The 53152-nt window shown below is 53.2% G+C and carries 47 protein-coding genes and 1 pseudogene; 24 read left to right on the forward strand and 24 right to left on the reverse strand.

The genetic code is table 11. From position 1 onward, the window contains the following. Positions 1 to 217 precede the first annotated feature (217 nt). The 5 genes from AC2FEE_RS10900 to AC2FEE_RS10920 are packed head-to-tail and all read right to left on the reverse strand — an operon-like array spanning position 218 to position 3824. On the reverse strand, positions 218 to 592 hold the full coding sequence (locus AC2FEE_RS10900) for a nuclear transport factor 2 family protein (RefSeq protein WP_496865129.1): 375 nt from the start codon (positions 590 to 592) through the stop codon (positions 218 to 220). Continuing rightward, positions 589 to 1485 carry an alpha/beta hydrolase gene (locus AC2FEE_RS10905; RefSeq protein WP_496865131.1) on the reverse strand — a complete coding sequence of 299 codons (897 nt, stop codon included), beginning with the start codon at positions 1483 to 1485 and terminating at the stop codon, positions 589 to 591. The genes AC2FEE_RS10900 and AC2FEE_RS10905 overlap by 4 nt, the downstream gene beginning before the upstream one ends. Then, positions 1482 to 1967, reverse strand: coding sequence for a flavin reductase family protein (locus AC2FEE_RS10910; protein WP_496865132.1), 486 nt, complete (start codon positions 1965 to 1967; stop codon positions 1482 to 1484). The genes AC2FEE_RS10905 and AC2FEE_RS10910 overlap by 4 nt, the downstream gene beginning before the upstream one ends. After that, complete coding sequence (locus AC2FEE_RS10915; protein ID WP_496865133.1) at positions 1964 to 2641, reverse strand: glutathione S-transferase family protein; 678 nt, start codon at positions 2639 to 2641, stop codon at positions 1964 to 1966. The genes AC2FEE_RS10910 and AC2FEE_RS10915 overlap by 4 nt, the downstream gene beginning before the upstream one ends. Next, the gene (locus AC2FEE_RS10920) at positions 2634 to 3824 is read right to left on the reverse strand and encodes an LLM class flavin-dependent oxidoreductase (protein ID WP_496865135.1); all 1191 of its coding nucleotides are present in this window, start codon (positions 3822 to 3824) and stop codon (positions 2634 to 2636) included. The genes AC2FEE_RS10915 and AC2FEE_RS10920 overlap by 8 nt, the downstream gene beginning before the upstream one ends. 102 nt (positions 3825 to 3926) lie before the next feature. On the opposite strand from AC2FEE_RS10920, the gene AC2FEE_RS10925 reads away from it, so the two are divergent. Further along, positions 3927 to 4544, forward strand: coding sequence for a helix-turn-helix domain-containing protein (locus AC2FEE_RS10925; RefSeq protein ID WP_496865136.1), 618 nt, complete (start codon positions 3927 to 3929; stop codon positions 4542 to 4544). A gap of 840 nt (positions 4545 to 5384) precedes the next feature. On the opposite strand, the gene AC2FEE_RS10930 is transcribed toward AC2FEE_RS10925, so the two are convergent. Then, entirely contained in the window at positions 5385 to 6713 is a 1329-nt protein-coding gene (locus AC2FEE_RS10930) for a tetratricopeptide repeat protein (RefSeq protein WP_496865137.1), read from the reverse strand. A gap of 146 nt (positions 6714 to 6859) precedes the next feature. Here AC2FEE_RS10930 and AC2FEE_RS10935 point away from each other — a divergent pair, with 146 nt between their 5' ends. Further along, positions 6860 to 7102, forward strand: a complete 243-nt coding sequence (locus AC2FEE_RS10935; protein WP_496865138.1) for a hypothetical protein — start codon at positions 6860 to 6862, stop codon at positions 7100 to 7102. A 23-nt stretch (positions 7103 to 7125) separates the two neighbouring features. Continuing rightward, the gene (locus tag AC2FEE_RS10940; RefSeq protein WP_496865139.1) at positions 7126 to 8766 is read left to right on the forward strand and encodes a sulfatase-like hydrolase/transferase; all 1641 of its coding nucleotides are present in this window, start codon (positions 7126 to 7128) and stop codon (positions 8764 to 8766) included. 121 nt (positions 8767 to 8887) lie between these two features. On the opposite strand, the gene AC2FEE_RS10945 is transcribed toward AC2FEE_RS10940, so the two are convergent. The 4 genes from AC2FEE_RS10945 to AC2FEE_RS10960 all read right to left on the reverse strand — a co-directional run bounded on the left by AC2FEE_RS10945 (position 8888) and on the right by AC2FEE_RS10960 (position 13065). Further along, positions 8888 to 10561 (reverse strand): alkaline phosphatase family protein, encoded by a 1674-nt coding sequence (locus AC2FEE_RS10945; RefSeq protein WP_496865141.1) that lies wholly within the window; start codon positions 10559 to 10561, stop codon positions 8888 to 8890. A 311-nt stretch (positions 10562 to 10872) separates the two neighbouring features. Continuing rightward, complete coding sequence (locus AC2FEE_RS10950; RefSeq protein ID WP_496865142.1) at positions 10873 to 11094, reverse strand: DUF8737 domain-containing protein; 222 nt, start codon at positions 11092 to 11094, stop codon at positions 10873 to 10875. Continuing rightward, positions 11043 to 11726, reverse strand: coding sequence for an IS6 family transposase (locus tag AC2FEE_RS10955; RefSeq protein ID WP_496865209.1), 684 nt, complete (start codon positions 11724 to 11726; stop codon positions 11043 to 11045). The genes AC2FEE_RS10950 and AC2FEE_RS10955 overlap by 52 nt, the downstream gene beginning before the upstream one ends. Before the next feature lie 460 nt (positions 11727 to 12186). Beyond that, the gene (locus tag AC2FEE_RS10960) at positions 12187 to 13065 is read right to left on the reverse strand and encodes a LysR substrate-binding domain-containing protein (protein ID WP_496865144.1); all 879 of its coding nucleotides are present in this window, start codon (positions 13063 to 13065) and stop codon (positions 12187 to 12189) included. Between the two features lie 103 nt (positions 13066 to 13168). Here AC2FEE_RS10960 and AC2FEE_RS10965 point away from each other — a divergent pair, with 103 nt between their 5' ends. Together AC2FEE_RS10965 and AC2FEE_RS10970 are read left to right on the forward strand one after the other, a co-directional pair. Continuing rightward, the gene (locus AC2FEE_RS10965) at positions 13169 to 13393 is read left to right on the forward strand and encodes a hypothetical protein (protein ID WP_496865146.1); all 225 of its coding nucleotides are present in this window, start codon (positions 13169 to 13171) and stop codon (positions 13391 to 13393) included. A 389-nt stretch (positions 13394 to 13782) separates the two neighbouring features. Next, positions 13783 to 14553 carry a lysophospholipid acyltransferase family protein gene (locus tag AC2FEE_RS10970; protein WP_496865147.1) on the forward strand — a complete coding sequence of 257 codons (771 nt, stop codon included), beginning with the start codon at positions 13783 to 13785 and terminating at the stop codon, positions 14551 to 14553. A gap of 329 nt (positions 14554 to 14882) precedes the next feature. Here AC2FEE_RS10970 and AC2FEE_RS10975 read toward each other — a convergent pair whose 3' ends face one another. After that, the gene (locus AC2FEE_RS10975) at positions 14883 to 15251 is read right to left on the reverse strand and encodes a hypothetical protein (RefSeq protein WP_496865148.1); all 369 of its coding nucleotides are present in this window, start codon (positions 15249 to 15251) and stop codon (positions 14883 to 14885) included. A 622-nt stretch (positions 15252 to 15873) separates the two neighbouring features. Between AC2FEE_RS10975 and AC2FEE_RS10980 the strand changes: the two genes are divergently transcribed. From AC2FEE_RS10980 to AC2FEE_RS11000, 5 genes are all read left to right on the forward strand, one after another. Beyond that, positions 15874 to 16470 carry a TetR/AcrR family transcriptional regulator gene (locus tag AC2FEE_RS10980; RefSeq protein ID WP_496865150.1) on the forward strand — a complete coding sequence of 199 codons (597 nt, stop codon included), beginning with the start codon at positions 15874 to 15876 and terminating at the stop codon, positions 16468 to 16470. Positions 16471 to 16591: 121 nt separating this feature from the next. Then, on the forward strand, positions 16592 to 17698 hold the full coding sequence (locus AC2FEE_RS10985) for an alkene reductase (protein ID WP_496865152.1): 1107 nt from the start codon (positions 16592 to 16594) through the stop codon (positions 17696 to 17698). Positions 17699 to 18695: 997 nt separating this feature from the next. After that, complete coding sequence (locus AC2FEE_RS10990; RefSeq protein WP_496865153.1) at positions 18696 to 20834, forward strand: adenylate/guanylate cyclase domain-containing protein; 2139 nt, start codon at positions 18696 to 18698, stop codon at positions 20832 to 20834. Between the two features lie 180 nt (positions 20835 to 21014). Then, the gene (locus AC2FEE_RS10995) at positions 21015 to 22643 is read left to right on the forward strand and encodes a mechanosensitive ion channel family protein (protein WP_496865154.1); all 1629 of its coding nucleotides are present in this window, start codon (positions 21015 to 21017) and stop codon (positions 22641 to 22643) included. A gap of 48 nt (positions 22644 to 22691) precedes the next feature. Next, a complete protein-coding gene (locus AC2FEE_RS11000) occupies positions 22692 to 24002 on the forward strand; it encodes an alpha/beta hydrolase (RefSeq protein WP_496865155.1) in 1311 nt (436 codons plus the stop codon). 497 nt (positions 24003 to 24499) lie between these two features. On the opposite strand, the gene AC2FEE_RS11005 is transcribed toward AC2FEE_RS11000, so the two are convergent. The 3 genes from AC2FEE_RS11005 to AC2FEE_RS11015 form a co-directional block, all read right to left on the reverse strand. Further along, a complete protein-coding gene (locus AC2FEE_RS11005) occupies positions 24500 to 25456 on the reverse strand; it encodes a HupE/UreJ family protein (protein WP_496865156.1) in 957 nt (318 codons plus the stop codon). Positions 25457 to 25485: 29 nt separating this feature from the next. Further along, positions 25486 to 26316: a peptidyl-prolyl cis-trans isomerase gene (locus tag AC2FEE_RS11010; protein WP_496865157.1), complete on the reverse strand. Its 831-nt coding sequence runs from the start codon at positions 26314 to 26316 to the stop codon at positions 25486 to 25488. Positions 26317 to 26476: 160 nt separating this feature from the next. Beyond that, positions 26477 to 28399: a DUF3604 domain-containing protein gene (locus AC2FEE_RS11015; RefSeq protein ID WP_496865159.1), complete on the reverse strand. Its 1923-nt coding sequence runs from the start codon at positions 28397 to 28399 to the stop codon at positions 26477 to 26479. 742 nt (positions 28400 to 29141) lie between these two features. On the opposite strand from AC2FEE_RS11015, the gene AC2FEE_RS11020 reads away from it, so the two are divergent. The 4 genes from AC2FEE_RS11020 to AC2FEE_RS11035 all read left to right on the forward strand — a co-directional run bounded on the left by AC2FEE_RS11020 (position 29142) and on the right by AC2FEE_RS11035 (position 32239). Beyond that, positions 29142 to 29669, forward strand: a complete 528-nt coding sequence (locus AC2FEE_RS11020; RefSeq protein ID WP_496865161.1) for a roadblock/LC7 domain-containing protein — start codon at positions 29142 to 29144, stop codon at positions 29667 to 29669. A 113-nt stretch (positions 29670 to 29782) separates the two neighbouring features. Then, a complete protein-coding gene (locus tag AC2FEE_RS11025) occupies positions 29783 to 30460 on the forward strand; it encodes a response regulator (RefSeq protein WP_496865163.1) in 678 nt (225 codons plus the stop codon). Further along, positions 30429 to 31817: a sensor histidine kinase gene (locus AC2FEE_RS11030; RefSeq protein WP_496865165.1), complete on the forward strand. Its 1389-nt coding sequence runs from the start codon at positions 30429 to 30431 to the stop codon at positions 31815 to 31817. Before AC2FEE_RS11025 ends, AC2FEE_RS11030 begins: the two co-directional genes overlap by 32 nt. 101 nt (positions 31818 to 31918) lie before the next feature. Beyond that, positions 31919 to 32239: a hypothetical protein gene (locus tag AC2FEE_RS11035; protein ID WP_496865167.1), complete on the forward strand. Its 321-nt coding sequence runs from the start codon at positions 31919 to 31921 to the stop codon at positions 32237 to 32239. 399 nt (positions 32240 to 32638) lie between these two features. On the opposite strand, the gene AC2FEE_RS11040 is transcribed toward AC2FEE_RS11035, so the two are convergent. The 7 genes from AC2FEE_RS11040 to AC2FEE_RS11070 form a co-directional block, all read right to left on the reverse strand. Further along, positions 32639 to 32983, reverse strand: coding sequence for a RidA family protein (locus AC2FEE_RS11040; RefSeq protein ID WP_496865169.1), 345 nt, complete (start codon positions 32981 to 32983; stop codon positions 32639 to 32641). Between the two features lie 13 nt (positions 32984 to 32996). Next, positions 32997 to 34391 carry an FAD/NAD(P)-dependent oxidoreductase gene (locus tag AC2FEE_RS11045; RefSeq protein ID WP_496865171.1) on the reverse strand — a complete coding sequence of 465 codons (1395 nt, stop codon included), beginning with the start codon at positions 34389 to 34391 and terminating at the stop codon, positions 32997 to 32999. Beyond that, positions 34378 to 34692 (reverse strand): (2Fe-2S)-binding protein, encoded by a 315-nt coding sequence (locus tag AC2FEE_RS11050; RefSeq protein WP_496865173.1) that lies wholly within the window; start codon positions 34690 to 34692, stop codon positions 34378 to 34380. The genes AC2FEE_RS11045 and AC2FEE_RS11050 overlap by 14 nt, the downstream gene beginning before the upstream one ends. Then, positions 34667 to 35767, reverse strand: coding sequence for an NAD(P)/FAD-dependent oxidoreductase (locus AC2FEE_RS11055; protein WP_496865175.1), 1101 nt, complete (start codon positions 35765 to 35767; stop codon positions 34667 to 34669). The genes AC2FEE_RS11050 and AC2FEE_RS11055 overlap by 26 nt, the downstream gene beginning before the upstream one ends. 85 nt (positions 35768 to 35852) lie before the next feature. After that, a complete protein-coding gene (gene dctP / locus AC2FEE_RS11060) occupies positions 35853 to 36842 on the reverse strand; it encodes a TRAP transporter substrate-binding protein DctP (RefSeq protein ID WP_496865177.1) in 990 nt (329 codons plus the stop codon). Positions 36843 to 36877: 35 nt separating this feature from the next. Further along, a complete protein-coding gene (locus AC2FEE_RS11065) occupies positions 36878 to 38176 on the reverse strand; it encodes a TRAP transporter large permease (protein ID WP_496865179.1) in 1299 nt (432 codons plus the stop codon). Further along, the gene (locus AC2FEE_RS11070) at positions 38169 to 38648 is read right to left on the reverse strand and encodes a TRAP transporter small permease (RefSeq protein WP_170402240.1); all 480 of its coding nucleotides are present in this window, start codon (positions 38646 to 38648) and stop codon (positions 38169 to 38171) included. Before AC2FEE_RS11070 ends, AC2FEE_RS11065 begins: the two co-directional genes overlap by 8 nt. A 124-nt stretch (positions 38649 to 38772) precedes the next feature. Between AC2FEE_RS11070 and AC2FEE_RS11075 the strand changes: the two genes are divergently transcribed. After that, on the forward strand, positions 38773 to 39693 hold the full coding sequence (locus AC2FEE_RS11075) for a LysR family transcriptional regulator (protein WP_496865181.1): 921 nt from the start codon (positions 38773 to 38775) through the stop codon (positions 39691 to 39693). Positions 39694 to 40081: 388 nt separating this feature from the next. Here the strand turns inward: AC2FEE_RS11075 and AC2FEE_RS11080 are convergent, their stop codons facing one another. After that, entirely contained in the window at positions 40082 to 40738 is a 657-nt protein-coding gene (locus tag AC2FEE_RS11080; RefSeq protein ID WP_496865183.1) for an alkaline phosphatase family protein, read from the reverse strand. A 238-nt stretch (positions 40739 to 40976) separates the two neighbouring features. On the opposite strand from AC2FEE_RS11080, the gene AC2FEE_RS11085 reads away from it, so the two are divergent. The 5 genes from AC2FEE_RS11085 (at position 40977) to AC2FEE_RS11105 (ending at position 47442) form a co-directional block, all read left to right on the forward strand. Further along, positions 40977 to 41972 carry an HlyD family secretion protein gene (locus AC2FEE_RS11085; RefSeq protein ID WP_496865185.1) on the forward strand — a complete coding sequence of 332 codons (996 nt, stop codon included), beginning with the start codon at positions 40977 to 40979 and terminating at the stop codon, positions 41970 to 41972. Further along, positions 41969 to 44665 carry a ribosome-associated ATPase/putative transporter RbbA gene (gene rbbA / locus AC2FEE_RS11090; protein WP_496865187.1) on the forward strand — a complete coding sequence of 899 codons (2697 nt, stop codon included), beginning with the start codon at positions 41969 to 41971 and terminating at the stop codon, positions 44663 to 44665. Before AC2FEE_RS11085 ends, rbbA begins: the two co-directional genes overlap by 4 nt. Then, the gene (locus tag AC2FEE_RS11095; RefSeq protein ID WP_496865189.1) at positions 44666 to 45790 is read left to right on the forward strand and encodes an ABC transporter permease; all 1125 of its coding nucleotides are present in this window, start codon (positions 44666 to 44668) and stop codon (positions 45788 to 45790) included. A 340-nt stretch (positions 45791 to 46130) separates the two neighbouring features. Continuing rightward, entirely contained in the window at positions 46131 to 46508 is a 378-nt protein-coding gene (locus AC2FEE_RS11100; RefSeq protein WP_496865191.1) for a SnoaL-like domain-containing protein, read from the forward strand. A gap of 88 nt (positions 46509 to 46596) precedes the next feature. After that, positions 46597 to 47442, forward strand: a complete 846-nt coding sequence (locus AC2FEE_RS11105) for a universal stress protein (RefSeq protein WP_496865193.1) — start codon at positions 46597 to 46599, stop codon at positions 47440 to 47442. Positions 47443 to 47854: 412 nt separating this feature from the next. Here AC2FEE_RS11105 and AC2FEE_RS11110 read toward each other — a convergent pair whose 3' ends face one another. Further along, positions 47855 to 49174, reverse strand: a complete 1320-nt coding sequence (locus tag AC2FEE_RS11110) for a ferredoxin reductase family protein (RefSeq protein ID WP_496865194.1) — start codon at positions 49172 to 49174, stop codon at positions 47855 to 47857. Positions 49175 to 49439: 265 nt separating this feature from the next. On the opposite strand from AC2FEE_RS11110, the gene AC2FEE_RS11115 reads away from it, so the two are divergent. Both AC2FEE_RS11115 and AC2FEE_RS11120 read left to right on the forward strand, forming a co-directional pair. After that, the gene (locus AC2FEE_RS11115) at positions 49440 to 49943 is read left to right on the forward strand and encodes an Hsp20/alpha crystallin family protein (protein WP_496865195.1); all 504 of its coding nucleotides are present in this window, start codon (positions 49440 to 49442) and stop codon (positions 49941 to 49943) included. A gap of 1093 nt (positions 49944 to 51036) precedes the next feature. Continuing rightward, positions 51037 to 51444: a c-type cytochrome gene (locus tag AC2FEE_RS11120; RefSeq protein ID WP_496865196.1), complete on the forward strand. Its 408-nt coding sequence runs from the start codon at positions 51037 to 51039 to the stop codon at positions 51442 to 51444. A 420-nt stretch (positions 51445 to 51864) separates the two neighbouring features. Here AC2FEE_RS11120 and AC2FEE_RS11125 read toward each other — a convergent pair whose 3' ends face one another. After that, positions 51865 to 52188 carry a hypothetical protein gene (locus AC2FEE_RS11125; protein WP_496865198.1) on the reverse strand — a complete coding sequence of 108 codons (324 nt, stop codon included), beginning with the start codon at positions 52186 to 52188 and terminating at the stop codon, positions 51865 to 51867. A 251-nt stretch (positions 52189 to 52439) separates the two neighbouring features. Between AC2FEE_RS11125 and AC2FEE_RS11130 the strand changes: the two genes are divergently transcribed. After that, positions 52440 to 52889 (forward strand): phasin family protein, encoded by a 450-nt coding sequence (locus tag AC2FEE_RS11130; protein ID WP_496865199.1) that lies wholly within the window; start codon positions 52440 to 52442, stop codon positions 52887 to 52889. Between the two features lie 58 nt (positions 52890 to 52947). After that, positions 52948 to 53152 (forward strand): annotated as a pseudogene (locus tag AC2FEE_RS11135) (universal stress protein); the annotation flags it as partial.

The following is a 53152-nucleotide window of genomic DNA, read 5'->3' on the forward strand; positions in this document are numbered from 1 at the left end:
CCTCTGGAGTCGGCTCTTAGCCCAATACAACAAATGCTGTGCGACGCGTGAACGGGCGCGAACCGCGTTTTGCTATCGTTGACGACGGCGGCATGACCTTTGTTGGTCGCTTGCATCCTGAAAATTGCTCGAAGCCCGCCCGTGATTGGGCTAGTGCAAGCGGCGTCAGGGGCCCTACCAAACTGTCGCATGTCTGGTCGCATCAGGGGTTAATCGATCAGCTTGTGCGTTGCTTGTAGTACGTGTCCTTGTGGACAATCAGCCCATCGCGGTAGGTCAGGATATCGACGCTCAGGAATTCTTCCTTCGTGCCATCCTTATGCGTCGCAGTTCGACGATATTCGCAATAGGCCTTGTCGCCTGAAATTGCGCAATCCAGCGTTTCCCAATGCACGTTTTCAACTTTTTCGAACAGCGCGGAGAAGGCGCCGCGGATCGTATCGGCACCTTCAAGCCGGACGCCATGCTCGTCGGGGCCAGTGGCGTGATCAAAGGTAGCATCGTCAGCGAAATGCTTCATCACAGCGTCGATGTCATTGGCGTTGAAAGCATCACCAACAGAGTCAACAAGATCTCGGGTCAAAGCAGTCATGAGTGCGGTCCTTTTCCTTGAAGCATATTGCATGTGTGTTTGAAGAAGGGACTCGTCGGGTCAACAAGCGTGTTCAACTCGTCAAAATGATCGACGTCGGGCACGAAATAGAGGCCAATCTGGCGGTCTGGGGTCTTGTATTTATCGACATACATGCGTGCTTGGCGGTGGAATTCGTCCGTTTCTGCGCCTCCGACAACAACCAACTGCGGTGCATTTGTAACCGGGGGTTGATTGGTCATCGGGCTTTCTGCCTCGGCCTCTTCCGGGGTCATACGAATACCGACATTGAGGGCCTCGGTCAGACGCACCGGTTCGAGGTAGCTGAGCGGTGAAACCGGGATGCCGGATTTGATCAGGTCCGCGGGCAGATCCTTGCCGAAACCTGGCCAATTGGTCGCCATCATCATCTGGGTGATATGGCCGCCAGCCGAGTGACCCATCATGGTGATACGATCTGGATTGATGCCCAGATCGCGTGCGTTGCGCCAGATAAAGGCAATCGCTTCGCGGGCTTCTTCAGAAATTCGCGTGATGCTGACGGATGGGCAAAGATCATAGCCGATGACAACAACATTGAACCCCGCCGCGACAAAAGGCGGTGCAATGAAGCTGTAGATTGATTTGTCGCCGCGCTGCCAATAGCCACCGTGCACGTAAACCAGTGTCGGCGCTGCGGCGTCCTGGCAACGGAAGACATCCAGCTTTTGTTTCTCGCCTTCCCCATAGCGGATATCAAGGCTGCAATCGGATGTGGCCCGCGCAGCCTCGCTGTCGCTGCTCCATGCAGGAATGACGGTGGCTTCATAGTCCGGTCGTCCAGCCCTGAGATTGTATTGTGCGTCGAACTCATCGGGGCTGAAGCGTGTGTGATAGTTCAGATGATCGCTCATGACGAAGCCTCTGGTTGGGGGGCGGAGAAGAACGCACCGCGGCAAAAGACAAGTGGGGGGACCGGCATGTGGGTGTAGTTGATGACACGGCCCAAGAAGATCTCATGATCGTTTGCGTCGACCCTACTGTGAACCGTACACTCTAATTGCGCGGAGGCACCGGGGATCAAAGGCGTCACGGTTCCAGGGGTCCATTCGGTGTCGGTAAACCGGTTTTCGACATCACTGGCGAAGTGCATCGCAAGGTCTTTCTGGTCGGCCGACAGGATATTGACCGCGAAATGGTCCGATTGCGACAGCGTTGGGAACACGCGGCCCGTTTTTGCAACACAGACAGAGATTACCGGCGGCAGCAGTGAGACTGAAGTAAAAGAATTGGCGGTCAGGCCCCATGGCTCTCCATTCGCGTCAAAGGTGGCAACGATGGTCACCCCCGTCGGAAAGGCACCAAGTGCGCGGCGATAGTCCCGGACGTCCATCATTGCACCCCTTCGCGGGCACAGGCTTTTTCCAGAGCAGCCCATTCATCAGGGTTTGTCCCGAAAGGGCGCATGACGTGATCCTGATAGGCAGAGCGTTCCGCCAGCCGCTGATGCCAGGCCTCGACGTTCGGCAACGGCGGGCGGTCGACCTCGACATTGAAATAGCGATAGGTCACGCATCCCAAAGGAATATCCGCCATGGTAAAGCTATCGCCGCAGACATAGGCTTTATCCGCAAGGTGCTGGTCAAGAATGGTCAGGGCCTCATGCGCTTCATCGCGCAGCTTGGCGATCTTTTCCGGGTCACGTTGGTTGGGTTGCGTGCGCACGGTTGCAAAGAACAGATAGATCACTGGCCCGAAGGCGCGGCTGGCCGACCACTCCATCCACTGATCTGCAATCGCACGGGTTTGAATGTCGGTCGGACTAAGCGTTCCTGCACCGTACTGGTCACAGAGATAGCGCACGATGGCGAGGCTTTCCCAAAGCGCAAAATCACCGTCGCGGATCGCCGGTATCATCTTGTTGGGATTGATCTGCGCGTACATCTCAGTGTCGAGCTTGCCAAAGCTGCCCCCTGCCAGTTGCAGCGTGTAGTCCAACCGCAGCTCATTCGCCGTCCAAATCACGGGAATGACGTTCGATGAATAGGGGCGCCCCCAAATCTCAAGCATGTTCCAGCATCCTTTTCTGGGCGATGGATTGCGTGCCGAACCTAGGAACAACATGTTCGAACAGACGATGCCAGCTGGCGAGGATTTTTTCGTAAGGCACACCGGTATATTGCTGCATCAGCATGAGGTGATCGAGGCCGATGGTTTCCTGCCGTTCCGCAAAGCGATCCGCGACAAATTCGGCGTCGCCCACCACAATGATCCCGCGCTTGTTGAGGAAGTCGAACCAATCCATGTCCTCATCTTCGGGCGTCATCTCTTCGCCCACGTCCAGATAGCCGTGCTTGGTCCATTCTCCCTTGGGGCGCGACCCGCCGAGGAACTCGTAGTAAGCATTGATAGGGCCGCGGATAGTGTTCACCGCTTCTTCAATGCTTTCGCCGACATAAAACGCCGTGCAGACTCCGACGCCTTCGCCCAGCTTCACGTCGCGCCCTTCGCGTTGCGACAGTGCCTGGCGGTAAAGCTCCCAACAGGCCAGCGTCGCCTTGGGGCCAGCCGCCATCGAGATCACACCCCAACCGCGCTCGCCGGCCAATTTGAATGTGGGCGGTGCGTTCGACATCAGCCAGACCGGCGGATGAGGGTCGGAGTAGGGGCGGGGGTGCACATACATCGCTTTGTATTCGCCATCCTCGCCGTGATAACGCGCGTCCAGAGGATCAAAGAAACGGTTGGTTTCTTTCCAGCCGGGAACCGGGAATTGATAAAACTCACCGTGATGGGTGAACGCTTCGTTGGTCCAGGCTTTCAGTATGATCTCAAGGCTCTCCTGATAAAGCCGCATGACCTTGGCATTGTCGCGCCGGTCCGCATCCTTGTTGAACTGGATGGTCGAGCGTTCATTGATGCCTTTGGCCACACCGAAATCAAACCGACCCAGCGTCATGTTATCAAGCATCGCGGCATCTTCGGCCACGCGCAAAGGATGCCAGTCCGGCAGGATGATAGGTGCTGTTCCAACCCGTAGTTTCTTGCAATGCGCGGCCACGTGGGTCCCCATTTGGAGCGGGTTAGGCGGCGCATTCATATACCCGTTATGGGCAAAGTGATGCTCGGTGAACCACGCCGTTGTGAAACCCGCCTGCTCGGCCAGAGAACACTGTTCGAGGATCATTTCCAGCGTACGCTCCCAGGGAATCGTCTCACCGGGGCTAAAATTGGCAATCAAATCAAAGCGCATAGCATCCTCCCAGCGGGTAGAAAATCAGTTGATTTTTTACACTCTTTTCAACTAAGTTGATTTTTGCTCGAAAAGTCAACCTAAATCATTTATCTTAAAGACATGAAAAACGACGTGTCCCAGACCGACGCCCAAAGGCTCGGAAGTGAAATTCGCGAAGTGCGCAAAGCGCGTGGATTGACCCTGCAAATCCTGTCCGAGATGGTATCGTGTTCCAAAGCCTATCTCAGCCGGATTGAGCTTGGGGCGGCCAAGGTGTCAGAAGACCTGCTTGGCGAAATCAGCGAAGCGCTCGCGGTCGATCCCAACTGGTTCTTCCCTACGCAGGCGGGCGATGGCCCCCTTGAGCGCAAACACGTTGTGCGACGCGAAAACCGTAGAGCGCTGTCCGCAATGTACACGCGTTCACCAGATGAATTGGGTTTTGAGGATGAATTGCTTTCCAGCACGTTGTCCGGTCATTGTTACTTGATTCTATCACGGTTCCGCCCCGGTGTGGGAGAACCGCCCGAGCCGCTGGAAGGTTATTCATTTGAAGGCGAGCAACACGCCATCGTCCTAAGCGGCGAAGTTGAGCTAAGGCTTGGGGAAGAAGTCATTTATTTGCGCGAAGGGGATAGCTTTTCCTACCCATCGATGATCGCTCACCGCTTTCGCAACAAGACAGAGAAAGAGGCAACAATGGTCTGGGCGATGTCGCCGATACGCATTACTTGGTGACTGTTGGCCCGCAATCACTAATGCAAGAAAAGCATTTGTGTGTGGTGCACTGAAAACGACCCGTAAATTGCGTTTTCATTTTGACTGGATTGCTTTTGTAACAAACCAACGAATGGCTGCCATACCAGTTAACCTTCTATCTGGCATGGCAGTTATACGCCGAAGCCAATTAATTGTTTTTTTGAAAGTCGGTATTGTCCGCGCAAAACTAGTCGCCAACCCCTCGATTTCACGATCGCGGCGAAAGGCAGCTATGCGGGCTGCGCCGCAGCATCTCATCCTGTTAACTAACGGCAGCAAAGGGTCGACACCCGACTGTCTGACAACCGTTGCACCCGGTTCTTGTGCAGGTTTGACAGATGCTCTGTAGTCTGAGAGGTTCCGAATTCTCGTAAAAGAGATTCTAACTATGGACCAACGTACTCTCTGATCCCGCCGCGCGCTGACCTGGATTGGCAGATTGCGCAATGAAACGCTCCTGCGGAGGACTCTGACAATGGACAAACGACGCTAACCCCTTGTGGGTGTTCGCAGGCGTGTATCTGCGCGACTTCAGATTTCTTTTGTCATGAGGTGCACCATGCCCTTCAAACCACCAAAAAAACCCCTTCGGGCTGACCCTTCCTGCTGTGGAGGACACCTCAAAATCCACTAAATTAGTGAAGGTCAAAGCCAAGCCACCGCGCGTCCTGCGTATGAAGTCACCACCGCGTGCGGCCAGGCGTGAATGGCGACGATGCGCAGAAAGCGCACTTTGCAAAATCGTCCGGAACTGCTCATTGCCACCTTTGCTAGAAAGTACCGAAGTAACTCCAGTAGCCGGAATTCGATTTTACATTGCTAACTTGGTGGCTTCCAATTGGCTTGTCTCATGGCGTCACCGAGGTCTTTCCCGTATCTTGGATCGGCAAACAGCTTTTGAAACAGCGTATCCACGCGACTGTCTGGCCACTCACGTGAGAGTTTTTGCGATAGAGTCCGAGCTTTACTTTCGTTCCCCAGCATCTGATGTGCCGCCATAAGGTAAGCAACGGTCACAGGCCCGACGGGGCCGCCTTTTTCAGTTGCCCGTTCAAAGGCTGACACAGCGCCTTCATAATCCTTCAGATGAAACTTTGCGGATCCCATCGCGTTCTGAAAGACATAACCGCGTTCCAGGTTGATTTTCGAGAGTGCGCCCTCGCTAATTGCCACGACTTGTTCAAACGAACCAGAATAAAGCAGGACCAGCGACACGAACTCCAACACATGTACATCGTTTGGGGCCAAACGCTGTGCTCTTTGTGCAAATTCCATGGCCTCAGGCCAGTTACCCTTGGCAAACTCGACCCAGGCTTTTGCGGACTGGCTCCAACCAGTTTCGGCGGCCAACTCAATGGCTCTGTTGGCCTGCGCATCCGCGTAGCCCAACATGTCCCGGGCCAAGTCGGAATCCGGTGTCAGAACAGCAATCGTCGCGGCAACCTGCGCGGCTCCTGCATGGCCTCCGAAATAGCTGTCGTCGTTATCAATTGCTCCTTTGAACATGATCAGAGCAGCGTTAAGTCGCGCGGGCTCCAAGGCCGGAAAGATCAGGTCCCGACCGGCATTGGCTAGATTTACAGCCTGAAGCCGCATTGGGGATGCATCAAAAATGGCGCCGCGCTCATCTCGGCTCAAGCCATCGACTGGTAAGTTATTTGGAGCTTCTTGCTTTATCGACATCAACGCAAATGTTGCAGCAGAGCAGACTAGAGTGAAAATTCCGGTAAACCAAATGACCGGGCGAGACGAAGCGAGCAGTCTGGTTTTCGGCTCTGTTTTTTTTGTTTGAGCCGCGTTGGGCCCTTTTACTGATATCACCGGTGCATATCCGCCCTTTGGCAAGTGGAACACCATGCACTCGTCGCGGCCATCTTCGGTGTAATACTCAGCTAACTTGCGCCGCAGGCGACCGGCGTCCACGCGCACCACGTTTTCACGGCGCGCCATCTCGGACATAACCCCACCGTAGACATCCATCGCAATGGTCTTGGCGCGAATTTCTTCGGCCCTGCCATTGAGCAACTCTTCGACCACATACACAAGAAATTCCTGCAATCGCTGTGAGCCCTCGAAGGTCGAGGACCCGACAAGCCGCCGAAGAGCGGCCCGCACGTCCTTCGCGTCAGGCGTGCTACCATCAATCATAGCCGTTGATGTGTCGTCGGATAAATCCATTTTATCAGTGAGATAAACCTCTCATTACACCGTATTATGCCCCGATAAACCTATCGTGAGAAGTGAATTTGTTGTTCAATTGGGAAAACCGCTGATCCATCGAATGCGCCATCCAAATGCAGAGTAACGCCGTTGATACCCTGTTTCCCAACCACCAGGCCGCAATTGCGGACTTAAGGCGTGCGGACGCGGTGTTCGATGAAATCTGCCGGGACTATCAGCTTCTCAGCGACGAGTACGTCTCTATGAACACTGAGCCGGGAAGCCAATCGTACCAGTTTGCCTGCGACATCCGCGAATCCTTGGATGGTCTTCGGGATGAAATCGCACAGTCGCTGCGGCGTGCAGGAAAGATGTAATCCTAATTGGGGAGGGGATACCTATGAGATCAATGTTAAAACAAGCCTCGGCCATGTTGCTGGTGGCTGGCGCGAGCTTTGCTCAGGAAACGCCCATCATACACGACGGTGAGTACGAGTTTCTCCGCGCGCAGTTTGGGGAGCAGTGGGACGCTCAAGATACGGAAATCGAAGCAAAGCTTGCCGAGATCCGTGACACCAATGGAGGAAAACCACCCAATATCCTTTACATCCTGATAGACGATGTCAGCTTCGGTCAGATGGGCAATCGGACGATGAACTACGTTACCGGTTTCGATACGCCAAACATCAACGACTTTGCCACGGAGGGCATGTCTTTGATGAGAATGTATACTGAGCCATCCTGCACACCGACACGAACGGCGATGCTGACCGGTCGTCACCCGGTGCGTGCTGGCGTCGAAGAGGTCAAAGTGGCGCTGGTCGGTGAAGGTCTTGCGGCCGAAGAAATCACGATTGCCGAAATCCTGAAGGAAGAAGGATACAACACCGCGCATGTCGGGAAATGGCATCAGGGTGATATTGAACAGGCTTACCCGCATAATCAGGGTTTTGATTGGGCGGCCTTTCCCTTGCATCAGCAGGTTCAGCTCAGCCTGATGACACGGGACGCGATGGTTGCCAACAACATGCTTGGCTTCCATCCGTCCGGTCAGTCCAACCAATTCCAGCTCGACGAGCGGTTTAAGCCTTACGGTCTGGTAACCGGCGTTGAAGGTGAAGCAGGCGGCCTTGCTCGTGAGGTCGACATGGCGCCGGGCGAAGAGTGGACACAGGCGAAATACGAAGAAATGAACCTGCGCTATCAGCGTCAGGCACTGGAACAGCTGGAGCGGCTTGCCTCGCACGAGGACCCATTCTTTATGCAATACTGGCCGCTCTATCCGCTTAACTTCGCTTACCCAGATCAGGCAGTTTCCCGCAATGGCGGCTTCCATGCCGACAAGTTGCAGGTTCTGGACGGCTGGATCGGCGAGATTCTTGAGAAACTGGACGAAACCGGCAAGGCAGACAACACCCTCGTAATGATCATGGCTGACAATGGCTTGATGTATCACTACGAAGGAACATCCGGCCTTAACCAGCTGATTTATCGCGGCGGTAAGACACAGCACCTTGAAGGCGGCGTGCGGACTGATGCGTTCATCCGGTGGCCGGGCGCAATCGAGCCGGGCAGCGCGGCAGGTGACATCGTGCATGTCTCGGACCTGTTCACAACCTTTGCCCGGATCGCAGGCGCTACCAACCGCATTCCGCGTGACCGTGTGATTGACGGAATTGACCAGACGGCGCTGCTGCTTGAGGGCGAAGGCAATTCGCGTCGCGACTACGTTTATGTGTACGAAGGGCCCGCGTTGCGATCAGTGGTCAAGCAAGAGTTCAAGATGCACCTTCCGGCACCCGGCCAGCCCGGAGCTGCAGCCCCCGTGTTCAATGTCTATCGCGACCCACGTGAAGAACATCCGCTTGTCGGGTATTCACTATGGTCCGGTGCATCTTTCCAGGACATGGTCAAGCGCCATCAGAAAACCATCGCGATGCACCCCCATCTGCCACTGGGCAAGGGTGTGCCGTATGAAGGTATCGAGAATCTTCGTCCTGAAAGCGAGTTGACCCGAGAAGTCTTCTCTAGCTGGCAATGATGAGTCTAGACGGCGGCACCAATCCGTCGCCGTCTAAACGTCTTGACGAAGTGACACAATGCACAAGCTATCACGCGGAAAGCGGTCGCTGTTTCTGAGCTCACAGATACTTCTCACGAGCTTAAGGACTAGAAGAGCCAATTTCCATCAACGTTTCACCAGCAGCGCTGCTAGGTTGGCTGATGCCCAATAAATTGCTTAGTGTAACAGCGACATCCACTGTTGAAACTGGACGACTTACTCTGGCCGGTTTGATGTCGGGCCCAGAGAAGATGATCGGAACGTGAGTGTCATAGCGCCAAGGTGATCCGTGCATTACGGCAATCGGACCATCCTCAAACAGAAATGAATACGGAGTCTGCACAACGTAAATGTCTCCAGAGCGTGTTGGGTGGAAATTGCGCCGGATTTGGTTCTGCAGCGTGTGACCCTGTTGTTCAGCGAGCGGTACAGTCGGCATGGCAAGCTCAATACCCGGTTCAGCCATTAACCTTTCGGCGACGCGCCGTTCGATCAACCGGAGGTCTGTGCCTGCCGACGATATAGCGTTGTGGTCGAGATAAACATATGGACGAAAAAAGAACTGAATCGCGCCCTCAACACCGAATTCATCAGAAATAGTGGTATTTACCTCCGCCATCAGTACGTCGGTGGAGTTTCGGAAAGTCGTGAGTCCGGCTTGAGCCATCTCTTCCGGGGCTTCGGGCATGCCATGATCTGCGGAAAGCACGTAAAGTACATTCTCGGGTCCGACTTCTCGATCCAGAAAGGCGAAAAAATCTGCCAGCGTCTCGTCCAAGCAGCGCACCATTTCTTCATTTTCCAGGCTGGTTGGTCCAAAGAAATGGTTGGTTGCGTCCACGCCCGAGAAACTGATGGAGAGGTAGTCGGGCCACTCGTCATGGCCTAGTTCTTCTTCTTTGATAACAGTTTTTGCAAAATCCGCCGTGATCCGATCTCCATGCGGTGAAACCAGGACCTGTGTGTAATAGAGCCCATCTTCCGGCGTCCCATAGAAATGTGGGAAAGTACGACCGAACGTGCCGAGATTTGTTACGAATGGACGTTCCTCTTTGTCCATCAGGTAGGGCGCGTCCGAGCATTCCGGCCACCATTCACTCTCGATTTTCGTATCTGCCGGGCGCTTGGCGTTCCAATCGTTTGCCCAGTCAGGATATGCGTCATAATAGTACGTGCTTGTTTCAAACGCGCCAGTGGCCGTCGACATCCAAAAGGCCTTGCCGACAAGTCCGGCCATTGCAACCGCCGAACGGTCTTTGCCAGACACAGAAAACACTTTGGATCGGCCCGCATTGGACTTCGACAATTCATCTCCGAAGGTTGTGGCCAGCAGGTTGACAGGCGAACGGCCTGAGGTCGTAGCGGCAGCCTGTGTTGGGTCAACTTGATCGACCTCACCCCCAAAGCCGGGAACAGCTAGCATTGGAAAGTCCGGGTCCTCAATATTGTACCCCAGACGCTCCTCAACCCGGTTAAACCAGGCGTTTCCAATCATACCATGTTCAGATGGGTATGCCCCAGTCGCAAGAGTCGCGTGGCCGACAATAGTTTCGGTGTTGGCGTGCCTATGGTGAGCGTCGGTGTACCAGACACCGTTTTTCAGAAGCCTGTTAAACCCTCCATCGCCAAAAGAGGCGTTGTACCGGGAAATCAAATCTCCACGCAGCCCATCCACTGTTATCTGCACGACAAGTCGAATGTCTTCCGTGGCACTTACTGCCGTAGCGGAAACGGATAGAAGGATGGTTGCGGCTAATGACCAGTATCTCTTCATTTTCTTACCTTGCAGGGTGACCTCAGCCCCGAAAGTATCAGTGCCTGTGCAGTTCGGCTACTGTCAGTACGATCCCACCATTGAGGTGTCCGTTCTATTAAGACCAAAGCCAGCTTACGATATTGATCGCTCGTCTGCTTAGTCCGCGAACTGTGAATTCGCCCGTCATCCGTTTTCGGCGTTGCAGCGAATGACCGCAAAGCGGGCCGCGACCGCAGCATCTTAGCCGGTCGGTGAACGGCAGGAATGGGCCGGTGAGACTCAGAGGGGCGGGCAGCAGCGCTGCCTGCCCTGGAACAAAACCTGTCCTCTCATGCCGAGGCTGTCTTGGGGCCAACTGCCTTCAACAGCCGTGCAAAGATCATCACATGCGTGACCAAAAGTACCGGCACAAAGAATGTTGGAATGAACCAAGTGGGACCAAAGTAGGGTTCTGTCGCAAATTCCTTTGAAGGACGAGAAGACGACGCAGGCAGGTTGATTATCCTACCAGTTGAACAAACTGCTGAAACGGGGAGAGTCCGGGTGTGCATTGACCTTTGCGGATCATGTTGTCCGGCTCGATGCCAGCCAGGGCAGATGCAGCTGAATCGAAAGACTTGAAACCCAACATGGGCCTGATCCGACGTTTGATGAATCGATGGTCTTGTTCAACGATGTTGTTGAGATACTTCTGCCTCACCATCTCGATCGGTATCGGACAACCAAAGCCTTTCAACATCTTGTTTATGGATTTGATTCCAGCAGTGTTTGCGCTGCTTTTGTCGATGACAATCTTCCGTGGCAAACCGTTCACCTCAAGCGCACGAGCGAAGAACTTCGTTGCAGCAGCTTTGTTCCGGCGATTGGATAGCATGAAGTCCAGGGTTTTGCCGTGTTTGTCTATGGCGCGATAGAGATAAACCCACTCACCCTTCACTTTCACATAGGTCTCATCCATGCGCCACGAACGGTCGGTAGGAAGCTTCTTGTACCGCGAAGCATCAGCTACAAGGCCGGCGTATCGACTCACCCAACGGTTCAGCGTCGCGTGATCCAGGTCAACACCGCGTTCCGCCATGATTTCTTCCAGATCCCGATATGAAACGCCGTATCGGAGATAGAAGAAAACAGCGTACAAGATCACTTCTTTCGGAAAGTGTGCACCCTTGAATGAGATGGTCACGGTCTGCTCCTGTCTTTTCTGAGCATGCGCTACCAAAACGACACTCAGTCTGACAGGTGGAACAAAGTTTGCGACAGAACCCACCAGAAGCTTCATCGAGAGCAACAGACGACAAACCTTCCTTTGCAGATTTTGATCCAAATAGTTCGGCGATCTTTTCGAGCTTTTCAAGCGAGAACTTAGTTGAAACGGCGGGAGGATCTCGCCTGCTAAAAACATCACCAAGCAGTTTAGACATTGCATCATTGTCTGCTTCCGACATTCGTCGAACTACGATCTCTGAACTAGTCATTCGGCAAATCTCCTAAAACCAGTGGCGTAAATACCTGGCACAAGGTTAGCTTTTTGCGCTTGGTGATTGTATTTGAACATGGGTAAAGCCGTATCAGTCGACGGGACCGTCTAAGTCTTTTGCGAATTGCGATTTATCAGTAGCACTGGCTTTCAGCCCTTCGTTTCCTTAATCGCTTGCGCATTCGTCGAGCAGCCATTGGCGGACGGCGCGAACGGCTTTGCGGCGCCCGGCGCGATTGTTGACTGCCAGGTAGTACCCGCCGAATGGAATTTCGATGTCCGCCAGTTCAACCAAAGCCCCCGATTGGAGTTCAGGGCCACATAAATTCTTGTCCATCAACACGGCCCCAAGACCGGCGACTGCCGACTGGATTGCCAACAACGCGCCAAGTGGATGGGGCAATTCGAGGTCAGGGACCTCTTTAAGTCCGGCCTGCTTGAACCAATCAGTCCACAGGCGGAACGTAGCTTCTTCAATCAAAGGGCCGCGAGCAAGCGCCTCGATATCCAACTTGCCATCTGAAATCGGCGCAAAGCCAGGTGCCGCATAAGCCCGAACTTCAGATTGAAACAGCAGATCGTATCCTTCGACCGATCCGGTTCGCAAATACCTCACCCCAATGTCGAAATCGTGGGCCTCAATATCCATTACCTCGGTGGTTACAGACAGTTTCAGTTCAATTTCGGGGTGACGGTCCTTAAGGCTTGCAAGTCGTGGGATTAGCCATTTCTGAGCAACGGTGGTTTCTGTCGTCAGCGTCACGGTGCCTTTGGGAGGGACCGAAAGCACCTCCGTTGCCAGAGCGATCCGGTCGAAGGCCGGCGTAATCTCGGTCAAGTATGTTCGACCTTGATCGGTCAGTGCAACTCCGCTGTTCTGGGTGCGGAAGAGATGAACGTTCAGACGCGCCTCAAGCCCTCTTACATGCCGGGAAATCGCGGAATGGGAGACGCCCAACTCTGCGGCGGCTTTAGTGAAACTGCCTAATCGACCCGCAGCTTCAAAGGCGCGCAAAGCGTTTAGAGGGGGCAAAAGTCTCGACACAACTATTTGTGACTTTTTGGAACAATTGGTGTCAAGTAACAACGTTTGAGTGCGATAGTCGCAGCGATGCATGGTCGAGGAAAGACAATTTCTGGAGGCGACTATGAAACCCATTGATAAAAACGAATTTGAGAATTTTGCAGCTAACGTAGCTCCAAAGCATTTTGGCCGATTTGATCTGACGGGATGGCTTCTGGGCTTTCTCAAGCCGTCGATACAAACAGGTCGCGACCCGGTCCACCTGACGCATCGGCTGCTTAGAGATGCAGGAATCGACGAGTTGGACATCGAGAAAAAGAAGCTAATGAGTGCGCCGCTGATCCGCTGAACCCTAACGGACTATGAACGCCTGCTCCATGTTCTCCGCACAAAATCACCGCGGAGCTGAATTTCGACTAAGCGGAGTGCGACTGGACCGGCGGTATCTTAGCATGGCTTGCAAATGAAGCCCGCTGCGGGGCTCAATCCGGTCATCTGACGGTTTACCGATTTACTACGCCAAGGCCGGTCAGTTGGTACTCAAGTCACACTGAAGCACCAAGATACATTCCCCTACGTCGTCTTTTCTCATTGATCTGGCATTGACTTCGACAGATAGAGAGGTGTGCGGTGGCTGCCTTCCTTCTCAAGTGGCGCATGTCAAAGCGCTGCCGGAGGACCTCCGGTGGCCTTTATTCACGGCTTACGCACCTGCCACAGGCCCTATCAGAGGACGTCATGCCCCTTTCACCTGACGGTCAAGACCGCGCCACTCGCGCCATTGACCCTTTGCCAATACGCCTAATCAAGCGCGCTATACTGGTTCTTATCGGCCTGTTTTATTTCCTCTTCGTGGCCTTTGTCCCTCTTCTTTGCGTTCGGCGCAGAGGGTTTCGGGGTTGGTATTGGCGCCTGGTGAAACGATCATGTTCACGCCTGCTGTGGCTCCTCAGCATCCGCGTCGAGATGCGTCCTGAGGAAAAGAATGCCCTCGCCGCCGACACCAACAGCATCATCGTGGTCAACCACCGTAGCCATCTCGATGGATTCAGTCTCATGCACGTGGTGCCCGACACCAAATGGTTCACCTTCGCGGCGAAGGCAGAGTTCTGGAACAGCAAACTCCTGCGTACTGGTTTTGATGGAGCGGGTCTCGTCCCTATCAACCGGGACTCCGGTTCAACGGCCATGGATACGCTTATAAAGGCTGTCAGGGAAATGCCTGCCCGCTGTTCCATCGTGCTATTCCCAGAAGGCACCCGAGCCAAAACAGAATCGCTCGGGGATTTTAAAGCGGGTGCTGTCTTAGTCGCCCGAGAAACCGGTCGCACGATCACCCCTATTGTCATCCACGACAGCGATAGTCTACTTCCACGCGGCAATCATTTACCGCGCAGCGGGACGATCCGTGTGGAGGCATTGCCAACATTCGCGTGCGATCCTGCCGCTAGTGTGGATGAGGATCTGGCGCGATTGCGCAGGCAGATGATGGCTGTGTTTGAGCGGTGAAGTCTGTTTGACAGAAATATGCAGAAACCGAGTTTGTTGAGTTTCGGCTACGCGTAGCGGCAGATAACAGATTTGCGGAGCAGTTGTACTTGTCGGTGGGGTTATCTCCAACGGGTATCGATATGCGAAGACCTAGTTAGTACCCGTATTTCAGTATGCTCTTGGCTAATCTTATTTATTGATGGGCTGCTTGGTATTGTCTCTGAACTCTCAGAAGAGAATGGGCATTTAAGCGCCCTGATCTCGCTATTCTTGCCGGAGGCAGAAAAAGCAGAGGAGACACGAATTTGCCAGATGCTGTACGACGTATGAGTGACCAAAAGCTAGCACTAAGCTGCCATCAGATCTCCAGCTTTGCCTGCGATATCGACTATGCAATCATCGCCGGTCTGAATGCGATTTGCAGGGCTTTCCCCTCCGAGTTCTAATTTGGGTGAGGTTAACCAGAACGCGCATTGCCACGGGGTCATTTCACGTGGCAGGGCTTTCAACACTTTTTCCATCAAAGGAAGCGGGGTTCCATCCTCAGCAAACTGGAAAGATGGATAGGCGTTGGCTCCTTTGTAAGGCAAAGAAAGTACCTTCCCGGTTCGTGCCCAGATGTCGGCTATCCGCGTGATCTGCCAGTAGCCCTTCTGCCATTGTGCGTGCACGCCGGCATCGTCCAACAACGGATACTCACGTGCAAAATCATCCATCCGGATGTCATTGACCGCGCAATAATGTCCCTCGAATTTGTGCAAATACATCTACTTACTCACTGAACTCACTAACAACTCATGAAACGATACTGCCAAAAAATCGTTCTAACCAAAGTTAAGAAGTTCACATTGGGCAAACTTAACTTCAGCTAACTGCGTTTTTTTAACCTAGCGCACTGAAATTATTGTTGGTTTGCTTACGATGGCCCGCTGTTTTTATACTCGTAAAACCAGTTCAGAATTCGTGGCTTTGTTACACATTGGGGTAGTAATCCTCACAGGTTGAGGGCATTGACCATGGATCTACCGAACCGATCTTTGGTTTGTGAGTGATCAACATCAACGCATTGGGCAAAGCCACCAGTCAATCTGTCCAGTGTTGGAAACTAGTGCCGAGGGTGAACTCTCTTTTCCACGATCACGATCCTCTTCTTCTGACACTCCCGCAAAAAACAAAAGGTCCCGATCCTAATATTGGCGTGACACCAAGCGCGATGGGGAGGTTTTGCATTCCTACCGACCTAATAAATTCCTGTCGTGGCTGCAATTCGGACTGAATATTCCAAAAATTCTCTACCGCTATCTTGAACTTCTGGACTGATCATTCCACATCTAAGCCATGAGGAAAGAAACTCTTCCAGTTACGGACATCAAGTCGACCGCAGGCCCGGGTCGGCCTCGTGCCTTCGACGAAGCCGAGGCTTTGGAGAAAGCCTTGTGCGTATTTTGGCACAAGGGCTACGAGACCGCTTCTGTGGACGATCTGACCAAGGCCATGGGTTTGAGCCGATCCAGCTTCTATGGAACGTTCGGCAACAAGCAGGCTTTGTTTCACAAAGCCCTCAGGCACTATTCAAGGCGTGGTTTGAAATCTCTGCGTGACGTTGCAGATGCGGGCGGAGATGACCCCGTTGGTGCGATAATGAAAGCTCTGGCGAACCCGCAAGGCGGTCGTGACGGCTGCATGCTGATCAATTGCCTTACAGAGCTTGCTCCTCATGATGATGAAGTGGCGACTCTCGGGCGGCAGCATTTGGAGAGTATTGACGAGATTATTGCGAGAGCGCTTGAGCCTTCGGATCCGGGACAGGCACTCGACAAGGCACGCGCCTTTGCGTCCCTTGCAATCGGCACACTAGCCTTGCGCAAGGCGGGCGTTCCCGCTGAGCAGATATCGCAAACCCTGAAACAAGCCCGGTTGGTGATATCGCCATAAGGCCTCCTGCCACCATAGGGAAATGAAATCTAAAACAAACTCAATCAAGAGACAGTGACCCTAATATTGGACTGATCGGTACAATAATATCTGAACGAAGTTTACCAAGAAGGAAGCAGCAATGGCTGATGAAAAACTGTTCTCCGGCATCAAAGCTGGTGCAATCGAGCTGAAAAACCGCATTGTCATGGCGCCACTGACCCGCAACCGGGCAAGAGCCGAGGATGACAGTGTCCATGAATTGCAGGCCAAGTACTACGCGCAGCGGGCAGATGCTGGTCTGATCATCACGGAAGCATCGCAAATCTCGCCCCAAGGCAAAGGCTACGCCTGGACGCCCGGCATCTATTCCGAAGCGCAGATCGACGGCTGGAAAAAAGTGACTGAGGCCGTCCATGCCAAGGACGGGAAGATCGTAATCCAGCTTTGGCATGTGGGCCGGATTTCGCATTACAGCTTACAGCAGGATGGTGGCGCTCCTGTTGCACCATCCGCAATTGGAGCTAAGGCCAAGACGTTTGATGGTGAGCAGTTTGTTGAAACATCTGAACCGCGGGCTCTGGCCATCGAAGAAATTGCTGGCATCGTTGCGGACTACCGGAGGGCCGCGGAAAACGCCAAAGAGGCCGGTTTCGACGGTGTCGAGGTCCATGCAGCCAACGGATACCTTATCGATCAATTCCTGCGGGACGAATCCAACAAGCGTGAAGACGAATACGGCGGTCCTGTCGAGAATAGAGCACGGTTCCTGAAAGAGGTCATGGACGTGGTTGTCGATGTCTGGGGCGCCGACCGCGTTGGTGTCCGCCTCAGCCCATTCTCGGACGCCAACAACATCTCCGACAGCGACCCGCAGGCGACATTCACCCATGCGGTCAAATTGCTGAATGGCTATGGGCTGGCCTATCTCCATCTCGTGGAGGGACAGACCGGCGGCCCGCGCGATATTCCGGAAGGTGGCGATCTGAAGGCGCTCTATGAATTGTTTAACGGTGCGAAAATGGGCAACAACGCTTATGACCGGGAAATGGCGGTTGAAGCGGTTGAAACCGGAGCCGTCGATCTGGTGGCCTTTGGCCGGCCGTTTATTTCAAACCCTGATCTTGTCAACCGGTTGGAGAAAGGCGCCGCTCTGAATGAGCTCGATCCAACTACCCTCTACGGCGGCAATGAAAAAGGGTACACCGATTACCCGGCACTAGCAGAGGAAGCGGTTGCCGCAGAGTAATACATCGCTCTAGCCTCCGTAGTGACAGGCAATACCAAATGGAGTGAGCGCGCCGATTTGGACGCGTTCACTTCGCGGGCACGGCAATATCCTTTCTTGAAGCCGGGATCTAACACAAGCCCGCGAATGAACTGCTTCTCTATGATCAGGGTTGAATATTTCCAATCAGAAAGCACTCTTGATTGAGAAGCGCCCGGTTTTAGTTGAAGAAGATGTGCGGTGACTACCATCAATTGAACGCGTTTCTCGAACAGCGTATTGTTATGGGCAAATCGTGCAAACTTATGCGCAAATGGCGCGCAATATTTTGGGCGAATGTCTTCAATTTTTGTGAGTAAAATCAATGGTGGGGATGCAGCGTTATGAGCGCCCCTACACCGATTGTAGGTATGCGCAAAGCACTTCACAAACCCCATAAGCTTGCGTAGTTTGCCATAGTTCCGCGCTGCGCGATTTTCTGCCGTAATGATGAATTCGACTAGTTTTTGGCGTAGTCGTTGCGGTTATGACCTCTTGCGGCGCTCAACCCGCAAAGGGCCTCCATAAGGAACCTTGGGTTCCATTTGGCCTTTTTGCATGAATTCTCGCGAAGGTCTGCGATGCGCAGAAAGCAGACTTTGCAAAGTCTAGATGCCGAACCACTCCCACCGTGCGTTTCAAATGCCAACACTACAACCTGCTTTTCAGGAGCGGGCGTTAATCTATGCCTTTGACAGGAATCATATTTTTCGGATCTGGCGCCGGTCTCCAGTCTATCTTTGCGATTTCGATCTGTAGTGTGAAGCGCAGACGAGGTATGTGCCATACTGCTACAACTACTTTGTACATTCGCGTGTGGGCAACCCAGCTCCTCAGGTATCGAAGGGGCATAGCAAATCCGCAATCCGGTAGTGTCGAATTGGAAGGCCAACCCGTCGAATGCTCGCAACTGTCGCGCCAATTTGCTAATAGTAAAGTAAATTAGATAGCTTAGCGGACACTTCGTGCCGAAGATCAAATGAAAATACGCCTTCAGATTGGTGTGACTGCGGTCTTCGCCCTCGTCTCAGTTGCTCTGATTGGGAGCATTGTATCCTATCTGTATTTCGATCAACGCAACCTGGCTTTGGATACGGCCAGAAAAGACATGCTTGAGGCCCGCGACAGATCCGTATCCAGTATTCTTGGAACGATAAACGAAGCCGCATCTGTTGTTGGCGTTGCCGCATCGATGGTCGGCGACTTTCCCAGCGAGGCTCGCTCTTTGTCAATGCTGGACGTAATGAGTTCACTTGTCGAAGAGGATGAGCACTTTTACGGTATCTATTTCGGCTTTCAAGAAGATGGCGCCTTTTATCAAAACATCCAATTGCCAAAAGGTCTGGAGGCATTCGGGCCAACAAGTTTGCCTCCACCTGAAGGTGCCACCCGAGTTCTAAGAGCCATAGACCTATCGGATGGGGTGGTTTTGGAGCGCTACCACTGGGCCAACTCGAATGATCGCCACGTGGAGTTCTTGCAAGGCCCTCCGGAGTTCGACCCCAGATCCCGCCCTTGGTATCAGGGTGCCGTTGCAAATCCCGGTGTTTTTGTCTCCCCAGCTTATCGCTTCGAGAGCACTGGTCGTTTGGGCATAACTTTTTCTAGAAAAATAATGGACAAAACCGGGTCATTGATCGGTGTCGCAGGTGCTGACATCACGATGTCGGAACTCGGAAGGATCATTGAAGACATACGCGTCGGTGACGGCGGGTACGCATTCATGACAGGTCGGGCCAGCCAGTTTATCGCAGTTACGGGTTCCAGAAATGAGGGGCGGAAAACACGCTTCCTACCAATCTCTAAGGGGGCATTTCCGGAGCTTGACAACGAGGCCGTTGAGATTGCTCTGAAGCGCTGGAGAGCGGATAGCCAATCCTATTTTCGGTTTTCAATTGGAGAAGACAAAGAACCTTACATTGCCTCTGTAGCGCCAGTACCGGTCGTACATGGGTTGGAACTTGTTCTCGGCTTTGTTGTTCCTGAAGACGAATTTGTAGGCGCACTGAAGGCGTCAACCCTTCACGTGATACAGCTCAGTGCGGTGGCGCTTGTGTTTGCAGTGCTCTTAATGGGCGTAATCGCGCATTTCCTGAGCCGGAACCTGCAACGGGTAACGGCGGAGGCCAAGCGAATTCGAAACTTTGACCTCAGTAGCAACGTGCTCTTGCAGTCTCGGATAGTGGAAGTTTCGGATCTGAATGACGCAATGAGGAGCATGAAGACGGGCCTTGCAAGCTTTGGTGCCTATGTCCCCAAAAGTCTCGTACGATCCATTGTAGCGCGAGGCGAGCGGGTTGAAATTGGCGGCAAATCGAGACCGGTAACGATATTGTTTTCCGACATAGAGGGTTTCACGAGCAAAACTGAAGGCGTTGTTCCGTCCGATCTTATGCCTGCTCTTTCAGAGTATTTCTCTCAACAGGAACATCACATCACGTCCCACAATGGGATAGTGGACAAGTACATCGGGGACGCCGTAATGGCGCTCTGGAACGCTCCTGACCGTGACGACGACCATTGCGAAAATGCTTGCCGCGCTGTGTTGGCCTGCATGCGCGCGGAAGACGAGTTCAATGCTTCGGGACACTCATCGCCCTTGCATCCGGTGCGGACGCGGTTCGGTCTGCATTGTGATACTGTGGTTGTAGGGAATGTGGGATCTATGAACCGTATGCAATACACGGCGTTGGGTGCAGCGGTAAACCTGGCCTCACGGGTTGAGGCGTTGTGTAAAGTGTATGGGACCAGAGCATTGGTCACGGAAACAGTGCTGCGCCAAACCGGCGACATATTCATAACCCGCGAAATTGATGTTGTGGCTCCAGCCGGAACTAAAAAGCCAACTCGTATCTTCGAGTTATTGGGCGAAAAAGGAGATAACTGCAATTTTCCATGCAGCCCGGAAGTCAAACGAGACGTTGAAGAATGGAAAGTTTGCTACGGGTTGTATTGTTCTCAAAAATGGGCCGAAGCTTACGCAGCGTTTATTAGATATGCTGAGCGTTCATCGAACGAGAAGTTGGTTGAAATCTATCGCCAGAGATGTCGTGAGTTCATGACTGCGCCACCTGATGCTGGGTGGGACGGCGTTAGCCGTTTTTTTAGCAAGTCTTAACTGGTTTGCCGCGTGGGTCGCTAAGTCCGAGACTCGTTTTTCCGGTTCAGCGGAAAGCCCTTCGGTATTCGCGACTTTGATACTCGCAAAGTGAAACTCTCAGCGGTTTCACTCGAATTTGGGACAAGCTTTTGAGTACGAAGCCAATCAGTACTATTAAGGGGTGGGGGGGTATTCAAAATGACGAAGCGGAAAACTGCTATTCAGCCGTTGGGATGGTTGCTTCTATTCTCGATCCTGCTTTGCCTTTTCGCCTCTCCGCCTCGGGCAGAGGAAGATCAAAACCACAGTTCAACTGCTTCAGCCGCGTTAGAAATAGCGGGGAACATCGCAACGGTCGAGATCGACGGCAAACCCTATTTTGAGATCGTGGGTGCGCGCTCGATCCCAGCGGATCAACGCGCCGCTTTGGTCTCTTCTCGAATTATCGAAGCTGCAAAAATCGACCCTGATTCACCTGCCCGAGTCGATACACGTTCAGAAGGGTTGGGCCCGGCTGTCTACGCTAATGATGAACTGATCGTTTTCGTCACTGATATCGATGCCACCATTGAAGGCGCACCTATCGAAATTGTCTTGGAACTTCGTACAATGCAGGTCGCTGATGCGATTCAAGCTTATCGGGATGCAAGAACTCCAGCGGCCTATATTCGTGGCGGCATCTATGTGGTTGTTTGGACGCTGGTGTTTGCCTTGTTTTGTGCAGCCTTCTGGTATGCGCGAAAGCGCTGGGGACGTTTGGCCGAGGCAAGGATCCGGCGATGGGTCAACAAACTGGAAGAGCAAACCGGCAAAGTCGTTGATGCAAGTTCCGTCATTGCGACCCAGAAACTGCTGTTCAAGGCCCTGGTTGTCGTCATTCTCGCCATCGCCGCGACCTACTACATTGGGCGTGTTCTCTTCGAATTTCCCCTAACCAAGCCGATTGCCGCAGTCTTCTTGAACCTCGTTGCGAAACCGGTTGTTGCCCTTTTGCGGACGGGTGCGGACGAGCTTCCCAACCTGTTGACGATTGCATTTATTATTCTCGTGACAAGCTTCATCATCAAACTGTTGCGCCTGACATTCCAAAATATCGAAATCGGGTTCTTCAAGATCGAGAACTTCGAGAAGCGTTGGGTTTGGCCAACTTATCGCATTGTCCGGGTACTGGTAATCATCGCGGCTTTTGTGATCGCGTTTCCCTATATTCCGGGCTCAGACGGAGCTGCGTTTCAGGGAATATCAGTAATGCTTGGCATTATGTTCACGTTGAGCGCCAACTCGATTGCTTCTAATTTCCTCAATGGCCTGGTGGTTATGTACAAGCGCTCCATCATGGAGGGTGACCGAATAAAGGTCGGGCAGAACGTCGGCTTGGTGGAAAGCATGTCGATGCTGGAAACTCATATCCGGACCCGCCAGAACGAACTGGTTAGCATTCCCAACTCCAAGATTATCTCGGACGAGGTCGTGAACATGAGCCAGACCGGCGGATCACGCGGGTTGATGATCGTTGTAACCGTTGGCATCGGGTACGAAGAAGCCCCCGACAAGATAAGGGATCTCTTGCTCGCGGCGGCAAGCAAGGTTGATGGTATTCGCAGCGTTCCAAAACCGTCAGTGCAAATACCAGTGTTGGGAAGCCACGATGTGACTTACGAACTGATGGCGTACTCCAAAGTTGAAATGCCTCCTGCTTTGGCAAGATCAAACCTTAACTGGGCCGTGTTGGAAGAATTCAATGCCGCTGGCGTGCAGATTATGACGCCATTTTACACGTCCGACCCGGAAGAGCTCAAAATACCGGAGCAGACGGAATCAAAATAGTTGAGCTACCAAGAAAATCTCTGCCGATGAAAGCGAGCTGAAGCCTGAATGAAAAGTTTTGCCAAACGCAAAGTACCTCATCCAATTGCTCTGAATAGGTTTGGTTCAACTTTTGTTGTATTATCCGGCCTTGCTTTGTTCGGATGTGGTGAGGGCTCCTTTAACAGTATCGAACTGATGCCTGCTCCGCTTCTGTATACGCAGACCAGTTTCAACCCGTTCCCTCAAGACATCGATATTGAGCTGCAAGAGCAATCGAAGCTCTTTTATGTCACGGACAGAGAGCCTGCCTCGCCCGAAGACAAGCAACCTCACTACTCAAATGAACGCGGCCAGCTTTCGCGCGCCGGAGTCGCTAAGGTCGAACTTTCTCCCAGCGTCCGAGATTGGCAGGAATTCGTTGCTATCACCATGCAGGGCACAAGGGATCGGAAATACCTGTTAAACGTGACCGATGTCAGTGAAATCGGCGTATTGCCATACAGCGTAGCCGCGCTTTATCCAGCCGCGCCTTCGGAAACCGAGATGAGAGTGGTTGGAGCCGACTTTGCGCGCGAAGTTAATGATCAATTGGCGCTGTCCAAGAACAAAGACGTCCACATCTATGTTCACGGTTACAATGTCGATTTTGAGTATTCGACGCTGGTTGCTCGTGAAATCGAACACTTCTTGGGCTATCAAGGCGCGCTTATCGCCTATAATTGGACTGCAACACCAAACAGGTTTGCCTATTTCAAGGATCAGGAATCGGCGACAGCATCACGCCGCAATCTTAGGTCTTTGATTGAGTTTTTGTCTGCGAACACTAATGCTCAACGGATCAATCTCATCGGCTACAGCGCAGGTTCGCGCCTGGCTTTTGAGGTCACTTATCAAGTCGCGTTGTTGAGCCGCGGTGGTAACGGCCCGCGGTTGGGTAACGTCATACTGATCAGCAGCGATCTTGACCGCAGCTATGTTGGCCACGCGCTTGCTGATGGTGTGCTCAACGGCGTAGACCGCCTGTCCATTTACACTTCCGGTACGGATTCAGCGCTGCGAATGTCCAGCCTTGTCTTTGGGCGCGACCGCCTCGGTCAAACTTGGTCCGAAGAAGAAGATGTCTGGCCTGAGCTACCGCAAGCGCTCACTGGGCTGGACAACTTGGAGATCATAGACGTCACAGACGCGGAAGAATCCGCGGTTGGCAATGGCCACTCGTTTTTCCGCACATCTCCTTGGGCCAGTAGCGACATTTTCATGACGCTCCTCACTCCGCTCGATGCAGGTGAGCGTGGACTGGTGAGAGCAGAAGGCCAGGCAATCTGGAAGTTTCCGAATGACTATCCAGACCGGCTTTCCAAAATCAAACGGAATTGATGTTATTTCAACCAAGACAACCACGATTTCTCGGTTCCAGCTAGACAGTATTTCATCGGCGGACGCTCGTTTTTTGTTCGACCTCAGATGCCAGTTGATTGACGCAATATGCAATAAGACGTCAAGAACCGGCATTGATCTCCCAGCCGTTAAAAAGGTGTAAGCACGGACGGTCAGTTCGGTAAGATTCGGAATGCCATCTTATTAAAAACTTGGCATTTATATTGGCGTCTTTTACGTAGGCCAGTTTCTCGTGTGAGCGGATGGAGCGCTATGACCGCTTTGGACAATAAGCCGTCTTTGCTTTGAAAAAGGCGGCGGGCAAGTTTATCCGCACAGCTGTAATTACAAAGCTTATTAATGAAGGTCTGCTTCGGGCTGCCTCCAGTCACTAATGCGAAAGGTAGCGAACGTTGACTGCAGAGCACCAAGTGACGAACTTTGCAAACCGCGTGAATGAAGAAGCAAAAGAAGCGGGCTTTGAACCGCCACCACGATTAAAAACTGCTGACCCGTTCTATGAGCCAGTACATCGACACTGAACCGATGCCATAAGCTGTAACTAGCGTCGCCATTTGACTGACAGGAAGCGCAATAAATCGCCATACCATAACCAGAACAGCCATAACTCCGACAAAACTCAGTTGCCCGGCTTCGACACCAAGGTTGAAGGCAAGCAAGGCTGCTGGAATATCGTTTGAGGGGAGCCCGATGTCGGCCAAAGCGCCTGCAAAACCAAGGCCATGCAAAAGCCCAAACCCGAAACAAACGATCCATGGTTTTTTTTCTGAAAGCCGGAACCGACCTTCGCTGCCCTTGACGATCTCCATCGCCAGAAAAACTATTGAAAGCGCAATGACGGCCTCGACCGGCGGACCGGGAACATTCAAAACGCCGAACGTTGCCAGTGCCAGTGTTATCGAATGGGCAAGCGTGAACGCTGTTACGGCTCCTACCAGCCTCCAGGGATCGCGGACCAGTATAAACAGCGCGAAGACAAACAGCAGGTGGTCCCAGCCTTCCAGTATGTGTTCGAAACCCAACTGGAAATACGCGATGAAAACGGACCATGTGGACTGTTCAGAAGGTATGGTCTGGACGGCTTCATCCGGGGTTAAACGAAGCGTTGCGGGCTCAGCCTGCAGGGGATGAAAACGGACCAACACGTCGTTCTGTTGGGCCTCCAGACCTTCGATCGCAATGGGTTGACCCGCGATATCCGCGCGGCACTCGACAACCCAGGAGGATACCCACGCTCGGCCATCGGAAATTGGGTCAGGGCCGCGCGCGGGTGTACAACCACCCGGAAACACCGCGTCAATCGCCATCGGTTGACCATTCACATCGGGTTTTCGCCAATGAACGCTCCAGGTATCCGAAGCGATTTGCCGAATTTCCAGGTATCCCGGATCAAGCGCATGTGCAGCAGCGTTACCCGCGGGCCACGCAAGCATGAGAGTATACAACAAGCAGAGTATGACTCTCATTTGGCCTGACCTGTTAGATCAGGTGCTATGATCTCATAATTATCGGCAAGAGCCTCGTATTGCGCCTGTGCCAGATCTTCGCTCATTGCGCGACGCCAATCCCGCAGCACTTCATCGTGAATCTCTGGCAAGGGAGGTATCCGACTGGGTTCGGCGGTCAAAACCTGAACCAGATGGACCCCGTAACCCGACTGGACCGGCCCCAGCCACTGACCTTCTTCGAGATTGGCGAGACCTTCGGAAAATCCGGTTCCAAAGACCGAGTCGATTACCCGTGTCGCGGTCAGGGGCATCGATGAAGGCAGCAGTGTCGCGCTTTCCAAGCCGGAAATCTCTTGTTCCTTACGCAGGGCCGCCAGTGCCCTTTCAACGTCGGCCTCACTTGGCTTCTCACCAAGAAATACCTGAGTGAACGCAATTTTATTGGGTGTCGCGTAGCGGTCCGGATTTTGTTGGAGGAAAACCGCCAGATCTTCGTCTTCCGGAACAACTGACGTGGCGATGGCTTCAGTCAGAAAATCCATCTTTTGACTCAACCGCGACCTGATCACACTATCTCCGCGATCCAGGCCAAGCTTTCTGGCTTCTCTGACCAGAACCTCTTCGCGAATGGAGGCATCGACCAAAGCCTGCAGCTCGGCATCGCTTGGTTGACGTTTCCACCTGGCTTCGAATTGTGCAGCAAGCAGCGCGGCATCGCTTTCTCTTATCGCTATCGTCTCTGGATCTGCGACGGTGTCTTTATCCGGAGAAATAATGTGGAACCAAATGAATATGGCAGCTCCGATCAAGAAGAAATGGAACAGAGGTTCTTTCACTATTCGCATGAAGGCTCCTGCGTGAAACGCGATCCGGCTTTATGTATTGATGCTGGCATCAGCCAGCTGATATTTGCAAGGAATTGTAACTCAGGGTGTTTCTCACGCCAGTGAAGGGGACCGAGGCAAAGGGCGTCACCTCGGTCTCCAAATCGCCGCGAAGAAAGGTTCACTCTGCCGGGGTGTACCAAATCGGAGAGGAATACGCGCGTTCCTGATGCGTAAGCACCGCATCTTCTGGCAACTCGGCACCAAACCTCAGTTTGTCGTACAGCACCCAACGTGGGGTCGGAATTTCGAGCGCACGTACATAATAAAATGCCCGCGCATTCGGATCGAAATCAGGATCAGACCAAACGGTGACCAGTTCGGCTGTGCCGATAGTGTTGGTCCAACTGGCGGTTTCCAGATCCACGGTGTTTCCAACCGCAGGGATTTTGCCGTTTTGATCCGCAACACGGTCGTTCGACCACGCCACATCGTAGACCTTTTCCTGCAAAGCACCTTCGGAATCGAGCCATCCCTTTATCACCTGCACGCGATCCAAGTTGGCGCCAACCGGGTCGCGCAGTGCAGCAATCAGGAATGAGGGCGCGCCATCACCCTCGCGCGGGCGCATGTCGGACCCCATTGGAACACCCTTCGTGTAGCCAACATTTGCCAGAAAGCGCGTTTCAACATCAGCGTCGTTGAAATCCCACCCACCAAAGAACCGCAGGCCAATCCGCGGTCCGGTAGTCGCGTAGGTTTCGCGCCGCTTGAACGCATCGAAAATCGCAGCACGTGTGTTATCAGTCGCCCATACGGCCGTGTAACCGGACGCAACAAGGAGGTCGCCGGGAATTTCGCCAAGATCATTCGCGATGAAAGGATGCTTGATCCTTGTGGCCGAAGGTTCAACACTTACGGATTTTCCAAAGAAGTTGTCTTCCTCGGCAGTCGTCAGAGACGTATGGCTGTCCGTCGCGCCGCCCATGCCGAACTTATAGGGGTTCACGCCGAATTTTTCTTCCAGCATCAAGCCGCGCTTCAGTGCCTCTCGGGCGTATTCGCCCGCCAGCATGTCGTCGGTTTTGAGTTCAGTGATATCGAGGTTGCCGACATCCCAGTTTTCGTAATCCGCGAATTCATCATCTGGGCTCAGGTAGGGGTGCGCTTCGCCGTCGCCCTTGATCTGAGTGACTTCGTAGTGGGGCTCCCATTTCGCACGGGCAGCGACGTAATCCTCGTCTACCTTACCGCCATGATACGTGTCTTCGGTTGGGAACATCCATCCATTGGACAGGTTGCCGTTATGAGCAAATGCAACTGCGCGTCCGCCAGTTTTCTCCTGATACTCTTCAAGCCAGGCATAAAGCGCCTTTGGATCGGTATCACCGTAGGGAGGTTGCGTGACCGGAGGTACCATTTGAAGTGCCCTGATTGGCCCATCACGCAACATGACGTTCCGGTGCAGGTTGAAACCTTTCGGTACCGAGGTCCACTCAAAGCCGATGAAAGCGGTAAAGTTGCCGGGGTCGTTATGCCGCTCTGCCGCAAGAACAATGTTTTCCCAAGTGAAGGCAAAAGCGTCGGCACCCGGACTGTAAGATTCCAGAAGAACTTCCGGCAGAGTCATTTGCGAGAAGTTGGTAATAATGTCGAATGCGGCCTTACCGGCCTCTTCTCCACCGGCTTTGTAACCTTCGTACCACTCCAAACCTTTTGGATCGGCAAGAACACCGGGTTTGCCTGCCTGCAGGTCCGGGGCAAATCCCATCAAATCCGTGTGGTCTGTGAGGACCATCCAATCCAAAGGCCGGGCCAGCCTGACTGGCTGACCAGTCGAAGAAATGACCTGCTCGCCCTTAGCGAAACGCCAGGCATCATCGGGCAGCAGGGTGTTCCCAAACGCACCCGCGTCCAGTGAAAGTCCTGTGTGAAGGTGGGTATCCCCCCAGAGCGGGCGTTCAGGAAAGGATCGGTTGGCATAGGGAGAGTAAGGTTGGTCCGAGAACAAGCCTTCAGCCGCCCCTTCACTTGGGACAGCGTCGGCGAAGACACCCATTGGCGCTAATCCCAGTGCGGTAAAGCTTAACAACATACGAAGCATTGTGACCTCCCAAATCAACTTTTGCCCAGTGTTGTCGATTAATTGCATCGCAACAACTTAATATTCGTATTTCTCTATATCATGATGAGTTTCTCTTTGGGAAAATTCTTGGCGCATGGCTCTGTTGTAGTGGCGCAAAAAGCATGTCAGGCCTAAAAACCCTGTCCTATCATTGCTCTATGGGCGCCAAGCCAAAAATTATCTCCTGACCAATTGTTTAACTTAATATGCTTGTAGCCAAATTTCTCAAGAGGATTGAGGGGCTATCTCTTCCGAAAAGCCAAACCTTACAATTTTTTAAGTTTGCCGAAAGGTCAGTTAAAATCCCCTACACTCTAGTCGCTGCTTGATTGTTGAGTAATGAGGCGGGGGTCAAATGCTGAGTCAAGTGCTATCCGGGCTGGCTGGTGTTAACTTCGAAATCGGGCATTTGTGGTTCACGTTCTACTTAAATGCTGAAAACGCGTTTTTCGTTTCGGCTAGTCACGCCCAATACTTAAGTCTCGCTTCTGTTACTGCACTGAAATTCCTGGGCCACACCCGCGGACACGCACGAACTCAAGACACGCCGTTTTCTAAGACTGCGCCATGTTTGAGGTGTCGCGCCGCGCAGAGATCTAAAACCCTCCCAAACTTAGATGACCTGCTGGTAGACCGCCTGTTCCTCCGTGCTCACGTAGCCCGAACTGGTGAAGCCGCGCTTCGGTACGCCACTCCCAAAATCACAGTGATTGGATAACTAATGCCAAAGCCCAAGGGCAACATAGCCTCTGTGATTTCCAAGTTCGGTGAAAAGGCCGGCCTGGTTCAGAAATACACCATCACTATTCCATCCGCAAACGATCTGAACCGTCCGGCCCCTCGGAAGCCGAGTATGGGTCAGGCAAACAATTCCAAGGTAAAAAAGGAGCCAAACATGTCGTTAGACATTTCGAAACTCGGTGAAATCAAAGGTCTGTTAGGAGCATGTCTTGTCGACAGTGACACCGGCCTCATACTCGGCACGGAGGGCGGCTCCAAGATTGATCTCGAAACAGCAGGCGCGGCTAATGTTGAAGTGGTTCGTGCAAAACTGCAGGCTATCGAAGCTCTGAAGCTCAACGATTCCATCGAAGACATTTTGATCACGCTGGGTAAGCAGTTTCACCTTGTCCGTCCGTTGGAAAAAAATCCCAATATTTTTGTGTATGTCGCATTGGACAAGAAATCGGCAAACCTCGGGCTGGCAAGACTGCAGGTCAAAGCGGTCGAAGAAACGTTGAGCCTCTAGTCTGCAGCCTTTTGCCAAATGGACTCAGCCATCTTGATATGGCTGGGTCTTATCTACGGTTGAATCGGTCACGTTTCTTGGAACAGGCACCGACTGTCTAGGAGGCGCACAGAATGAAAATACTCGTCGCGGAAGACGACAAAAAGACCGCTGACTTCGTCTGTTCAGGCCTGCAAGCTAACGGCTTCAGTGTGGAATGGTATGAAGACGGTCGCGATGCCCTTTCCTACTGCCTGTATAATGACTGTGACGCCATCATCCTTGATCGAATGTTGCCGGGAATGGACGGTCTTTCCGTTCTGAAAGCCCTGCGGGCGGCCAAGAAGCAGACCCCTGTTCTGTTCCTCACATCGATCGGAGATGTTCAAGATAGAGTTGAAGGTTTGACTGAGGGAGCCGATGATTATCTGGTGAAGCCCTTTCATTTCTCCGAACTACTTGCGCGATTGTATAGCATTATCAAACGCCACTCTGCCGGAGTTACAACGACCGAACTTCACGTCCACGACCTTTCGATGAATCTGCTCAGCAGGGTCGTCAAGCGACAAAATGAGACAATAGAATTGTTGCCGCGTGAGTTCTCGCTTCTTGAAGTTCTAATGCGAAACTCAGGACGGATCGTGACCCGCACCATGCTTCTGGAACAAGTCTGGGACTACAATTTCGACCCGAATTCGACTGTGATCGAGACCTATATCAGCCGGCTGAGGTCAAAGATTGACAAGCCTTTTGATACGCCTCTTCTGCATACGTCTCGAAATGTTGGATACAGCCTTCATGGACCGCGCTAGCATTTTCTCAGGTGCCCCGTTCCGGACCGCTTGTTACGCCGCACTGGTGGTCTGGATCATCACTGCCATTTTCGGGTACGCGGCTTACCTGGCGCTAGAAGACAGGCTCCGCCTTAACCTTGAGCAACAAATCCTTGAAGAAGAACTCCTACTTCACGAGATACTGTTGGACGGTGGCGCAGACGCAGTTCAGCGGGCAATTGAACATCTGAACAGTCCCAATCGATCAGGGCTTCACATGATCGCTCTGTTTGACAAACACAATTCGGCACTCGCCGGATCTGTCGCGAAAGTACCCGATACAAATGGCTGGCATGAGGTGGATCCGGATTTCGTGGCAATCGGTGGGTCTGCTCCTGTCTACCTGCTTCACGCCTCCGACTATCTTAGTTATCGCACGGTGGTTGCCCGCAGCCTGACATCACTCAATCAAGCTTTGACGACGCTTTGGGAAGGATTGTTGTTGTTGACGCTCGCGACAACTGCCACCGTTTTGGGGCTGGGATACTACGTCAGCTCGCAAAGCTATCGCAAACTCCAGCGGATTGAGCGAACCCTCGATCTTGTCTCACAAGGGGACACAGACATTCGCCTGCCCATTTCAGAAGCAAACGATCAGATTGATCGGGTATCTCGTTTGATAAACCGGCATCTCGACCGGCTGTCGAGTCTGCTCATCAGCACGCAAACAACCGCGGTCACGATAGCTCATGACCTGAAGACGCCGTTATCCCATGGATTCTTGGCATTGCAGCAGGTCTATAGCGAAGTCGAGTATGGCGGCGACCCGCGTCCAACGCTTTACGAACTGGAAAGCGAACTGAAACGTCTCAGCGCTGTCTTCGACACGATCCTGAGAATTTCTCGTATTGAGACTGGCGGGTACAAGGACCACTTTGCGACAGTGAACCTGAGCGCAATCGTCGAAGACATTGTCGAAACCTTCTATCCAGTTGCGATAGACGAGGAAAAACACATCTCGGCAGAGTATAACGCCGATACGGTATTGATCCGAGGCGATGAAAACATGCTGAAGCAGTTGCTCGTCAATCTTGTAAATAACTCACTCCGGTATTGCCCATCAGGCTCTTGGATCAAGATTTCCCTGATGGCCAAATCCGATTGCGTTGAGCTTGTTGTGGAAGACAATGGACCGGGAGTTCCCCCGTCTCAAATCAGCAAGATTTTTGACGCATTCTTCAGGGCAGACGGCACCAGAAACGAAACGGGAAACGGGCTTGGCTTATCCCTCGTAAAGGCTGTTGCAGTACGGCATGGGGCAATAGTCGTCGCGGAGGACAATGACCCGGGTTTGAGGGTTTGCGTGAGCTTTGGAAGAACCCTTGCGACCGCTTGAGTACACTTAAGAAGAACACTCCACACCACACCTTGGGTCCATCCGTTTGCGGGATCACTCAAGCCCAAAAAGCCAATTCCAGAAAACGAGGAAATACAAAGATGAATAAAGCCGTAATCTTGATAGCGATCATGTCTGCATCCGCGGCCACTGCCGAAGAAACTGAATTCAGATGCACATCGGATGTATCTGGAGAGGAGATTCAGGTGTTTCAGAACGGAGACCTCTCGGAAGCGCGCATGATTGTTCAGGGTACAGAAGGCCCGGCCTCCGTTGCACACGGTCTTGATGGGGTGACGTTCATCCACATCAAACCCGACGAAGTCTGGACGTTGGCCCTCCATTTTCCAACCATGACCTATGAATTATCCACCCATGGAGCGACTGCCACTGAAGATCACGGACACTGTGCAAAAGGTTAGTCGCAACGTTGGCTTGCTCGCGGATTGAGAAACAGACAGGTTGGAATATTTCTAAAATGTAAGCTGGGTGAAAGTACTTTGAAAATTAAACCACTTACGTTGCAAACATCGTTCGAGAAAACTCGAAACACCTGGTCAAGGAAGCATTCGTACCCCTCCGAAAGGGTGTCATCGGCACCGTGAAGACGCGGGCCACTCACTCGTAAGCAAGCCTTCCTCGGCCAAAGTAGCGCCCCCCTATAACGCAAACCCCACTAAAGGGGGGCGCTACGGTTCCACCAGAATGTGCCTACTGCCGTACTCAAAGCTCAGATAAAGTTGGCTTTCGATTCATTGTATTGGTCTGTGTGCAAGTGCAACTTGGGTTGCTGTATCAATCCGTTTCCAAACCGCTTGCCGTCATGTATTACACGCAGCGGTGATGATGATCTCGACTTTCAGATCCGGCCGGGCGAGCTTTGCCTCGCCGCAAGCGCGAGCCGGGGCGTGCCCGGCGGGAACCCAGCTATCCCAAACGTCGTTCATCTCGCCAAAATCCGCCATGTCGGATAGCCAGATGATTGCTTGCAACATATGTTCCCGCGACGAACCCGCTTTGTCCAGAAGCGCATCGACGCGAGACAGGCACTCTCGAGTCTGTTCGGCCACCGTGGCTCCTTCGCCAACCTGCCCGCAGAGAAATGCGACGCCGTTGTGCTTGACGATCTTGCTCATGCGTCGGCTGGTGTTGATACGTTCGGTCATGAAGTCTTCTTTCTTAGTTGTTTGCGCTGTTCACTGAACCGCCCATCGCTGCCAGTTCGCCAAGAGTCACGGGTTTCAACGGTGGCCTGATCCGATAGTATCCGGTTTCGTCCATCGTAGCGCTGTTCGCTTCGGCCAGCAGGCTGCTCACAGTCAGTCCGCAATACCGGCCTTGGCATGGTCCCATTCCGGCACGGCTGAAGGCCTTGGCCTGGTTCGGACCCACACAGCCGATCCCGGCATGGCGACGAATATCTCCGGCAGTGATTTCCTCGCAACGGCAGATGATAGTCGCGTCGGCGGGCTTTGTGGCTTCGATTGCGGGTGGAAAGGCGCTGTCAAGGAAAGGGCGTACCGCCAGCTCTTGCGCGATGCGGCGCCGAATTGGTTTGGCGGCCGTGTCCCTCTCGATCGTCGAAATCGCACCCAGATCGGCGGCCGTTTTCAACGCTGCGAGGCGGCCTGCCAATGCGGCTACCTTCGCGCCGCCGATGCCAGTGCCGTCACCGGCGATATGGACAGTTTCGACATTAGTCCCGCCCCAGTCATCGAGGCTAGGCACGAAGCAGTTCTGCCCTGAGTCCCAGTGATGCGCCACATCAATGGAGCGGGCCGCCTGTGTGTTAGGTACGACACCGTGATGCAAGAGCACTGTGTCGCAGGGAATATGTCGGGGCTTCCCCCCCGCAGTAAAGCGGATGCCGTCGGCGGAAGCTTCTCCTTCAATCGAAATACTCATCGCGGAAGTGTAGCGGCGCACCCCGGCGCGACGGATTTCCGATAGCATCGTCAACCCCTTGAGCAGATATCGCCAACCGCGAAGGGCTCCACCCAAATGCGGAAGAGCCCGCAGAAAATCTGCCCTTGTCTGCGTTTCGACCAGTGCCAGCGGTGGTGTGCCCGCTCGTATCATCTGCGCGGCGATCAGGTAAAGCAGCGGTCCCGATCCGACCAGAACCGCGTTTTTTGACAGGACGCCGGATTGCTTCAACAGAATCTGTGCTGCCCCCGCCGTCATCACGCCAGGCAAGGTCCAGCCCGGTAGCGGCATCGGGCGTTCCAGGGCTCCAGTGGCGATGAGGATGCGTTTCGCTTCGATTGCGCCCCCTCTTCCGTCAGCGGTGTAGAGAACCCGAACTCCCTCTTCGATCGTCCAAACCACCGCTCCGCCGATATGGGTAATGTTGCCGTGATCCAGCCCTGCTGTGAGGGACAATCCGTCTGTATAGTCATTACCAAGCATTTTGCCCCTGACCGGTGCGACCCGATCCACATCCCTGTAGATCTGTCCGCCGGGACGGCGCTGCTCGTCCAGAAGGATAACATGCAGACCAGCATTTGCGGCGGTTGCGGCCGCGGCCATCCCGGCTGGGCCGGCCCCGATGATGACAAGATCAGTTATCTGCATCGATCACGTCCCTTCCTTTGCGCGGCATCGACAAACGCAACTCTTCCGTGACTTCAAGCATGCAGGCTTGACGGGTCACACCTTCAACCTCGACGAGGCAGTCGAAACATGCACCCATCATGCAGAATGGCGCGCGTGGAGCGCCCGAAACCGGAGTGTGCCGGAATGTCCCCACCCCGGCGACCAGCATCGCGGCCGCGAGATTTGAACCTTTGGGCAGCTGCAGTTCCCGGCCCTCGAACCATACTGGAACCAGTGGGCGCCCATCCTCCAACTCAAGAAACGATGAAGCGGTTTTCACTAAACACCTCCAGATCCGGGGCGGCGTCATTGCCTTCCAGCCAGTCAGGCAAGAAACGGGCGTGACCTGCCGCAAGGGTTATGCCGCTGTGGCACGTGACCAGAAAGGCGCCGGCCATTTCGGGACTTTCCTGGTAGATTGGCAGGCCATCTGGCGACAGAATTCTCAGGGCGCCCCAAACACGCACAAGTTGCGCCTTGGCGAGCACCGGGTAGGCCGCGATCGCCTCGGAGGCGAGACCGGAGAGGCCAGGTTGGGTGACGCCATCATTCAAGCCCACCTCTTCGTTGGTGGCACCTATTTGGACGCCACCTTCATCTACCTGCCGTGCGATCAGCGAGGGGCGGTAAATGACTTTTGGCAGCTTCTCGGTGATCAACACTTGGCCGCGCTGTGGCCGGATTGGGGCTTTGAAGCCCAGTTTGGGCCCAAGTTCTATTGCACCCAAACCAGCGGAAAGGATCACCTTGTTGGCCTGCACATGACTTCCGTCCGCGCAGGTGACAGTGAAAACATCCGATTTCCGGACGTCTGTGACGGTTCTTTCGCTCAGCACGCGTCCACCAAGTCGCCGGACATCGTCGGCGAGAGACCGCAGCAACTTCAATGGATTTACATGGCCATCTTGATGATGAAGGATCGCACCAACCACTTTCGGGCCGATCTCCGGCTCCTCCGCCAGAAGCGCCTTCCGATCCAGAACTTCATACGGGTAGTTTCCGTCCAGCTTCGCCTTCAGTTCTTCGTATTGCGCGACTGTTTTCTTCAGTGTTTCTTCCGAGAAATGCAGGTCGTAACCGCCCGTCTGCTCAAGCGACATGTCATGTCCGGTCGCGTCAGCAAGCTCATCGGCAAATCCCGCCCATGCGGCGGCGGATTGCTGGCTCCACGTCGCATAACGGGGTTGCTTGGTGCCCTTGGACTGCACCCATACAAGTCCAAAATTTCCCCGACTGGCGCGAAAGCTGCCGTCGCCTCCATCCAGGACCAAAACGCGCTTGCCACGTTTCAAAAGGCCCCATGCGACAGACAGGCCGACAACACCACCGCCTATGATTGCAAAGTCGGTTTCCATGATCTCAGTTTCTGAATTTAGGTTTGAGTAGAGCCGGGGCGACCTGAATTGGTGTCGCCCCGGTTTGTATCAAACGAGAGGCTGCTTACTCGGAGACCTTATCAAGGATCGCCTGACCCCATTCCACGCCCACGTCTTCGAGCACGACCGGCCAGACTTCCGCCTGAACCTTGGCCGACATCGCAGCCAGTTCCGCGTCGCTTAGCGAGACGATGGTGGCGCCCAGATCGGCCAGTTTCTGTTCGTTGGCCTTCTGGTCGGCTTCCGCCACGGTCCAGCGGGTCGCTTCAAATTCTGCCGCGGCCGCTTTCAGCGCTTCCTGATCCTCGGCGTCCAAACCGGCAAGGGATTCATTCGAGATGATCATGTACCAGACCTCGAAATGGGTATTGGCCGGGATGTAGGTTTTGGTCACATCGCGGAACGAGGCGTAGTAGCCTTCGGCACCCGAGCCGATCACACCGTCAACAACGCCGGTCTGTACCGCTGTAAAGGCTTCGGAAAACGGGATGGGCGCGGGGATGTAGCCCAATGCATCGCCGGTTAACTGGAAGCTCTTGATTCCGGGCACCCGCACTTTAATGCCGTTATCGACCGACGGATCGCCCGGCGACACTGCGTCGGTGTTGAGCGCGATGCCACCAAAGTAGACTGGATAGGCGGCCAGCATGGTGATGTCCTGTTTGGCGTAAAGCCCATCCATGGTTTCACGCACAACGCCGCCGGGGCCATAAATCGCGCGGGCCTGTTCCCAGTTTCCGGCGAGATAGGGGAATGAACTGATCTGCATCTTGCGGTCTGCGGCGGCGGCGGCCGGCTGGGTTGCCATGTCGACCGCGCCGACCGAGATACGTTCCTGCACTGTTGTATAGTCGCCCAGTGCAGAGGCGGCATAAATCTTGACGTTGACGTCACCGCCGGTTGCTTCGTCCACGGCGGCGGCAAAGGCGTTCAGCTCGACGTCGATCGTCGTACCTTGCGGGCGCACATGGCTCATCTTCAGATCAGCCGCCATTGCGGTGGTCGACAGCGCCATCAGCGCACCGGTTGCGGCAGTTATCATCATGCGTTTCATTGGGTTTCCTCCGTTTGGGTTCAGTTTGTTCAAGATCAGTAGCCAAAGAGTCTGGGCAGGAAGAGCGACAGGTCGGGCCAGAGCGATGTCAGGAACACCACGGGCACATAACCGGTCAGGATCAGGATCATCGCGGGCGGGATCACCTTGGTGACCTTCACGTTGCCGATCCGCGCCCCGAGATAGAGGATCGAAGCATAGGGTGGCGTCACGCCACCCATCGCGGTGTTGACCCCCATGATCGCGGCGAACTGCACTGGGCTGACACCAATGGCATTCATTAGAGGCAAGAGCAGCGGTGCTATCAGGATGATTGCGGTGACGTCGTTCACGACCATGCCAACCAGAAACAGCATAATGTTGATCAGGATAAGCAGCAGAACCTTGTTGTCAGTGATCTCGAAAATCGAGGCGACCAGTGCCTGCGGGATACCCTCCATCACATACATCTGGCTCAGAATCATCGAAAACAGGATCATCAGCAGGATCGCACCGACGGCGGTTGCGGACTCCTTACCGGCCATCAGGAAGTTTTCCCACCTGAGCCCCTTGTAGATCAGAAAGCCGACGGGCAGTGCATAGATCACCGCTACTGCTGCAGCTTCGGTCGGGGTCATGATGCCGCCATAGATGCCGCCCAGGATGATCACCGGCATCAACAGTGCGGGGAAGGCGTGAACGCCGCGTTTGGCAACTTCGCTGCTGAGTTCGCTAAACGTGGGCTTTTCATCCAATATCAGGTTGAATTTGCGCGACATCCACAGGTTCACCATTGAAAAGTTGAACATGATGAACAGGCCCGGCCCAAGCGTCGCGAGGAAACAGGCGAGGATCGAGGTGTCGGTGACCCAGCCGTAGATGATCATGGTGACCGAGGGTGGGATCAGCAAACCAAGGATCGAGGAATTGGCAATCAGAGCTGTCGCGTATTCGCGGGGATAGCCGCGCTTTTCCATTTCCGGGATCAACAGCGGTCCGATCGCCGCAATACCGGTCAGACCGGACCCGGAGATCGCCCCGATCACCGCGCAGCTGACCGCCGCCACGACACCCAGACCGCCACGCACGTGGCCGATAAAGGCACTGACGAAGCGCAGCAGAGAGGCGGCAATACCGCTTTCGCTCATGATGGATCCGGCCAGAACAAATAGGGGAATGGCCAGCAAAATCGGGTTTCCAAGTTGCTGGAATCCCCAGAGCATGTTGCCCTTCATGGTTGCGCCGCCGATGAAATACATCACCATCAGCGCACCGCCGAAGCAATAGGGCAACGGCACACCGAGGGTCAGCAGGATCACCAGGACAGCGACGGCAAGCAGGGCGACTTCAACCAAGGTGAATCTCCTCGTCAGTATCATATCCAAGAATGTGGCGGACCAGATGGATCGCCGTGTAGATCATCATCAGGGCCAGACCGATGGTCAGAGCCACCTCGGCATAAAATGTGGGAATGTAGAGCGTCGGGCTTTCTTTCCAGACGCGCCAGGAATAGCGAGTGAATTCCCAGGACCAACTCAGCAGCCAGAGCCCGACAATCAGGCTGATCACTTCGCCGATGATCGCCAGAATGACGTGCTGGCGCGGGGTTTTCAGGAAGATCTCAAGCACATTTGCGCGGATATGGGTATTTTCCCGCGAGGCGTTTACCGCCCCAAGGACATAGAGCCACAACGCCGGGTAGGCCATGGTTTCCTCAAGCCCCATCACCGGTATTTGCAGAACATAACGGGTGATGACCTGAACAAACTGGCCCAAGGCCACGATGCAAATGATGCTGGTCAGCAGGTATTTTACGAAGCGCTCCATTTCCCCCCTCGCGACGTGATTGTGCGTCATAGCAGTACCTATGTTTTCCACTTCCATAGAAGCAAATTGGAAATTACGTTATATCCATAGTTTGCCTCTATGGGCTGCAACGGGACGCAACCTCATGAACCTGACAATCCGTCAACTCACGACATTTCGCGAAGTGCTCCGCACTGGGTCTATTTCCGAAGCCGGGCGCACCCTCGGACGCACGCAACCTTCGGTCAGCGCGATGATTGCAGGCCTGGAGAATGAGATCGGATTTCGACTTTTCGAACGAGAGCATGGCCGGCTGACACCGACGCCCGAAGCGCATTATTTTCTGGAAGAAGCGGAGGCTGTCCTGTCGCGGCTTACACAGTCCACGAACACTTTACAGGAAATATCGAACCTGAAGCGTGGACGTTTGCGCGTCGCTTGCCACCCAGCCGCATCGGGGTTCTTCATGCCAAGTGTTCTCGGCCAGTTTTTGCAAGACAAGCCCGCTATCAAGGCCTCGTTGATGATGCGCTCATCCAAAGTCATCGAGGAACTGATCGCCTCGCAGCAATACGATCTCGGGTTTACCGAAACACCTGAGCCACGAAAATCAATTCATCAGAAGGATTTCGATCTGGAATGCCTTTGTGCCATGCCCTCTTCGGACCCGCTGGCTGCAGAATCCCTGATTTCAACAGAAGACCTGGATGGCGCAAATCTGGCAACACTTTTCTCAGAGCATCCGACATTCCTTCAGACCTCTGCGGCCTTTAAGAATACTGGAAAGAGTTTTGAGCGTAGGTTCGAGTTGCGGACATTCTTACCAGGGTTACAGTTTGTCAAAGCGGGCCTTTGCTATTTGATTTGCGATTTGATTACAGCTTTTAGCTGCAACGATCCTCTGCACGGGACCGGTGGCATCGTATTTCGCCGCTTTAGCCCGAGAATCAGCAGTAGTGTTTCAATTCTCACCCCCGCACATCGCCCGGCGTCTCTGATAACGCAGAACTTCGGCCAAAAACTGGCTGATGACATACATACAATGAAAGCAAACATTCTGCCGTAAGTTCGGTTCCGCACCAAAGCAATGGCAAGTTCCACAACCGGGCTTTGCACCACTAGGACGTGCCGTACTCAGTACTTCAGACAGCGTAGATGCGATAGCTGTCGTACAGTCCTGACGTGCGATACGTTGCGGCGCTGTATTGTGACCTGCAAAGATGATTGGCACATGTGTGTCATCGCGCCATGGTAACCTATAAGCCGATGTGACTGAGAGACCATCGAAGTCAACGATGAATCAGCCGGGTTTAAAGACTACAAAGATATTGCCGGAATGGGTGGGATGGTGGTTGTTGCGCACCAGACGCGTAATATCCGTTTCAGGTAGAAGGTTTGCTTCGATAGCCGTGGTAGGTATCGGAAAAGGACAGCAGCTCTTCCGCAATAGCCGCTTACAACTCGGCCAAATTGATGTCATCTCGCGCCAGCACCCCGGGCTCAATTTTGAGACAGGGATGGTTATACCCCGCCGGCAATTGCCCAGTGCTCCCGAAACGCTCCTTAAGCTTGGCTATCGGCTCTTTTGGCTCCGAGGTGTCCGGAGCTACAAGGCCAGTTTGTTTGCCAACACTTTCCAAATAGCCCGACGCATCGGTGGTGCCGTGGCCCGCTGAGAGAACGATCAAAACGTTCTCCAGTCCGAGCTGATCGTCGACAAACGCGAAGAGATCCATGAGAATTTGATCGAGACGGTAAATCGTGTCCTCTGCTTGAAGACTGAAGAGGCCAAATACATGGTTGACGTAGTCCACGGATAATAAACTAATCGCCAAATAATCCGTTACAGCGTCTTGCCCGATATCCTCGGCATCGATCAATCGTATAGCAAATTGCGCCGTCAGATCGTCGCCGGCGGGATTAAGGGTTAAGAAGTAGGGGGTTGTCAACGGGTCAAACCCATTCTGTGTCGAGGAATAGCGGTGAGGAAAGGTGATGCCAAACCCGGCGACATCTGTCCCAAAGTCCCTGACGACGTACACCAACCACAATGACAAACATGCTCTTGGTGTTTTGGTTATAGTGTTTACCTTCGCGGCATCACGCAGCATGCCGGTTGGGACCGCAATCGCGCGTTAGAACAACCCTTTTCAGTACCAGCCTGCTAACCAAGACGCTAAAAATCTGTTTTCCGACGTATCGCAACAGAACCCGCAACACCGAAACCGACGTTCGTACAAACAATTGCTTGGCACCGAGGCGCCAGGGTCAGTTTTGATCCAAAGCAAGGCTTAGGGTCCGTGCACACAGTAAACTCTACGCCAGAAACCAATTTTCAGGCGAAATGCTATGACCAAGAACTTATCGGTATTTCTTGTTTTGGCTGGTTTAGTAATCGCTGGCGCGTTGCTATACGCAGTTGTGGCCGATAATGGCAATGAATTGCCGGACGGATTTGTTCAAGGAAATGGGCGCGTCGAGGCGGAGCAAGTCGAGATAGCGCCAACCGATGCAGGCCGGGTTGCGAAGGTATTGGCTACAGAAGGCAGTATGGTCACTACCGGTGAAATCCTGGCTAAGATGGATATAGACGAGCTATCTGCTGCTCTGGACCGGGCTAAAGCCGAAGTCGCATTGGCAAATCAGACAAAGGCCGAAGCGGAAGCGCTGGTTGTGCAACGCCAAAGCGAACAGCGCAGGGCCGAGCAAGAGCTCGATCGTGCTACAGCGCTGCTAGCAGGGCAGAATATCTCTGAAACTATTTTTGAAGATCGAGAAACCACTCACAAAGTAGCTTCAGCCGTATTAGGTGCCGCTGAAGCCCGAGTTGCAACCGCAGAAAGCCGGATTGCTGCCGCTGAGGCCGAAGTGCGCCGGATTGAGGCTCAGATCGAAGACAGCACTTTAACGGCACCTTTGCCCGGTCGCGTACTTTATCGGCTGGCAGAACCCGGAGAGGTGGTTGGTGCGGGCGAACCAATCCTAACTATTCTTGGCCTCGAGAACGTTTACATGGAAGTATTTCTTCCCGCGCGCGAAGCCGGGCTATTGCCCATTGGAGCAGAGGCTCGCATCGTGCTTGACGCTTTGCCGGAATATGCAATACCTGCATTTGTTAGCTTTGTTTCCCCCGAGGCACAATTCACACCCAAACAGGTCGAGACACTGGTTGAGCGAGAACAACTGGTTTTTCGCGTTCGTGTCCGCATCCCCGTAGATTTGGTTGAAAGTCGGATCGAGCATGTCAAAACCGGTCTGCGCGGTGTAGCAGTGATCCGGATCGACCCAGCCGTTGCTTGGCCTGAGGCACTCGAACAACGCATCCCAGAAGAGCTGTTCGAATGAGCGCCGAGGTTGAAACCTGCGATATTCGAATTTCAGGTATTAGGCACCGCTATCGCAAGCATGTTGCATTGGAATCTGTTTCGTTGGAATTGCCGAGCGGCCAGCTTGTTGGCTTCATCGGGCCGGATGGGGTGGGAAAGTCTACACTGCTTGGTTTGATCACCGGCGCTAAGAAACTGCAATCCGGTACAATCGACGTTCTAGGCGGTTCGATCGGCGACTCCCGCCATCGACACAGAATTTGTCCAGCCATCGCGTTCATGCCGCAAGGGTTGGGTCGAAACCTATATTCGGAATTGTCTGTACGCGAGAACCTGGAGTTCTTCTCAGGTCTCTTTGGTCAAGGACATGTAGAGCGGGATGCCCGTATCGCAGCTTTATTGTCGGCGACCGGGCTTGCGCAGTTTGAAGACCGTCTGATGGGCAAACTCTCGGGTGGGATGAAGCAAAAACTAGGCCTTTGTTGTGCTCTGATCCATGACCCCAAACTTTTGGTATTGGATGAGCCAACGACCGGGGTCGACCCGTTGTCGCGTCGGCAATTCTGGGCTTTGATTGAGGCAATCCGAGCAAAAAACCCTGAACTGTCGGTATTGGTGTCGACGGCGTACATGGAAGAAGCCGACGGTTTTGACTGGATTGTCGCGATGGATGCGGGTCAAGTCATCTTTCAGGGGAAGCCCTCCGAATTGAAAGGTGGTGATGTAGACCTAGAAACCGCATATCGGCGTCTGAGAGCGCGGGAAGCACCTGTTTTAAAGTCGGGCAAGAAGGCAAATGGACGGATCGAAACAAGCCCGGTGATAGTTGCGCGTGGACTGACGCGACGCTTTGGTGATTTCACTGCCGTAAACAACGTCGACTTCACAATCAATCGTGGAGAGATATTCGGGTTTTTGGGGTCAAACGGCTGCGGCAAGTCCACTACAATGAAGATGTTGACTGGCTTGTTGCCTGCCAGTTCGGGCGAAGCACTGATGTTTGGCGATCCCGTGGATGCACGTGATCGTGTAATGAGACGTGAAATAGGCTACATGAGCCAGGCCTTTTCCTTGTATGGCGAGTTGTCGGTACATCAGAACCTAAAACTGCATGCGCGTATTTTTGCAATTGCCGACCGGGAAAAGCGTGTTTCGGAACTCACTGAGCGCTTTGGGCTTGTAGATCACCGGGATACATTGGCGACGGCACTACCCTTGGGGATCAAACAGCGTCTGTCGCTGGCAGTAGCAGTGATCCATCGTCCGCGGGTCCTAATACTCGATGAACCAACATCCGGTGTGGATCCAGAGGCGCGCGATTCCTTCTGGGATTTGCTGATTGAGCTTTCGCGAAAGGAGGCGGTTACGATCTTTGTGTCCACTCACTTCATGGGTGAGGCGGAACGCTGTGATCGCGTGTCTTTCATGCACGCCGGTAAGGTTTTAGCCGAAGGTACACCGGCTGAACTGATCGCGGACGAGGGGGCGGAAAACCTTGAAGATGCCTTTATTTCGATACTGGAGGCAGCAGAAAAACCAACCGCCATTGTCGCGCCAGAGGTGAATTCCAGGACCAAATCCAAAGCCGAAGGAAGCGCTTTTGCTCGCATATTTGCTTATACGCGGCGGGAAACCGTCGAAGTAGCTCGCGACCCGGTTCGTCTGGCTTTCGCGTTTCTCGGTTCAGCTATTCTAATGTTGGTCTTTTGCTTTGGCATTACACTGGACATTGATGAACTTGAATTCGCGGTACTTGACTTTTCTCAGGGGCCGGAGAGTCGTGCTTATGCGGCTGAATTCGCAGGATCGTCCTACTTTAAACCGACACCGCCGCTGCAAAGCGCCGGCGAAGGGCGCGACCGTCTAAAGGCAGGTGAGGTTTCTCTGGTTGTTGAGTTGCCGCCTGATTTTGACCGTAAAATGAGCACGGGTGAACCGACCCAGGTACTCGCAACTGTTGATGGCGCTATCCCATTCAAAGGTGAGACGGTTGAAGGATATGTTTCTGGACTGCACCAAACTTTTCTCAAGGAGCATGGCCGCAACAATGGAAATAGCCAGATAGACATCGCCCGGATTGAACCCCGGTTTCGCTACAATCAGAGTTTTGAAAGCATCGCCGCCATGGCTCCGGCAATGCCTGCTATCCTGCTGATCATGTTACCAGCCGTATTGACAGCCGTAAGCGTGGCGAGGGAACGAGAGCTGGGGTCGGTTGTCAATTTCTATGTGACTCCAACCACGCGGCTTGAGTTTCTGATCGGCAAACAAATTCCGTACATCGTGATCGCGTACGCAAATTTTCTGCTTTTGGCAGGAATGACCGTTTTTCTCTTCGGCGTACCGTTAAAAGGGGATCCTTTACCCTTGGCCGTTGGTGCTTTTCTGTACGTATGGGCAACAACATCTTACGGGTTGTTGATCGCGACAATGACATCCAGTCAGGTGGCCGCAACGTTTGCAACGGCTATCGCCTCAGTTGTTCCAACAATTCAATTCTCGGGTCTGTTGCAGCCCGTTTCAACGCTTGAAGGGGGCGCTCAAGTAGTTGGTTCGCTCTGGCCTTCTTCCTATTTCTTGCACCTAAACGTTGGTGCCTTCACCAAAGGCTTGGGTTGGGAGGCGCTTGCCTCAGACCTTCTGGCACTCGCCTGTTTCGGACCAGTCCTGACACTGATCGCAGCCTTATGCCTTCGGGCGCAGGAGAAGTGAATGCAGCGCCTGTACTGCATATTCTGGCTCGGACTGAAAGAAATGATGAGCCTGCGACGTGATTGGGTGATGATGGCATTGCTGGTTTGGTCTTTCACGCTGGCTCCAATCATGGAAGCGACGGGAGTGGCAAGTTCCGTGAACAACGCCTCAATAGCGTTTGCAGATGAAGATAACTCGCCGCTATCACGAGCACTCGCCACAGCGTTTTTCCCACCTGAGTTCCAGCCGGTCGTCCAAATCGAACCCGGGAAAGGAGCTGCGTACATGGATGCTGGGCACTTTATTTTCGTTGTGGCCGTGCCTCCCGGGTTCGAAAAGGACCTGCGCGCAGGGCGCAGCCCGGAGATTCAGGTTCTAATTGACGCGACCGCGATGGAACAGGCCGGTATCGGTGCAAGCTACATCACCAGTATTCTGAGCGCCGAAATACATCGCTATGCAATTGGGGCCGATCTTGTAGACGCTCCCTCAATCAGTGTCATTCTTAGAAGCGCGTTCAATCCAAACAGAGATACTGTACGTTTTGCCGGTGTCGTCGCTCTGATCGGCCAGATCATGTGGCTCACAACTATATTGACCGGAGCTGCGATGATCCGAGAGAGAGAACACGGGACAATCGAGCATCTGCTAGCCATGCCGCTTGCTCCATTCGACATTGCCATCGCTAAAATCTGGGCAAACGCTGCGGTGGTTCTGATCGCGGCTGGTCTTTCACTAACCTTTGTAATGCAGGGTTCTTTGGGAATTAGTGTCGCCGGGTCCAAAATGTTATTTCTGGTTGGCACAGCCCTGTTTCTTTTTACGGCAACGGCGCTTGGGGTGTTTCTGGCAACAATTGCGCGCTCGATGGCGCAGTTTGCGCTTCTGGTCATGTTGATTGTGCTGCCAATGCTAATGCTGTCCGGTGGTGAGACCCCAATTGAAGGTCAACCGGCTTGGTTACAAGTAGGTACTTTGGTTCTGCCGTCACGCCACTACATGTCGGCGAGTCAGGCTATCGTCTTTAAGGGCGCTGGGATCGAAACTGTCTGGCCGGAATTCATCTGGATGGCGCTGCTGGGTATTGCTTTGTTATTGACAAGCCTAAAGCTCTTTCGGCGTTCCCTCGCGCAGATCAGCTAGTGCTGCGAGGCTATGGACACGTTATTACGGTGTTTTCTCAATACCACTCAGGGATAAGGCAAATGGCTGATCCTTTGGAGTAGTAGTGGATCAAGCAAATCTGTCCAATTACTGCTTTCAACCCGAAGTGATAACTCAAAGTCAGGCTGTGCAATACTCGAGGTGCGGAATGAAGCTTTCGTTTGGCTTCCATCCGTACGCGACTAATAGTCATCCTTTGTTTCTTGGCAGAGGTTGGTTCGAATTAGCCTAACGGCATCCGTCGAAAAGCTCATTGATCCTTGTCAAAATTGGCTCCGGCAAGAAATGGTACAGTCTTTGGCAACGTAAGGAGTTTCTCATGGAAGACTTAGTTGAAATCGGAAGATCATTCGTTCAGGCCATGCGTGGGCGCAGGGGCCTCGTGAGTGTTGATGAAATGTATACCGAAAACGCTCAGTCAATTGAGGCAGTTGTGCCTCCGGTTCGGCAGTTCCGTGTTGCAAAAGGTCGAGAGGCCATCAAGGGAAAAAGAGAGGATTGGTTGGCAGCGTATGAAATCCAAGAAATGGACGTAGATGGTCCCTATGTCCATCCTCCCAACCGCTTTGGAGTGCGGTTTAGGGCTGAAGTTATTCAGAAGGCTACGGGTGAGCGCATGTCTCTGCGCGAGATAGCTGTGTACTCGGTAGCAGAAGGCAAGATTGCGCTGGAAGAGTTCTTCATGTTGCCGAAGTAACAGGAGCGCCCGGCGAGATTGTCTCTGTTTCTGTACAAATAGCGTGCTCGACTCCTGCGCGTTGTGAAGATTTGGACGGAGGTCACCAATGCAACACAAAACATGGGTGTATTTTGTAGGCGTTGATACTGACGACGCGTCGATTTTGGAATGCGCCGAAGCTGCCCGTAACCGCAACGGTCATTTGGTATGCGTTTTGATCGTGGCTTTACCCAACCTGCCTTACCTGAAGTATGGATCAAACAAGTTCTTTGAGGCAGGTCTCCCTTCAAACTGGTTGGATGTTCTGCAAGCAAAAAAAGCAGCCTTACAGTCCCGCACCACTGAGGTAGAAGCGCTTCTTGTGCAGCAGGGTGTATCGGCAACCGTATTCGCCTTTATGGGTTCTGGAACAGAATTAAAGCAACTTGCAGCACGGCAAGCCAATAGCTCTGATGTGGCCTTTCTAGACGCCGAGTTGCGAAAAGACCCCGATTTGTTTCACAAGATCGCGTACGGGCTATTGTTTCATTCACCGGTCGCTTTGATCATCAATGGAGATCCATTTGCCCATCGTGACCATGTTTTTCTGGCATGGAATGATAGCTTGCCTGCAGCAAGGGCTGCGCATTTGGCTTTACCCTATTTTTTGTCGGCGAAAGACGTTGCGGTTGGGTGTATTGATCCGCCCTTGCGTGATGACGCTGAAGGTCAGGAAGCTGGATCTGACATTGCTGCATGGCTCAGACATCACGGGTGCAACGTGGTTGTGTCACAAATGCAGAGTGGTAGGCTATCGATTGAACAGTGTATTCAGGAGCGAGCAAGAGAATTGGGGGCCGACCTCGTTGTAATGGGCGCTTATGGGCATTCCTATGTACGAGAGGCAGTATTTGGAGGAACAACGCAAGCAATGTTGGAGCAAACCCGCTTTCCAGTACTTTTCGGGCACTGATGAAATGAACCGGCACCGGTGATTTGGCTACATACCGTGGCTTGATATCTTCATTAAAAAATTCAGCTATAGCTAAGCATTCTTAGTAACTTATCTAAAGAAGTGTTGGTTTTTCTGACCGTTTTCACCAAGGAACTTCATCACAATTGGCTTTAATTCATCCCAGTCAGTAAACTCGCGTGCCCATCCCGTGGATCAGTTTCCCGTCCCAACACTACGACGTGCTTCACGATCTCCCTCTCATAGTATTAATAGTTTTCAGAACTCGCGATGGCGTTCTTCAAATCGCCAAATGCCAATTGGTCTGCTCCGCTATCTCAGGGAAAAGGCCAAGATAACGAAGCAAATCAAAATATTGATGACCCAGACTGCCAGCTTCACCCGTCGGCGCGCAGGCTGGTTTCTGAACCGATCAATCATAGTCAAACCTTTCGGACAAAATCCGTTCTGACGAAGTTCCCCGGGCGATCAGGTGATCTTCGACGGCGTCCATCATCGCAGCAGGGCCGCAGAGTACAAACAAACAGTTTTCAAAATGCTCTTTCAACAAATTGCGATCCAAGAGAGACCCGTCGATCAAACCTGTTTCACCTTGCCAGCCCCTTGGCGGTTCAGACAAAACAAAAACTGTATCTTCTTGGGACAGTTCCTCGCGATAGACAATCTGCTTCTCTACCCGGTTCCCGTAGATCAACTTAAGATCGTACTGTTTAGTATCCAGCCGCAGTTGCCGCAATATGCTTAGCATCGGTGCTATGCCGACACCACCTGCGATCAGAACGATACCTTTTTCAGAGCGGTTATAGATCGACAGGTTTCCGTGTGGGGCGTCCAGATAGGCCGGGGTTTGCGGAGCGATTTGTCCGAGGCCGCATGTGAAATCCCCAAGTTCTTTTATCACGAATGAAATCTCGGGACCTTCGGCTGGCGCCGAACTGATCGAAAATGGGTTCTCGTTTAGCGAGAATGGACTGTGACCGACATTGAGCCAGGCAAACTGGCCCGCCTCATAGGTCAGACCCTCATGACCAACGGGCTTGAGGCGCAACTCCCACTGCCTCGATGTTAGCCGCGTCACGGAACTGACTTTCCATTCCTTCCCCATCTGGCGCAATGGGCGAATGAGATAGACATATAACAAAGTTCCCACTGCAATAACGGTCAGGGCAATCCAAAGATATGTTAGAAACGGATGCCCACCGTAGCGCCCTGCATAGACCGTGTGATGCAACAGTAAGCAGACAAGTACCAGTGCTCCCAAGCCGTGCAGAAGGCGCCATTTTTCGTATTTGTATTCAAGGGATTTTCGGGCAATCGCCAAGGCGACTAGAATGAAGAGCAAAAGATAGGCGCCGATACCCGACACCAGCGCAGAAAAGTCAGTGGTAATCGTCAGTTGGTTCGATACGTCCCAGGGGCGGTGTCCGCCAGAAGGCGTTCCCTGATACAGAAGCGGGTGTATCAATGCAAAGCCGAATGCTGTACGCGCCATCAACTGATGCACCCGCATGGTTACATCCATACCCAAGCCAGAAGATACGAACCTGAACCGCCCAGACAGTAAAAATTCCACCAAGATTATTGAAAAAGCTAGCATTCCAAGCCCGGACGCGAGCTCTTGATGAACGGATCGCGGTGGCCATCCCAGTGACAAAGAAAAACCCAGTGGTGCCAGGATCAGCAAAACGTAAATCAGCACCAGATACGGCCATTTCATACGGTTTTGCTCCACTGTGCAAAAGGTTGGCAACTCGAGCTTTATTTGGGCAAACGGTAGGCTGACCTGGGATTTCGATCAAGACTTCTGAGATTGGTCGTTAGTGTGGCACGACGAGACACGTCTGTTTGGATGACTGTCCTTACTCCTAATGGTCCTGTCAGTGCGTTCGATTTGGCTAAAGCTGCAAAACATGCTTGCGCAAGATCAAGGTCTTTAACCGCGCTTTCTGCCATAATATTGCCTGCGCGAAATCGGGCCAAAGGAGGAGGTTCAGAAAATGCTAGAAGACAAAAAGTCCCCGCAACTTTTCACCGGAACGCATCCGCTCTCCGATAACTTTCGACGCGAAATGGAAATCCTAATGTCGCGGTTTCTTGGAGGCGGAACGCCGTTTCTTCCACCGGAAACGGCCGCGCAACGTACGGGCTTCCCCTCTCTTGATATGACGGGCGCGATTTCTCCGGCGATCGACGTCCAAGAAACGGACGCTGCAATTGTCCTCACGGCTGAGTTGCCCGGGTTAGAAGAAGATGATGTTGAAATTGAAATCAAAGATCGCCGGCTCATCCTGCGTGGCCAGAAGAAGATTACGCATGATGAAACTGGTGATCTGCGTGTCAGTGAAAGAAGTTATGGCAGCTTTTCCCGAGCCATGATGCTTCCGGACACCGTCGATGTCGACAAGATTTCGGCAACATTCGACAAAGGGGTTTTGCATGTCAAAATGCCGAAGACCGAGCCACAAGATCCGAGCCGTAAGATCAAAGTCTCGTCTAAATAGACGGCTGTTTGGCTCGAAACCGTCCTCAAGAACGTCATTTTAAAGGGCCTACCATTGGTCAGCCCTCCTCGAGTTGTGATTAAATGAAGGTGGAATTGGGCGAAACCTAGGAGAGATTGCAAGGCCTTGTATCGATTTAAGTAACGATACACTCCCATGTTATCGTTAGGGTGTTACAGCGTGTTAGAATACCTCCGCGCCTTTGGATAGGAGGCCTAGGATGCGGAAAGCGGACGAGAATGCCATGACGCCCTCAGACAATGCTGGTGAAGGCGACGTGCGGGCCATTCTGGAGAGCCTGACCGGTCCATCGCGTGGAAATGTGAACTGGTTTTACCATAATACGCTTACCGTTTCTGTTAGTGGAAGCAGGGCACCGAGCATTCGGCCTAAAGAGGACGCGCCTCCCCATGATAACGACATTGCCACCCTTCAATGGGCTGACGACGGTTTCATAATAACCATAACCGCGTCAGCGGGGCGCAATGCTTGGGTAAACGGGCAAAAGGTTTCGTCGGCACCTCTTATGCATGGTGACATGATCGAGTTCGGTGAAAAGGTCCCCATGTCTCGGTACAGATTGTGCGATCACTCTTTTCTCTCGCATCATACGGTCGAAGAAATTCTGAGTGACGCATACGCTTACGCCCGAACGAGCCGACGACCTTTCGCTAGAAAAGTGTCCGGTGCGCTGCGCGACGGTGGGCGGCGGCTCGTGTCTCAGACCACAATTCTGTTCAGGACTACAGTTGTAGCTGTGCTTCTTATAATCGTAGGTTTTGGGTCTTTCTTTACCAGAACGACAAACGCTTGGAGGCCAGTCTCGAACAGGAATCCCACAAGATCGAAGCGGTTGCGGTTATGCTCGCCCAGACGCATGAAGATGCATTAGGCGCGTTGCGTGCCAATCAGCGAAGAGGGGGCTCGCCACAACTCCTGTCGAGCCCCCGTGGGTGGAACTGCTTTGATCTATGTCAATCGACACGCAACATAGGTCCAATTGTAGTGGCATTACCTATATGAGCGAGGTCAATGAAGTAACCAGGCGATGGTTTAACCTGGTCCGTAACAAAGTCAGACGGAGGAGTGGAGAATGCTGGTATTTCGCAAAGTTTTGTTGGCGCTCTTGGTCGCAGGACCTGCAACAGCGCAGGAAGTCAGCGTTCAGAGTGGAAGCGATTTGTACAGGACGTATTGCTGGCAATGCCACGGTTTCGAAGCGACCGGGGACGGGCCAATGGCTGAAATGCTGGCTATTCAAACGCCGGACCTCACCAAGTTGGCCGCCAAAAATGGGGGCGTTTTTCCGTTGGATCGCGTTGCTCAACAGATTGATGGTCGATCGCAATTGCTCGCCCATGGTGGCGAAATGCCCATCTTCGGTGCGGTTTTTGAGACAGACGAACAAATTTCGCTGGCTTTACCGAACGGCCAGCCGATGATGGTCGGTCTGCCGCTTGCAAATTTACTCGCGTTTCTCGAAACGATCCAGGTCGACTAGAAAATTACGATACCTCTGTGCCTTATCAACGACGCGCCTGATCGACATGAGTGTCAACGGTGGTCCCAATACTTCGAACGCCGTAGTGCTGGCGAAAGAACAGGCCATGATGGAAACGGCCAAATTCGGAAATTGCCCTCCGGCCACGAGAGCCATACCGACCGAAACCCCGGCCTGAGGTGGTAAGGCGGGGGCGTACCAGTAGGCTTGGTTTGACGGCAGACCTCCAATCCTTGCTCCACAATAGCCACCAACAATTCGTGCTACAGTTCGCAGGATCAGAACAAGGTCGCCGGCCTTTCCGATCAAACCAAAGGCTTGGATATCCAATGTGGCGCCAGCCAGAAGGAAGAACAGGGTCCTGAATGGCCACTGAATGTGTTCGATCTCGTGAAAGGCGCGGTCGTTATGCGGGCAAGATTACCGAAAGCAGCACCTACGACCATGCCTGCGGCGAGGAAGGAAACCTCCAGCCAAAACCAAGACAATGCTGAAAGCGATGAGACCCCAAGCGTTGTAAATCGCGACCACACCCTTGAGTGTTTCAGTGAAACCGTTTGATATTCCAAATTGTTGGATCACATCCGTCATTGCGGCCGGCGCCGTAGCTATTGCAACCAGCACCAGCGCCATCCCGAAGTGTACGCCCATCACCACCAGCTCAACTGCCACAATATCGAGGGTCGCGGTATCAATCGAAATCGAAAGTGCCGGAATGGTCCGACCAAGCTGATCAGCTGCCAATCCTGTGAGAAAGAAGGCACCAAGAGCAATCAGAAAGCCGACAACACTAATAGAAAACCAAGCATTAAATAGCTGCTGTGATTACTCCAACTCCAAATCAGCCGGCTAGGAACCGGTGTCTAACAGAATACGAGCGCCCCGTCTCGGTTTAGTTCCGGCAGCCTAAAAACACGGGATTTTGATCTGTATTAAGGCGAAGTTTCTCAGCAGGTGGCAAAATAAGCCATTTAGGGAATGAGGAGGAACTTTCGATGTCGACAAAGAAATCCCAATCGAGTTACCCGGCTACCCTTGTGGATGTTTTTAGGCAGATGCAACCGCCTGTCTCTGGTAGTTCGGCCTTTAGCGCTCAGATTGAGCAGTTTTGGGATGCGCAGGAAAAAATGCTAGAGGAATCAGAGACCTTTGCTCGCCATTGGTTCGAACGGCGTCACGAGGCGGTCCGCACTGCTCTTCAAACAGCGCGCAATGTATCGTCAGCCAACCCGTCTGATCCGTCAAAAGCCCTGAAGAGCATGACAGAATGGCAGCGACATTCAGTAGAACGGTTAGTTTCCGACTCTCAGGAATGGTTCGAAACTGTGGTTCGTTGTGCATCGTATGTTGCCGAAACCGAGGCTGAGGCTGTCGAGAAAACAGTTGATGACGTTGTTGCTGTAACAAAGAGTGCGGGAAAATCCACGAAATCTGAACCTGTGTAGGGTTTCTACCGTCGTAATGACCAGACTGAAGTCTTAGGAGCTTTAGATAGGAAATCGCATGTACAAGAATATCCTGATACCTGTCGCTCTGGACCAAGACCACGATACTCAAGCGTCTTTCGAGGCTGCGCGCAAGTTGGCCGATGCGGACACTGTTTTCACCGTCGTGCACGCCCAAGAGCCGATCCCGGCCTATGTGGTTCTATCGGCGGCCGACGAGTTCCACGACAAAACCACTCGGCCGAACCAACTCTGGCAGACCG

The organism is Ruegeria sp. YTSC199 (assembly GCF_059609725.1).

What these genes read in the sequence shown, in the direction of transcription:
- AC2FEE_RS11000 (WP_496865155.1), top strand. Translation starts at nt 22,692, where the DNA reads ATGAAAAGTTTTGCCAAACGCAAAGTACCTCATCCAATTGCTCTGAAT.
- AC2FEE_RS10935 (WP_496865138.1), top strand. Translation starts at nt 6,860, where the DNA reads ATGCAGAGTAACGCCGTTGATACCCTGTTTCCCAACCACCAGGCCGCA.
- AC2FEE_RS11045 (WP_496865171.1), bottom strand. Translation starts at nt 34,391, where the DNA reads ATGCAGATAACTGATCTTGTCATCATCGGGGCCGGCCCAGCCGGGATG.
- AC2FEE_RS11005 (WP_496865156.1), bottom strand. Translation starts at nt 25,456, where the DNA reads ATGCTTGCGTGGCCCGCGGGTAACGCTGCTGCACATGCGCTTGATCCG.
- AC2FEE_RS10910 (WP_496865132.1), bottom strand. Translation starts at nt 1,967, where the DNA reads ATGATGGACGTCCGGGACTATCGCCGCGCACTTGGTGCCTTTCCGACG.
- AC2FEE_RS11035 (WP_496865167.1), top strand. Translation starts at nt 31,919, where the DNA reads ATGAATAAAGCCGTAATCTTGATAGCGATCATGTCTGCATCCGCGGCC.
- AC2FEE_RS10970 (WP_496865147.1), top strand. Translation starts at nt 13,783, where the DNA reads ATGCCCCTTTCACCTGACGGTCAAGACCGCGCCACTCGCGCCATTGAC.
- AC2FEE_RS11030 (WP_496865165.1), top strand. Translation starts at nt 30,429, where the DNA reads ATGTTGGATACAGCCTTCATGGACCGCGCTAGCATTTTCTCAGGTGCC.
- AC2FEE_RS11120 (WP_496865196.1), top strand. Translation starts at nt 51,037, where the DNA reads ATGCTGGTATTTCGCAAAGTTTTGTTGGCGCTCTTGGTCGCAGGACCT.
- rbbA (WP_496865187.1), top strand. Translation starts at nt 41,969, where the DNA reads ATGAGCGCCGAGGTTGAAACCTGCGATATTCGAATTTCAGGTATTAGG.
- AC2FEE_RS10950 (WP_496865142.1), bottom strand. Translation starts at nt 11,094, where the DNA reads ATGCACACCCGGACTCTCCCCGTTTCAGCAGTTTGTTCAACTGGTAGG.
- AC2FEE_RS10930 (WP_496865137.1), bottom strand. Translation starts at nt 6,713, where the DNA reads ATGATTGATGGTAGCACGCCTGACGCGAAGGACGTGCGGGCCGCTCTT.
- AC2FEE_RS11010 (WP_496865157.1), bottom strand. Translation starts at nt 26,316, where the DNA reads ATGCGAATAGTGAAAGAACCTCTGTTCCATTTCTTCTTGATCGGAGCT.
- AC2FEE_RS10905 (WP_496865131.1), bottom strand. Translation starts at nt 1,485, where the DNA reads ATGAGCGATCATCTGAACTATCACACACGCTTCAGCCCCGATGAGTTC.
- AC2FEE_RS10940 (WP_496865139.1), top strand. Translation starts at nt 7,126, where the DNA reads ATGAGATCAATGTTAAAACAAGCCTCGGCCATGTTGCTGGTGGCTGGC.
- AC2FEE_RS10990 (WP_496865153.1), top strand. Translation starts at nt 18,696, where the DNA reads ATGAAAATACGCCTTCAGATTGGTGTGACTGCGGTCTTCGCCCTCGTC.
- AC2FEE_RS11075 (WP_496865181.1), top strand. Translation starts at nt 38,773, where the DNA reads ATGAACCTGACAATCCGTCAACTCACGACATTTCGCGAAGTGCTCCGC.
- dctP (WP_496865177.1), bottom strand. Translation starts at nt 36,842, where the DNA reads ATGAAACGCATGATGATAACTGCCGCAACCGGTGCGCTGATGGCGCTG.
- AC2FEE_RS11070 (WP_170402240.1), bottom strand. Translation starts at nt 38,648, where the DNA reads ATGGAGCGCTTCGTAAAATACCTGCTGACCAGCATCATTTGCATCGTG.
- AC2FEE_RS10900 (WP_496865129.1), bottom strand. Translation starts at nt 592, where the DNA reads ATGACTGCTTTGACCCGAGATCTTGTTGACTCTGTTGGTGATGCTTTC.
- AC2FEE_RS10920 (WP_496865135.1), bottom strand. Translation starts at nt 3,824, where the DNA reads ATGCGCTTTGATTTGATTGCCAATTTTAGCCCCGGTGAGACGATTCCC.
- AC2FEE_RS11055 (WP_496865175.1), bottom strand. Translation starts at nt 35,767, where the DNA reads ATGGAAACCGACTTTGCAATCATAGGCGGTGGTGTTGTCGGCCTGTCT.
- AC2FEE_RS11105 (WP_496865193.1), top strand. Translation starts at nt 46,597, where the DNA reads ATGCAACACAAAACATGGGTGTATTTTGTAGGCGTTGATACTGACGAC.
- AC2FEE_RS11115 (WP_496865195.1), top strand. Translation starts at nt 49,440, where the DNA reads ATGCTAGAAGACAAAAAGTCCCCGCAACTTTTCACCGGAACGCATCCG.
- AC2FEE_RS10945 (WP_496865141.1), bottom strand. Translation starts at nt 10,561, where the DNA reads ATGAAGAGATACTGGTCATTAGCCGCAACCATCCTTCTATCCGTTTCC.
- AC2FEE_RS11100 (WP_496865191.1), top strand. Translation starts at nt 46,131, where the DNA reads ATGGAAGACTTAGTTGAAATCGGAAGATCATTCGTTCAGGCCATGCGT.
- AC2FEE_RS10980 (WP_496865150.1), top strand. Translation starts at nt 15,874, where the DNA reads ATGAGGAAAGAAACTCTTCCAGTTACGGACATCAAGTCGACCGCAGGC.
- AC2FEE_RS11085 (WP_496865185.1), top strand. Translation starts at nt 40,977, where the DNA reads ATGACCAAGAACTTATCGGTATTTCTTGTTTTGGCTGGTTTAGTAATC.
- AC2FEE_RS10915 (WP_496865133.1), bottom strand. Translation starts at nt 2,641, where the DNA reads ATGCTTGAGATTTGGGGGCGCCCCTATTCATCGAACGTCATTCCCGTG.
- AC2FEE_RS11025 (WP_496865163.1), top strand. Translation starts at nt 29,783, where the DNA reads ATGAAAATACTCGTCGCGGAAGACGACAAAAAGACCGCTGACTTCGTC.
- AC2FEE_RS11130 (WP_496865199.1), top strand. Translation starts at nt 52,440, where the DNA reads ATGTCGACAAAGAAATCCCAATCGAGTTACCCGGCTACCCTTGTGGAT.
- AC2FEE_RS11020 (WP_496865161.1), top strand. Translation starts at nt 29,142, where the DNA reads ATGCCAAAGCCCAAGGGCAACATAGCCTCTGTGATTTCCAAGTTCGGT.
- AC2FEE_RS11040 (WP_496865169.1), bottom strand. Translation starts at nt 32,983, where the DNA reads ATGACCGAACGTATCAACACCAGCCGACGCATGAGCAAGATCGTCAAG.
- AC2FEE_RS11015 (WP_496865159.1), bottom strand. Translation starts at nt 28,399, where the DNA reads ATGCTTCGTATGTTGTTAAGCTTTACCGCACTGGGATTAGCGCCAATG.
- AC2FEE_RS11095 (WP_496865189.1), top strand. Translation starts at nt 44,666, where the DNA reads ATGCAGCGCCTGTACTGCATATTCTGGCTCGGACTGAAAGAAATGATG.
- AC2FEE_RS10925 (WP_496865136.1), top strand. Translation starts at nt 3,927, where the DNA reads ATGAAAAACGACGTGTCCCAGACCGACGCCCAAAGGCTCGGAAGTGAA.
- AC2FEE_RS10995 (WP_496865154.1), top strand. Translation starts at nt 21,015, where the DNA reads ATGACGAAGCGGAAAACTGCTATTCAGCCGTTGGGATGGTTGCTTCTA.
- AC2FEE_RS10975 (WP_496865148.1), bottom strand. Translation starts at nt 15,251, where the DNA reads ATGGATGATTTTGCACGTGAGTATCCGTTGTTGGACGATGCCGGCGTG.
- AC2FEE_RS10985 (WP_496865152.1), top strand. Translation starts at nt 16,592, where the DNA reads ATGGCTGATGAAAAACTGTTCTCCGGCATCAAAGCTGGTGCAATCGAG.
- AC2FEE_RS11080 (WP_496865183.1), bottom strand. Translation starts at nt 40,738, where the DNA reads ATGCTGCGTGATGCCGCGAAGGTAAACACTATAACCAAAACACCAAGA.
- AC2FEE_RS10965 (WP_496865146.1), top strand. Translation starts at nt 13,169, where the DNA reads ATGAAACCCATTGATAAAAACGAATTTGAGAATTTTGCAGCTAACGTA.